The organism is Nigerium sp. (assembly GCF_039811905.1).
GTDB lineage: Bacteria > Actinomycetota > Actinomycetes > Propionibacteriales > Propionibacteriaceae > Propioniciclava.
In genome coordinates this window covers 1-56,932 of record NZ_JBDHZL010000004.1, presented here as the reverse complement: position 1 = coordinate 56,932, position 56,932 = coordinate 1, and the positions used below count along the sequence as shown (strand labels likewise).

The following is a 56,932-nucleotide window of genomic DNA, read 5'->3' as shown; positions in this document are numbered from 1 at the left end:
GACGCCTGCACCAGCATGCGCCCGAGCCGCGGGTCGACGGGCAGTTGAGCCAGCAGGCGTCCGGTGGGCGTCAGCCGGACGCCCGCGTCCCCGCGCTCGTGCGGCTCCAGCGCATTCAGCTCGGTGAGCAGCCGCAGCCCGTCGCGGACCTGCGCGGCGTCCGGCGCCTCGACGAACGGGAACCGCTCGATCGGGCCGAGCCGCGCCTCGGCCATCTGGAGGATGACGCTGGCGAGGTTCGTGCGGAGGATCTCGGGCTCGGTGAACTCGGGCCGGGCCTCGAAATCCTCCTGCGAGTACAGGCGGACGCAGATGCCCGGGCCGACGCGGCCACAGCGGCCCGCGCGCTGGTTGGCGGACGCCTGCGAGATCGGCTCGATGGGGAGGCGCTGCACCTTCGTCCGCGCCGAGTAGCGGGAGATGCGCGCGAAGCCCGGGTCGACGACCGACCGGATGCCCGGCACGGTCAGCGACGTCTCGGCCACGTTCGTCGCGAGCACCACCCGCGTGCCGGCGTGCGGGGCGAAGACGCGGTGCTGCTCGGCGGCCGAGAGCCGTGCGTACAGCGGCAGGATCCCGGTCGCGCGCAGGTCGAGGGCGGCGAGTGCGTCGGCAGTGTCCCGGATCTCGCGCTCGCCGGACAGGAAGACCAGGATGTCGCCCTCCCCCAGCGCATGCAGCTGCCGGACCGCCGCGCAGATGCCGTCGATCGGGTCGGCGTCCCCCTCGGGCGGCGGGTCGTACACGATCTCCACGGGGTACGTCCGGCCGGACACCTCGATGATCGGCGCGTCGTCGAAATGCTCGCTGAAACGCGCGGTGTCGATGGTCGCGGAGGTCACGATGACCTTCAGATCCGGACGCCGCGGCAGCAGCTGTTTCAGGTAGCCGAGCAGGAAGTCGATGTTGAGGCTGCGCTCGTGCGCCTCGTCGATGATGATCGTGTCGTAGCGGCGCAGGTCGCGGTCGTGGGCGATCTCGGCGAGCAGGATGCCGTCGGTCATCAGCTTCACCGCGGTCCGTCGGCCGGCGTGCCGCGTGAACCGCACCTGGTAGCCGACCGTGTCGCCCAGCGGAACCTCCATCTCCTGCGCGATGCGCTCGGCGACGGTCCGCGCGGCGATGCGCCGCGGCTGGGTGTGCCCGATGCGCCGGCGTCCGGCGAGCAGGCAGATCTTCGGCAACTGCGTCGTCTTGCCCGACCCGGTCTCGCCGGCGACGATGACGACCTGGTGGGCGTCCAGGGCCGCGCGGATCTCGTCGACCGCCGCGCTGATCGGCAGCGTGGGGTCGAAGGCGATGGTGGGCTCGGCGGCCACGGGCGACGTCTCGGCGGGCATAGCCGGTCCATGGTAGCCGGACGCCGCCGCGCAGCCGAGCGCGTCGGGGGCGTCGCCAACCGGAACGCGTCGGGCCGGGGCCGAGAACGGGCGTCCGACGCTTGTGAAAGCGAAAAACTAATCCGCAACCGCAGCGCGGTTTCGCGGTTCGGCTCGCCAGGTGTCTCTACGATGCCCGCAGCAGGCGGCACCGGCCGCCCGGAACCGGAGAACTGCGATGCGACGTCCCGCTCCCCTGATCCTGCGGATCGCCACCGCCGTGGCGCTGCTTGTCGGCAGCCTCGCCGGCGCGGTCGCCGCCGCGCCGCCCGCCCAGGCGGCCCTGCCAGGGCCCTACACGGCCCTGACGCCGGTCCGCCTCCTCGACACGCGCGCCGCCAACGGCATCGCCACCCGGACGCCCGTCCCCGCGAAGGGCACCGTCACCGTCCAGGTCGGCGGGCGCGGCGGCGTCCCGGCGACAGCCTCGGCCGTCGTCGTGAACCTCACCATCGTGGACGCCGCAGGCGCCGGGAACGCGGCCGTCTGGCCCGCCGGCACGGGGCTGCCGGGGGCGTCCAACGTGAACTACGTCGCCCGGCAGACCGTCGCCAACCAGGCGATCGTGAAGCTCGGCACCGGCGGACGCCTCAGCGTCTACACCTACGCCAGCGCCCACGTGCTCCTCGACGTCGCCGGGTACTACCCCGCCGGCAGCGGCAACTTCGTCGGGCTGACGCCCGCCCGGATCGTCGACACGCGGACGCGGCTCGGGGCGACGCGGCTGGCGTCCGGAGTGACGAAGACCGTCTCCGTGCTCGGGCGCGGAGGCGTCCCGACGACGGGCGTGAGCGGCGTCGCCGTCAACGTGACCGCGGTGAACCCCGACCGGGCCGGGAACCTGGCCGTCTTCCCGGCCGGCGCGGCCGTGCCGACGGCGTCCAACCTGAACTACACGGCGCGGCAGACCGTCCCGGCGCTGGCGGTCACGAAGGTCGGCACGAACGGCCAGATTGCGCTGCGCAGCTACGGCGCGACCGACGTGATCGTCGACGTCGCGGGCTACTTCAAGAACGGCAGCGACTACGTGGGCCTCGCGCCGTCCCGGCGGCTCGACACCCGGACGCCCGCCCGCCGGCTCCCCGCGCGCGGCACGGTCGACGTGAAGGTGACCGGCGCCGGAGGTGTCCCGGCGACGGGCGTGCAGGCGGTCATGGTGAACGTGACCGCGGTGAACCCCGCCGCCGCCGGCAACCTCGCGGTCTATCCGTCCGGGACGGGGCCCACGACGTCGACCCTCAACTACGCCGCCGGGCAGACCGTCGCGAACAGCGTCTTGGCGCGGGTGAACGCGGCGGGCGTCGTGACCGTCGCGAGCTACGCGGCCACCGACGTCATCGTGGACGTCCAGGGGTATGTGGTCGGTAACCCGGTGCCACCCCCGACGCCCGCACCGCCAAAGCTCTCCTGGAGCCCGGCGTCGGCCTCACTCGGACGCCCGCAGGGCTACATCACCGCCGTGAGCTGCGCGGGCAGCGCATTCTGCCTTGCCGGGGACCTGTACGGCAACGTGTCCTTCGACCGGGCTGGCTCCTGGACGCCGGCCCAGCTCGTCGACGACGCGGGCGTGACCGCGATCTCGTGCCCGACCGCCGACTTCTGCGCCGTGGGCACCTACTCCGGGGCCGTCTACACGTGGACGGGCGCCGGGTTCGTCCGGGCCGGCGTAAGCCCCGACTCGATCACGGGCCTCTCCTGCCCGGTGGCCGGCGCGTGTGTGGCCGTCGACGCGTCCGGCCGGGGAAGCCGCCTGGCCGCCGGGTCGTGGAGCGCGCCAACATCGCTGGGGGCGGACGTCGGGCAGCCGACCGCCCTCGCCTGCGCCACCGTCGACGCCTGCACGGCCGTCGACGACACCGGGCGCGCGTGGCGCCTCGCGGGTGGCTCCTGGACGCCGTCGACGGTGGCGGACGGGGCGCTGCTGACGTCCGTCGCCTGCCCGACGGCGGACGGGTGCGTCGCGGGCGACGCGACCGGACGCCTCTTCCGCGACGCCGGGTCGTGGCGCCTCGACGACTCCCTGCCCGCCCCGGTCACCACGGTGACGTGCGACTCCGCGACGCACTGCCTCGCCGCGACGTCGGGCGACCTGCGCGCGACCTTCGACGGGACGCGCTGGACGACGGCGTCCGAGGGCGCCGCGACGGCGGCGTCCTGCGGGACGGACACGTTCTGCATGCTCGGGGACGCCGCCGGGCTGCTCTGGCCGGCCGGCCGCACGGACGCCGCGTCGCGCGGCACGCTTCTGCTCGTCAACACCCTCGCCGCCGCAGACTGCACCGCCGACGGGACGTGCGCGGTGATCGCGCGCAACGGTGAGGTGGTCGTCCGGAGGAGCACCGGCCAGGTGGTCAAGACGAACCCGTTCGGCAACACGCTGGCCGGCGACGTCACGTGCGCGGACGCGACCCACTGCACCGCGCTGGCCTACGACGGGCGCATCGCCCGCCTCGCCGGCGATACCTGGACCCTCGACCCGGCCCCCCTGCCGCTCGCCGGCGACGCGGTCGCGTCGTCCCTGTCGTGCCCGACGGCCACGTTCTGCCTGGCCACGGCGACGGGCGGGCAGTCGTTCACGTTCGACGGAACCTCGTGGACGCCGCGCCCGATGCCGGCGCTCTCCGCGCCGCAGGTGTCGTGCCCGACGGCGTCCTTCTGCGCGGCGGTCGAAGCCGGGGCGCGGGTCACCACCTGGACCGGCTCGACCTGGAGCCCGCCGGCCACCGTGCCGGGCGCGTCGGCGTTCTCCGACGTGGACTGCGCCTCCGCGTCCGCCTGCGTCGCGGTCGACGACGCGGGGCACGCGAGCCGCTTCGACGGGCGGACGTTCGCGGCGGCAGCCACGATCGCCGCAGGCGTCCCGCTGACGGGCGTGTCGTGCCCGACGGCGACCAAATGCCTGGTCAGCGGCGCCGACGGGACGATCCGCCAGTGGAACGGCGCGTCCTGGGCCAACCTCGGCGCCGTGTCGGCGGGGGCCCTCTGGGGCGTCGCGTGCGGCTCGACGACCTTCTGCGCAGCGCTGACCGACGACCGGCAACTGCTGATCGGCACGGCGAGCGCGGCGGGAGCCTCGGCGCGCACCTCCGGGCAGGCCGCGAAGCCGCGCCACGAGCGGCGCCCGGTGCCCGCGGGCCTGCTGGAACGTCCGGTGCGCCGGCTCGGCTGAGACGCCGGCCGGCCGATCGCCCCTGCTCGCTGGGTGCCCGGGGCAGCCCGGACCCCGGCTGTGCCCATCAGCCCTCGGGCGGCACGATCAGGTGGGTGTGGTGGGCCGCGAAGGCGAGCAGGTCGGCCCACTCGGCGGCCACCATCGCGGTCGACTTCCCGGCGCCGTGCCCGGCCGAGGAGTCGACCCGCAGCAGCACCGGCGCCTCGGACGCCTGGCTGTGCTGCAACGCGGCCGCGAACTTGAAGCTGTGCAGCGGGACGACCCGGTCGTCGTGGTCGGCCGTCGACACCAGCGTGGCCGGGTACGCGATGCCCGGGTCGACGTTGTGCAGCGGGCTGTACGTATAGGCGGCCTCGAAGCCCTCCTTCGTGTCGGGATCGCCGTAGTCGGAGACCCATGCCGACCCGATCGTGAAGCGGTGGAACCGCAGCAGATCGAGGACGCCCACGCTCGGCAGCGCCGCGGCGAACAGGTCGGGGCGCTGCGTCAAGAGCGCCCCCGCGAGCAGCCCGCCGTTGCTGCGCCCGTGAACGGCGAGGTGCGCGGGCGAGCTGACGCCGGTCTCGACGAGGTGCTCGGCGACCGCGATCGCGTCGTCGAAGACCTTCTGCTTGTGGGCGAGCCGGCCGTCCTCGTACCACTGCGTGCCGAACTCGCCCCCGCCGCGCAGGTTCGCCAGCGCCAGGACGCCCCCGGCCGCCAGCCACGCCGACCAGCCCGGCCGATAGTCGGGCTGCAGCGGGATCTTGAACCCCCCGTAGCCGTACAGCAGGGTCGGCCGCGGCCCCGGGGACGCCTCGGGCGCCGGCTGGTCGGGCGCGTGCGGCTCGGGCTCGGCCGTCGCCGTCAGGACCGGCCCATCGTCGAGCGCCGGCTCGGCCACCTCGGGATCCGGCCCGGGCACGCTCGCCGCCCGGACGAGGAAGTACGGCACCGGCGTCCCGTCTTTGCTCTCCGCCACCCGCCGCTCCACGGTGTAGGGCGGCGCGATGCGCTCGACCGAACCGGCCAGCTCCAGCGGACGCACCCGCCCGGACGCCACCTCGAACGCCTGGAGCGGCGCGTCCAGCGTGCTCACGCCGACGTACGCCTCTGGACGCCTCGGCGACGCGTCCAGCGCGACGATCGCCCCGACCGGCAGCTCGACGTCGCCCAGCCCGATGCCCGACAGGGACGCCCGCCGCAGGCGACCCTGCGCGTCCGCCAGATCGACAAGCAGCAACTCGTCGCCCGACGCCGCCACCGACATCAGCGTGTCGGCAGACTCGGGCACCACCTCGCTGACGCCGGCCTCCGGCGCTTCGAGGTCGATCGCGACCACGCGGCCGCGCGGGGCGTCGAGGTCGGTGCGCAGCAGGGCGATCGACCCGACCGTGCGGATGAACTCGAACTCCGCCACCGCCTCATCGACCACCCGGACGCACTCGCCCAGCACCGACCGCCCCTGGGCGGTCGTCAGGGGGTACGCCCACACACGGTTGCGCCGCTCGGTGCCGCGGCCGACCATGACGATGACCCAGCGCCCGTCGGCCGACACCTCGGCCCAGGGCATCAGGCGTTCGTCGTCGTCGAACGCGACCACCAGTTCGTCGGACGCCTCCCCCACCCGGTGCAGCATCAGGCGCGCCGGACCCAGCTCGTCGGTGTCGGTGCCCCGCGCGTGCGTCGCCTGGTCGTAGGTGAGGTACAGGTAGGACGCCCCGTCGGGCAGCCACTCGGCGTCGCTGAACTTCGCGATCACGTCGGGCTCGGCGATCGGCTCGCCGCCCGACTCCAGATCCAGGACGCGGATCGCGCGCCAATCGGAGCCGCCGTGGCTGACCCCGTAGGCCAACCGGCGGCCGTCGTCGGAGAGGCTCGCGAACGCCAGCGAGTCGGTGCCGTCGGCCGACCAGCGATTCGGGTCGAGGATGACGCGCCCGCCCACCACCAGTTCGTCCAGCGAGTCGGCCACGTACCAGACGTCCTGCGCCTGCGAGCCGTCGTTGCGGGCGAGCAGGAACCTGCCGCCGCGCTCGTGCGGGAGGCCGGCCCGCGGACGCGCCATGACGCGCCCCATCACCTCGGAGAACCACCCGCGCTCGGGCAGCGCCGCCAGCGCGCTCTCGGTGAAGGCCTGCTGCCGGGCGACCCACTCGAGCGTCTCGGGCGCCTCCGCGTTCTCCAGCCAGCGGTACGGGTCGGCGACGGGGTGGCCGAAGTGGTCTTCGACCAGGTCGTCGCGTCGCGTCGTCGGGTACTCGCTCATGGGCCGAGTCTAGGGGCGGCGTCCGACAGTGTCCGTGGGCGGGTGCGGGGGCGTCCGGCCGTGCGAAAGACGGACGCCGGCGGCGTCCTTCAGTCCCCGGTGGACGCCGAGACCGAGCGGCCCGTGAGGGACGCGACGTCGAGCCGCACGAGGACGCCGCGCTCGCCCGGCGCCCACGACGGGTTCAGCGCCGGACGAGGACCCTCGTGGCGGGTGGTGCGGCCTCGGGCGAGCACGCTCCAGCCGGTCGCCGTCTCGGGGTCAAGGTCGTCGACCTGCACGACGGCGTCCACACCCTCGGCGAGCTCGGCGAGGATCGACTGCGGGTCGACGGCGAAGAAGACGGATTCGCCGACGCTGGTCAGGGTCACCGGCAACACCTGCACGCCGCGCGAGGACGCCCACGCGACGCGGCCGACCGCGGCGTCCGCCAGCAGGTGCCCGCACTCGTCCGGGCTGATCTCCCAGAAGTACCCCGTCACTGCTCCTCCGGCGGGTCGTCCTCGGTGAACGTCGTGCGGCCGTGCAGCTTCGCCGCGAGGTCGTCGTCGATGTTGTCGCTGATCACCGACACGATCCTGAGGGCCTGCCGGAGGTGCTCGGGCACGAAGGGCTGCGCGAGGATCGACATGGTCACGAAGACCCGGTCGCGGATCAGCATGAACCGGACGTACCGGGCATCTGTGTTCAGGTCGCTCAGCACCTCCATCGCGCGCGAGCGCCCCTCCACCTCGTGCACGAGCCCGGAGAACAGGAGGACCTCCTGGGCGTCGGACGTCGGCCGCACGAACAACATCGTCGAGCCGACCCGGAGCGCGAAGTCGCCGTCGGAATCGCGCAACGGCGGATGGCCGATGATCGCGGAGAGCTCGGCCTCGATCATGGCGTCCAGGTCGGCCCAGTCGCGCGGCAAGTGGACGACGGTGCCGGCCGTGCGGGCCACCGTCGGCACCTGCTCGACGGGCGCCGGGGTCAGGATCTCGGCGAGCTGATCGGGAGCGAGAAAGGCGGGGTGCGGGATGCCGTAGACGCTGCGCAATGCCGACACGGCGTCCTCGACGAGGGCCGTCGGATCCTCCTGGTCCCCCTGCTGCCAAAAGTCGCTGCCCGGACGCCCGCCCCGCTCGTCGGGCGCGTGCCACCCCAGCGATTGCATCAGGGCGATCTGCTCGTCGGTCAACCGGAAGCCGTCGGCCAGGTCGGCGTTACTGGACGCCTCGGCCAACAACCGGCCGTGGTCCAGGCACCGGAAACGGACGTACGGCCCGCCCGCCGCACCGGACATCATCTCCCCGATGTTCAGCGTGGCGCCGTCGTCCATCATCGAGACCACCTCGGCGAGTTTCTCCCCGAAACCCACCCAAGCCTCGTTGGTGCTCCGTTCCAGGTCGAAATCGGAGACGTTCGACGTGTGCCCGTCGTCGTTCATGGCGGCCAACCTACCCAACGGTCGTGGCGCGCATCACCCCAGCAACGCTGAAATCGCCACGATCGTGGGGACCGTGAGGATCGTGGACCAGAAGACGGCGTCCCGCGCGAGCATTTCGCGGACGCGGTAGCGCGCCGAGATGACGAACACATTCTGTGCGGTCGGCAGAGCCGCAATGACGGCGACGGCGAAAAGCTCGTGCCGAGCCAGGCCGAACAGCATCCCGATGCCGATCGCGGCGAGCGGCATGAGGAGCAGTTTGATCGCCATCGTGACCCACAACTCGAAAGAATGGGGCCCCTTGCCCGGAAGCGGGCTCAGCCGCAGCGAGACGCCGAACGCCATCAGCATCATCGGGATGGCCATCTGCCCGACCATGGACACCCCCGACGCGACCATCTCCGGCAGTTGCAGGTGCAGCAGGTTGACGGCCAGCCCCGCCAGAATGCCGGCGGTGATCGGGTTCCGGAACGGCATCGTGATGTAGCGAAGCGCCGACAGGCGTTCGCCGTTGCGGCGGGCCACGCTCAGGTCGAGCGCGGCGAGCGCGATCGGCTGCATGAAGCCGACCTGCATGAGCATGATCGGCGCCATCCAGGCGCCGTCGCCCAGCAGGCTGATCGCGATCGGCAGGCCGAGGTTGCCCGCGTTCGTGTAGCAGGAACACAGCGTGCCGATGACGTCGCCCTGCTTGTCCTGGTGCAGCGCGACGCGCTCGAACACGAGGTAGGACGTCGCGGCGACCACCACCGCGAGCGCCGAGACGATCAGCGTCTGGCTGAACGCGTGCTCCAGTGAACCCCTCCCCACGAGGTTGAACATGAGGGCCGGGGACGCGATCAGGAATGCGATGTTCGACATCAGCCGCATGCCGCCCATGTCGATGATCCGCAGGTGGGCGGCGACCCACCCCGCGGCGATCACCAACCAAATGGACGCGAACGCCCCCAGAGCCTGGACCACACGCCGAATGGTAAGCCCCGATGCCCTCCCCTGGCCTAGCATGTGCCTGCCATGGACACCGCCCGCGCCCCTCGTAATCACGTCATCGACCTCGCGCGGGCGTCCTCGATCGTCATGGTGGTCGTGTTCCACGGGCTGCTGTACAAGATCGGCTTCGAGGGCGGTCACCCGACGATGACGCCGTGGGCTCCCCCGCATTTCCCCTGGTGGCTGATCAGCTGGTTCCTGATGTGCATCCCGGTGTTCTTCGTGGCCGGCGGCTTCGCGCACGCCCTGATCGTCGACCGGACGCGGCGGCAGCACACCGGCTTCGGCCACTACCTCGCCAACCGGGGGCGTCGCCTCGTGGGCCCGCTGCTGTCGTTCGTGACGGTGTGGGCCGTCGTGGCGTCCATCGCAGCCTGGACCGGCTGGTTCGAGCCGGCCGTCACCCTGAGCCGGCAGTTCATGCAGTTGCTGTGGTTCCTCGCCGTGTATCTCGTCATCGTCGGGATCGCCCCGGCCATGGTGAGCGCGCACGACCGGTGGGGGTGGCGCGTGCCGGTCGTCCTCGCGGCGCTGGCCGCCCTGGTGGACGCGTGGTCGTTCTCGGTGGACGACTACGAGATCCGCAACCTGAACATGCTTCTCGTCTGGCCGTTGGTGCATCAGCTCGGCATCGCCTACGAGCGCGGCTGGTTCCGGCGCGGCCCGGGTTGGACGCCGTGGGCGGCTCTGGTGGCCGGGGTCGGCGGGGTCGCGACGTTGGTCTTCGCGTTCGGCTACCCGGGCTCGTCGATCGGGCTGGCCGACATCCCGATCGCGAACGTCCAGCCGCCCACGCTCGCCATGGCCTTCCTCGCGCTCGCCCAGTGCGGCGTCCTCGGGCTGGTCGAACGATCGGGGGTCCTCACCACGGTCAGTCCCCGCTTCGAGAAGGCGCTCGCGACCATCAACGCGCTGATGATGTCGGTGTACCTGTGGCACATCCCGTGCATCATCCTGGCGGCGGCCGTCGGGCTGATCGTGGGCATCCTCGTCCCGCCGCTCGCGCCGCTGCTGCTCAGCCAGCTGATGATCTCGGCGATGACGCTCGCGCTCTGCGCGCTCATCGTGCCGCTGATCGCCCAGGTGGATCTGCGGCTGATCCCGCCGCTCGGTGCGCACCAAAAGCTGGGAAGGGCTGTCGTCGCCTACCTGATCCTCACCAGCGGCACCACGCTGACCTGGCTCAACGGCACGGTGCTGCACCCCCGGTCGCCGTGGTCGACCGCGGGCGTCCTGCTGATCTGGCTGGGGTCGTGGCTCATGGCGAAGGCCGCCGACGGGCGCGCCGAGTCGGTGGTGTGAGGCTTCCGGCGACCGGGTGACAGGCGCCCCACGAACGATGAGCAGCCGTCCAGGCCGGCTCCCGCGAGGGGCGCGGGCCGCACCGAGGGCGTCCCTGGTCGGGGTTGCCCGGACAGCATTCGACCGGGGGCCGTGAGCCGGCCCCCGGTCGAGGGATGGGATCGGTAGACACCTCCACATGCTCCGAGTCCCGCGGCGGCGAACCGCCAGGAGGGATTGATGAGCGGGTCGCTAGGAACGGGCGCGCGAAGACGCGTCCGAACCGACGCCGCGATGACGTGCGGCCCGCTTCACGAGGTCACTGACCTCGGGATCCGTCAGGGAGTAGATCATCTCCCTGCCGCGTCGCTCACCGATGACGATTCCGCCGGAGCGCAGCACCCTGAGGTGCTGCGATACCAGCGGCTGCGACACCGCGAGAGCGTCGACCAACTCGTTGACACTGTGGTCGCGCTCGGTGAGCAACACAACGATTCCGACCCGAATAGGTGATCCCAGCGAACGGAAAAGTCCCCCGACTGTTTCCCATTCACCACTGGTCGGCATTTCTTCTTTTCTTGGGGCGTCAACTGGTCCCTGTACACCCATCATGAGAGCAAGCGTAATCGGAAACCTGAATATTAGAAAGTTCACGGCAACGCGCACGCGAACCACAGCGTTGTTTGCGACAGGGTGTCTTTAAAATGCCTAGTCACCACTGCCTTCTCCCATAAAGCCCGACCATCCGGAGATGCGTGACCAATAATGTCCCCCTAATGGTGGACAACCGCCACACCCCTGAGCGTTAAATGCCTACGCCGCTTGCCCGAATATAAGGTTCACCTACCAACTGCATCCGCCATCCACCCGGCTCTCGACGCGCGAATCATGCCCCCCGCGCGGGTGACAAAGCCGGTTAAGTGAACGTAAAAACTCATTCGAATGTTCGCCTCGAATACCACCCACGATCCGGACGCCGAGCGCCGATCCGCGGGCCTCCACGAGCACCGGACTCCCCCGAACGGCCACACGGGACCGCCCTGGGGGGCGAGGTCGACGCGCCCACCCCGGGCGCCGGGACGCTGGAAGCCGGACGGACGCGCGTCTCCCCCAAGCAGCGACATCTCCCCGCGTACCGGCGTGATTGACACCGCGCCTCGCGACTCGCTAGCGTTCGACCGCGCACTTTGCGCGCTGAGGCCGTCGAAGGAAAGGGGGCATCGATGATTCAGATGACGTTCACGCTCGTCGCGTCGGTCCTGACCGTTTCCGGCCCAGCCCGTCTGCGTTGATCGCCGGGCCCCCAACGGCCGGCTGAGCCGCCGCTTTGCGTCACCACACCCGGTAATGGCTGCGCCTTCGTGCGCCATCACCGCGCCCGTCCCGAATACCACGCGCTCATGAGCGCGCCGCCCATTCCGGACGCCTGCCCCGACTGATCTCGTTTCACAAGGACTTTGCATGCACCGCCACGCGGCGCTCGAACGCGCCCTTTTGCAGGACCACACCGCCGAACCGCCCTCACATTCGCGTGCGAGGACGCCGCCTCCATCACGCCTCGACGACGTCGACGACCCCGCGGAGGGGGTGATTCCATGCGGACCATCCTTCGTCGCCTCCACCGCCTGCTGCGGCGCTGCAGCGCGACACTCGAGCGCGCCCAGCACCAACGGGACGCCCACCGGGCGCGCTTGCGTCGGTCGTGGCCGCCCCTGCGGTGAATATGCCGGGCCGAGGCCGGACAGACACAGCACAGCGGCCCCGGCGAGGGGGAAGAACCCCCCGCCGGGGCCGCCGAGCGACTCCTGGGCTTCTCCCCAGGACGCCGCGCCTAGCTGCAGCCGGACGTCGACCCGCAGCCCTCGCACACGTAGCAGCTACCCGAAGGCCGCATCTTGGTGCCGCAGGTGAAGCACAGCGGGGCGTCGACCGAGAGACCCGTCACCTTCTCCATGAGCTCCGACGTGGTGTGCGGGCTGCTCGTCGACTCGCTGATCGGCCGCGCCTCCACCAGTGCCGGCTGATTCGGGCCCGACTCGTCGAACCGAAGGTTGTCGACGTCATCGTTCTTCAGCGACTCTGAATCGATCATCTCGGCCTCGTCCTCCTCCGAGATGTACGAGCCGGTCGCGACGTACCGGGCCCGCTCGGCGGCGGTGTAGATGCCCAGCTCGCCGCGCTCGTCGAAGCTCAGGTAGTCGAGCGCCAACCGCTTGAACACGTAGTCGATGATCGACTGAGCCATCCGCAGGTCCGGGTCGTCGGTCATGCCGGCCGGCTCGAACTTCAGGTTGGTGAACTTCTGCACGTACGTCTCCAGCGGCACGCCGTACTGCAGCGCGATGCTGATGGCGATCGAGAAGGCGTCCATCACGCCGGCCAGCGTCGAACCCTGCTTGCCGAGCTTCAGGAACAACTCACCGAGGCGTCCGTCCTCGTACTCGCTGGACGTCATGTACCCCTCGGCGCCGCCCACCGTGAACGACGTGGTGCGCGACAGCCGCTGCTTCGGCAGGCGCTGGCGCCGCGGCCGGTACTCGATGCGGACCTCGGGCTCGGCCGACGCCTTCGCCTCCTCGGCCTTCTTCTTGCCGTCGGACAACGGCTGACCCACCTTGCAGTTGTCGCGGTAGACCGCGAGCGCCTTCAGCCCGAGCTTCCAGCCCTGCATGTAGACGTCCGCGATCTCCTCGACGGTCGCCGACTCCGGCAGGTTCACCGTCTTGCTGATCGCGCCCGACAGGAACGGCTGCACCGCAGCCATCATGCGCACGTGACCCATCGGCTGGATGGCCCGCTGCCCCATCGCCGTGTCGAAGATCTCGTAGTGCTCCTTCGCCAGCCCGGGGGCGCCGACGACGTGCCCGTGCTCGGCGATGTACGCCACGATGCCATCGACCGCGTCCTGCGCGTAGCCCAGCCTGCGCAGCGCCCGCGGGATCGTCTGGTTCACGATCTGCATCGAGCCGCCGCCCACGAGCTTCTTGAACTTCACCAGCGAGAAGTCGGGCTCCACGCCGGTCGTGTCGCAGTCCATCATGAAGCCGATCGTGCCCGTCGGCGCCAGCACGGACGCCTGCGCGTTGCGGAACCCGTCCTTCGCGCCCACCTCGATGACCTTGGCCCACTGCTCGGTGGCCAACTCGTGGATGGGCTGGTCGGCACGCTCGACGATGCGCAGATCGTCATTGGCCGCCTGATGCTTCCGCATCACCTTCTGGTGGGCCGACGCGTTGCGCGCATACCCGTTGTACGGGCCGACGATGCCGGCGAGCTCCGCGGAACGACGGTACGACGTGCCGGTCATCAGCGACGTGATGGACGCCGCCAGCGACCGCCCGCCCTCGGAGTCGTAGCCGCGGCCCATCGCCATCAGCAGGGCACCGAGGTTGGCGTAGCCGATGCCGAGCTGCCGGAAGTTGCGGGTCGTCTCCCCGATCGCCTCGGTCGGGAAATCGGCGAAGCAGATCGAGATATCCATCGCCGTGATGATCAGCTCGACGGCCTTGACGAACGTCTGCGCGTCGAACGTGTCGTCATCGCGCAGGAACTTCAGCAGGTTCAGGCTGGCCAGGTTGCACGAGCTGTTGTCGAGGCTCATGTATTCCGAGCACGGGTTGGACGCCGTGATGCGCCCGGTCTCGGGGTTCGTATGCCAGGCGTTGATCGTGTCGTCGTACTGCACGCCCGGGTCGGCGCACTCCCACGCCGCCTTCGCGATCTTGCCGAACAACTCGCGCGCGTCGACCTCGTCGATCACCTCGCCGGTCATGCGCGCCCGCAGCCCGAAGCGGTCCCCGTTCTCCACCGCGGTCATGAACTCATCCGACACCCGCACCGAGTTGTTCGCGTTCTGGTACTGCACCGACACGATGTCGGCGCCGCCCAGATCCATGTCGAAGCCCGCGTCGCGCAGCGCGCGGATCTTGTCCTCCTCGCGGGCCTTCGTCTCGACGAACTCCTCGATGTCGGGGTGATCGACGTCGAGCACGACCATCTTGGCCGCCCGGCGCGTCGCGCCCCCCGACTTGATCGTGCCCGCGGATGCGTCGGCGCCGCGCATGAAGCTGACGGGGCCGGACGCCGTGCCACCGGAGCTCAGCAGCTCTTTGCTCGAGCGGATGCGGGAGAGGTTCAGGCCGGCGCCGGAGCCGCCCTTGAAGATGAAGCCCTCCTCCTTGTACCAGTTCAAGATGGAATCCATCGAGTCGTCGACGCTGAGGATGAAGCAGGCCGACACCTGCTGCGGGCTGAGCGTGCCGACGTTGAACCACACCGGGGAGTTGAAGCTGAAGTACTGGTGCAGCAGCATCCAGGTGAGCTCCTGCTCGAAGATCTCGGCGTCCGCCGGCGTGGCGAAGTAGCCGCACTCCTCGCCCGTCGCCCGGTACTTGGACACCACGCGGTCGATGATCGTCTTGAGCGACGCCTCCCGCTTCGGGGTGCCGACGGCGCCGCGGAAGTACTTGGTGGTGACGATGGTGGATGCGTTCAGACTCCAGAAGTCAGGGAACTCCACCCCGCGTTGCTCGAAGACGGTCTCTCCCGTCTTCCAGTTTGTCTGGACCACGTCGCGCTGCTCCCACGTGACCTCGTCGTAGGGATGCAACCCCTCCGTCGAGAACACGCGCTCGATCGTGAGCCCCTGGGGCTTGCTCGACGACCTGCGCGCCGACTGCTTGGTCTCGGTCATGGGGAACCCTTTCCGCTTCTTCCGTGGGGTTGACATCAAAACAGTTGGTCGGCGTCGGCCAACTCGGCCTCCGCCTTCTTCTCTTTGGCTTCTGCCTCGGCGACCATCTCGCGAAGGCGGCGGATCTCCGCCTCGAAGTCGTCGACGGACTCGTAGTGCTGGTACACCGATGCGAACCTGAGGTAGGCGACCGCGTCGAGCTCTTTGAGGGGGCCGAGGATCGCGACCCCCACCTCGTCGGTCGGCACCTCGGCCTGCCCGCTCGCCCGCAACGTTTCCTCCACCCGCTGCCCGAGCTTGGCCAACTCGGCCTCCGTCACCGGACGGCCCTTGCACGCCTTGCGCACGCCCCCGATGACCTTCTCGCGTGAGAACGGCTCGACAACACCGCTGCGCTTCACCACGACGAGCTGCATCTGCTCCAACGTCGTGAAACGGCGGGCGCACGAGCGGCACTCGCGCCGACGGCGGATGCTGCTGCCGTCTTCGGCGACCCGGGAATCGAGCACACGGGAGTCGTGGTGCCGACAGTACGGACAATGCATCGGCGGCCCTCCCTCCCTGACGTGCCGTCGCCCGGCGCCCTCGCTGTGGACGGCCCTGTGGACGACTTGTATATGAGGTGTGCATCTGCAACCACAACCTGTGGGCAAAGCACATCGGTGTAACTACTACATGTAGTAGGTTAGGCACGAGGGGAGGCCGACGCAACCCCACGATCAGGTGACACGCCGCGTCCAGCCTGGAAGTGAAATTTCACTTTCGCGACAGCCGTCGCCGGTCGGCGGACCGGCTGGCAGCCTACTCCTCACGGTGCCCCGCGCCGAGCGCCGACAGGCTCGCGAGCCACCCGTCAGGAACGCGCGTCGGGCAGCACCGGGCCCGCGGCCACCATCGGCTGCGCGGGGGCCGCTGTAGTGACAGGCGCGTTGCTGACCGAGAAGAAGGCGATCAGCACCGTGGTCGTGAGGATGCCCAGGACTGCGGCGACAGCCCCCACCAGCACGGCGAGGCCCCGCACAGTCCACTCATAACGATGACGCACCACAGCAGCCGGGCGCGCCGCACCGGTCATGGACGGCGCGACCCGACCACTCGGGGCCACGCACGAACGAACCGGACCCGGAACGTGGCACCACGCCTCCGACCCCGGCCGCCGCGCCGAGGGACCCTGCGCCACGGGGCCGACGTGCGTCGCGCGCTCGGCTCGCCGGCGAGGCTTCACGGGCGAAGCCGGCACCTGATCGATGAACGGAGCAGTCATGACAACCTCCAAGCGAGTCGAACGTCTGTTCGACAATATTATCGAACGATCGATCGGATGCAACACCCAATCGCTCGCGTGTTCGAGGGATCTCGACCACGACCGACACTTCACCACGCGGGTCTGACACTTTTTTCGCAGCGGTCGGCAGCCGACGGCGCGACACGTCGAACAGATGTTTGAAATCGGCGTGTTCGATTCCCTACGCTGGGGCCATGGGCACCGACAACACCCCTAAGAAGCAGCGCGGCCGTCCGCGCAAGGTCATCCCGCCGCAGGAGCGGCGGGGGCGTCCGCGTGACGCCGATCTTGAGGAGCTCGGCAAGGTCGTGAAGAAGCTCGGGCGCGTCAGCGCGTTTCCCGACGGTCCCGCCGATGCCTACGGGCTGACGCTGCGGCAACGCATGATCCTGTCCATGATCAAAGAGTCGATCGACAGGCGGGGCTACCCGCCCACGATCCGTGAGATGGGGGAAGCCGTGGGGTTGGCGTCCCCCAGCAGCGTCAGCCACCAGCTGCGCGCCCTGGAGGCGAAGGGCTTCCTGCACCGCGACCCGAAGCGCCCGCGGGCGCTGATGGTGAGCATGCCTGGCGAGGCGTCCCCCGATGCGCAGGCGAACGAACCCGTCGTCGACGAGACCGAGACCTTCACCGCCACCGGGAACGCGGTGGCCGTCCCGGTTGTCGGCCGCATCGCGGCCGGCGTCCCGATCCTGGCCGAACAGCGCATCGAAGACGTGTTCCCCCTTCCCCGCGAGATCGTCGGGGAGGGCACCTTGTTCCTGCTCGAGGTCAAAGGCGATTCGATGATCGAGGCGGCCATCTGCGACGGCGACTACGTGGTCGTCCGGCAGCAGCCCACCGCGATCAATGGCGATGTCGTCGCGGCGCTCATCGACGACGAGGCGACCGTGAAGACGTTCAAGAAGACCGGCGACGGCGTGTGGCTCCTGCCGCACAACCCCGCCTACGAACCCATCGACGGCAGTGATGCCGCCATCCTCGGCAAGGTGACGGCGGTTCTCCGCCGGCTCTGACCGCTAGCCGGTTTGGGCGGACGCCGCCTGTGCCAGCCGGCGCAGCGCGGCGACCGCCACCTCCCGATCGGTCGTCGACCAGAAGGGAGGCATGGAGGATCGCAGGTATCCGCCGTAGCGGGCCGTCCGCAGCCGCGGGTCGAGCACCGCGACCACGCCGCGGTCCGTCGTTCTGCGGATCAGGCGTCCGGAGCCCTGCGCTAGCAGCAGCGCTGCGTGCGCCGCGGCCACGGCCATGAAGCCGTTCCCGCCCGCCTCCGCCACCGCACGCTGGCGTGCCTGCAGCAGCGGTTCGTCGGGGCGCGGGAACGGGATCTTGTCGATGATGACGAGCTGACACGTGTCGCCAGGGACGTCCACCCCCTGCCACAGCGAGAGGGTGCCGAAGAGGCTGGCCTGCGGGTCGGCGATGAAGCGCCGCGTCAACTCCGACAACTGCGCATCCCCCTGGCAGAGGATCGTCTTGTCGGGCAGTTCCTCCCGACAGTGGCGGGCCGCCGCCTCCGCGTTGCGCTGGGAGGCGAACAGGCCGAGAGTGCGCCCGTCGGCCGCCCACAACAGCTCGGCCACCTCCGCCAGCGCCTCGGCGCCGATGCCGTCCCGACCGGGCGGCGGCAGGTGCCGGGCGACGTAGAGGATGCCCTGGCTGGAGTAGTCGAAAGGCGACCCGACGTCGAGAGCGCGCCAGCCCACGGCGTCCTCGTCCGGTTCGTCATCGCGTCCGTCCAGACGTTCGTCGCGCCACAGGCCCACCGACCTGGCCACGGTCTCGAACTCACCGCCCAGCTTCAGCGTCGCCGACGTCAGCACCGCGGGGGTCTCGGCGAAGATCTTGTCCCGCATCAGCAACGCCACATCGAGCGGAGCGACCACGAGCCATCGACCGAACCGCTCCCGCTCGCTCACCCAGACGACATCCGTCGGCTTCATGGACGCCATCTGGTCGGCGACGTCGAGAACCTCCTTCGCCGCCGCGGACGCCTGCTTCTTGTCGGAGTCGTCGTCGCCCCCGCCCAGCGCCGACACGGCCCGCCGGCTGACTTCGCGAATCAGCTGCAACGTCAGCGCCAGCTCACCGTCGGGGTCGGTGACGCGCTCGACGGGCGCGGCGTCCAACGCGCTCCGCAGTGTGTCGGCCGTCTCCAGGAACTCCAGCCCCAGATCGTCGTCGAGCCACGGCAGGCAACGCTTCGCGACCCGCTCCACCTGCTGCGGGCTCAACTCGTGCGAGGCCGCGCCTGTCACACGGGACACCAGTTCGTGGGCCTCGTCGATCACCAGCAGATCGTGCTCGGGCAACGCCGTCCCGCCGTGCATCGCGTCGATGGCGAGCAGCGCATGGTTGGTGACGACCAGCTGGGAGACGCGGGCGATATCGCGTGAGCGCTCGACGAAACACTCCGCGCCGAAGGGGCACTGGGCGGCGCCCAGGCACTCGCGCACCGGCACGGAGACCTGGGCCCATGCGGCCGGCGTGTGGGTGGGCGCGTCGTCGCGGTCGGCAAGACCGCCGTCGGACGCCTCCTCCTCGGCCCACTCGCGCAACGCAACGACCTCGGCGCCCAACACGGACGTCGCGTCGGCCGCACTCTCCCGCAGCCGTTCCGCGAGTTCGCCCCCGCCGAGAAGGGTCGACTGGCCGCCGTCCTGACCCTCGCGGGCCCGAAGCAGGCACACGTAGTTGGACCGCCCTTTGAGCACCGCGCTCGTGATCGTGCGCCCGGTCACCGTCGACGCGGCCTTCACCGCGGCCGGAATGTCGCTGTTCGCCAACTGCGCCTGGAGCGCCAGCGTCGCGGTCGCGACGACGACCCGGCTCTGGGGGTTCTCGGCCAGGTGGGCGAGGGCGGGCGCGAGATAGCCGAGGGACTTGCCCGTGCCTGTGCCCGCCTGGACGAGCAGATGGTCGCCTCGCTCAAAGGCCGTCGAAATGGCCTCCGCCATCGCTCGCTGACCGTCGCGTGGTGCGCCCCCGATGGCCTCGACGGCGGCGCCCAGGATCGCTTCGGTCTTCGTCACCGGGACACGGTACTTCACCCGCACCAGCGCTCGGCCGCGTCCTGGGTCGAGGGGACTGGAAAGCGCTCCGGTCGCCAACATCCGGACAACACTCGCACTGCGCCGATCGGCGGGCAGCGGCCCATCGTGGGAGAGGAAAGGAGAAACCGATGACCACCGCGCTGCGCCGACCTCGTCCTACCCGGACTTCCACGATGGGGCCTTCCTCAGGGCGGCCCGACGACGAAGTCAGTCCTGGCCGTCCGGGTCCGGGTCGGAGGCCAGCTCGGCGAGCACCTCGTGCAGTTCCTCCGCGAGCGGGGGCCTGGCGGGTTCGGCGTCCCCCAGCACGAGGCGTCCGTCCACCATCGTGGCAGCCCGCACCTCTCGGACCGCGTCCACCGGGATCGGCCCGAACAGATGAGGGAAGCGCTGGCCGCCCTCGACGGCCTCGACGCGTACGCGCGTGCCGTGAGCCGCCAGGACGTCCCGATCCAACTCGAGCACCACGAGCGGCTCGGGGTCGTCGCCATAGAACGCGGTGGCCACGCCGCCCACCTGGTGGGGGTAGCTGCAGTGGATGAAGCCCTCCTCCTCCAGCGTCCGGCCGCGCGTGCTCGTGCGGTATTCGCCGGAGGCTTTGGCGGCGTCCCACTCGGCCGCGTGCGCGAGGTGCCACAGCGGCAGCAACGCCGCGGGGTCGGTCATTCGGCGTACTCCTCAAGCTCGCCCGCGAGATCGGGGTGCACGCGGACGACGACGCGGGTGCCCTCGGCGGTGTGTTCGGTGGTGAGAAACTCCCCGGCCCGGTGGATCTTGTCGATCAGGTCATGGCGGGCGTACGGCACGAGCGCGCGCACCTCGACCTCGGGGCGCGGCAGCCGCTCCTCGACGCGTGCGCGCAGGTCCTCCACCCCGGCACCGGTGCGTGCCGATGTGAAGACGGCACGCGGGTCCAAGGTGCGCAGCGTGGTCAACGTTTCCGGCGTCGCGAGGTCGATCTTGTTGAAGACGAGTTGCTCGCTGATGCTTCCCGCCCCGATCTCGGCCAGCACGTCGCGCACCGCACGGATCTGGCCGGCCGGGTCGGGGTCGGAGGCGTCCACCACGTGCACGAGCAGATCGGCCTCGGTGGACTCCTCCAGCGTGGAGCGGAACGCCTCGACGAGGTCGTGGGGCAGGTGCCGCACGAACCCGACGGTGTCGGTGAGGGTGAAGACGCGCCCGTCGGCGGTCTGCGTGCGTCGCGTCGTCGGGTCGAGCGTCGCGAAGAGGGCGTCCTCCACCAGCACGCCGGCCCCGGTGAGCCGATTGAGCAACGACGACTTCCCGGCGTTGGTGTACCCGACGATGGCGACGGAGGGCACCTGATGGCGGCGCCGTTCCTGACGCTTGGTGTCGCGCACCCCGTCCAGCTCGCGCAGCTTCTTGCGCAAGATCGAAATGCGCGTCTTGATCCGGCGGCGATCCGTCTCGATCTTCGTCTCACCGGGCCCACGACCGCCGATCCCAGCGCCTCCGGCCGCCCGGCCGCCGGCCTGCCGGGACAGGTTGCCACCCCAACCGCGCAGGCGCTGCCGCAGGTACTGCAACTGCGCGAGCTCGACCTGGGCCTTGCCCTCCACGCTCCGGGCGTGCTGAGCGAAGATGTCCAAGATGAGGGCGGTGCGGTCGATCACCTTGACCTGCAGCCGATCCTCCAGGTTGCGCAACTGGGCCGGGTCCAACTCGCCGTCGGCGATGACGGTGTCCGCGCCCGTCGCGACGACCACCTCATGCAGCTCATCCACCTTGCCGCGGCCGATGAAGGTCGCCGGGTCTGGGTGGGTGCGCCGCTGCACGAGCGCCTCGAGCACCTCAGAGCCCGCGGTTTCGGCCAACAGCTTCAGTTCGGCCATCGAGTTGTCGGCGTCCTCCTGGGAGCCGGCGGTCCAGACACCGACGAGCACCACCCGCTCCAGTTGCAGCTCGCGGTACTCGACCTCGCTGACATCGGCCAACTGCGTCGACATGCCGGCGACGCGCCGCAGCGAGAGACGTTCCTCCAGCTCAAGCTGGTCGCCGTCGTAGTCGGTCGTGTCGGGGTCGTGATCCCGTTCGGGCACGGCAGTCATTCAGGCCTCATCCTTCCGCCTCGTCGTGGGCAGGGAGACCTCGCCGTGGGCCACGATCACCGCCGGGCCGGTCAGCCACGCCTCACCGTGTGCCAGGTCGACGCGCACCACGCCTCCCCTGACGCGCACCTCGTAGGACGCCTCCGTCGCCCCCGATGCGCGGGCCGCCGCAGCCGCGACCGCGACCGTGCCGGTGCCGCACGAGAGGGTCTCGCCCACGCCACGCTCGAAAACGCGCATCCGCAGCACGTCGGAGGCGACGTGTTCGACGAACTCTCGATTGACCCCGCGCGGAAACACGTCGTGGGGGAAGCTCGGCTCGTGCTCCAGATCGAGGTCGTCGAGGACGCCGGCCTCCACCAGGGCGACGGCGTGCGGGTTGCCCACGTCCACCGGGCGGGCGGCGTATTCGCGCGCACCGACGCCGACGGGAACGTCGGCGTCCGCGACCGAGGGGCGGCCCATCCACACGCGAATCTGCCCGTCGGGCAGGTACTCTCCCCGGCGCAGGCCAGCGCGGGTGGCGACGTCGACGGACGTCGCGGAGGCCCGCACGAGCCCTTGCTGCTTGAGATAGGTGCAGAACACCCGGACGCCGTTGCCGCACATCTCGGCGATCGAGCCGTCGGCGTTGCGGTAGTCCATGAACCAGAGGTCGGGGTCGCCCCTCCACTCGGGCACGTGGTGCGCCCGCACGACGCGCAGCAGCCCATCGCCACCGATGCCGGCGCGCCGATCGCACAGGAACCGCACCTCGTCGTCGGTGAGCCCCCGCTCGTTGTCGCGGTCGACCAGCAGCACGAAGTCGTTCAGCGTGCCGTGACCCTTCGCGAAAGAAAGCATGACGGTCATTCTCCCACAGCCCTCCAAGGGAGCGGGGCCCGCACCCGTCGCGCCTCGGCGGGCGAGGCCCCGTCAGCCGCCCCCGCGGGTCAGGCTGTCCACGATCTCTTCGGCGACCCCCGACGCCCCGCTCGGGCGCCACCGGATCCGCGCGTCCCGCCGGAACCACCCGAGTTGCTTGCGGGCGAAGCGACGGGTGCCGCGCTTGGTGGCCTCGCGGGCCTCCTCCTCGGTCAGGTGTCCGTCCAGGTACTGCAAGATCTGGCGGTAGCCCAGGGCCCGGGACGCCGTACGCCCCTCCCGCAGACCTCGGTCGGCGAGCCCGCGCACCTCGTCGACGAAGCCCGCCGCCCACATCGCGTCGACTCGGGCGTCGATGCGGGCGTCGAGCTCGTCTCGGGGAAGGTCGAGGCCCCATTGGGTCACGCCGTCGAGCGCGTAGGTCCAGGCGGGCAGCTGGGGCGCGAAGCTACCGGTGAGCTCGATCACCTCGAGCGCCCGGACGATCCTGCGGCCGTTGCCCGGCTGGATCTGGTCGGCAGCCTCGGGTGACCGCGACCGCAGCTCGGCGTGGAGCCCCACGGACCCGAGGCGCTCGAGCTCGGCTTCCCACCGCGCGCGGACCGCGGGATCGGTGCCCGGGAACTCGAAGCGGTCGAGCACGGCGCGCATGTAGAGGGCGGACCCGCCGACGACGATCGGCAGGACTCCGCGGCCCCGACAGTCCGCGATGGCGTCGCGCGCGAGCGTTTGTAGCTCGGCGACAGACGCCTTCTGCCGGACGTCGAGGATGTCGATGAGGTGGTGCGGGACGCCCGCGCGCTCAGTCGACGTCGGCTTGGCCGTCCCGATATCCATGCCCCGGTAGACGAGCATCGAGTCGACGTTCACGACCTCCGCGGCCGCTCCCCGGTGGCGCAACAACAGGGCGACGCGGACGGCCAGCGAACTCTTCCCGCTAGCCGTCGGCCCGTTGAGTGCCAGTATCGGTTCGGTCACAAGCGCCATTGTGCCGCAGCCCACCCTTTCGATCGTCGCGCGGGCTTGGGTATACAGGGGCGTGGCCGGAACTCCCGGTAACCGATGGAGAAAGGAACCAGCAATGGGGATCTTCGATCAGGCCAAGGATCTTTCGCGGGGCCACGAAGCCGAGACCGATCAGGGCATCGAGAAGGTCGGCGACGCCGTCGACCAGCGCACCGGCGGCAAGTTCGCCGACCAGGTCGACCAGGCTCAGCAGGCGGCCGACGCCCAGCTGGGCGACGAGGCGGGCGGCGCCCCCGCCGAGCCGCCGCAGCAGTAAGGCCGCTCCCGCGGACGAGGGCCGCCCCCACCCGGGGGCGGCCCTCGCTGCTTGCGGTCGCGGCTAGGCCCGCCGGACGGGGAGCCCCAACGCGACGCCCCGCGGCGGGGTCGAGGACGCCTGCCGCGCCGCCCAGGCATCGCCGCCGCGGGTACGTCGCAGCCCGGTCCAGCCGTCGTCGGCGTTCAGGTGATGCGGGGCGGCGTAGGTGATGCGGACGTCCGCGATATCTCCCGGACGCGGCGCCTCGACGCCCTCGGGGACGCCCACGTGCACGAGCCGGTTGTCACGCGCCCGGCCGGACACACGATGGGTTGCGGAATCTTTGCGGCCCTCGCCGTCGGCGAACAGCACCTCGACGGTCTCGCCGACGAGCCGCTGGTTCTCCTGCCACGCGACCTCGCCCACGAGGTCGACCAGCCGCTCGTAGCGTTGCTGCACGACCTGCTTCGGCACCTGGCCCGCCATGGTGGCCGCCGGGGTCCCGGGACGGATCGAGTACTGGAAGGTGAACGCGGCCGAGAAACGCGCCTGGCGCACCACCTCCATCGTCTCTTCGAAGTCGTCATCGGTCTCCCCGGGGAAGCCGACGATGATGTCGGTGGTGATCGCCGCGTCGGGCATCGCCTCACGCACCCGCTCGAGGATGCCCAGGAACTTGCGGCTGCGATAGGAGCGCCGCATCTCCCGCAGCACGCGGTCGGACCCCGACTGCAACGGCATATGCAGGCTGGGCATCACATTCGGGGTCTCGGCCATCGCCGCGATCACGTCGTCGGTGAAGGCCGCGGGGTGGGGTGACGTGAACCGCACTCGCTCCAGGCCCTCGATGTCGCCGCACGCGCGCAGCAGCTTGCCGAACGCCAACCGGTCGCCGAACTCCACCCCGTAGCTGTTCACGTTCTGGCCCAGCAGCGTGACCTCCTGCACCCCCTGCGCGACCAGCGCCTCGATCTCGGCGAGCACGTCGCCCGGACGCCGATCCTGTTCTTTACCGCGCAGCGACGGCACGATGCAGAACGTGCAGGTGTTGTTGCACCCCACGCTGATGGAGACCCACGCCGAATACGCCGAGTCGCGCCGGGTCGGCAGTGTGGACGGGAACCGGGTCAGCGCCTCTTCGATCTCGATCTGCGACTCTTGCTCGACGCGTGCCCTCTCCAGCAGCACCGGCAGGGATCCGATGTTGTGGGTGCCGAACACCACGTCGACCCACGGCGCGCGAGACAAGATCACATCCTGATCCTTCTGCGCCATGCAGCCGCCGACCGCGATCTGCATGCCCGGACGACCGAGCTTCACCGGACGCAGGTGCCCCAGGTTGCCGTACAGCCGGTTGTCGGCGTTCTCCCGGACCGCGCACGTGTTGAACACGACCACGTCGGCCTCGGCGCCCTCGGCGACCCGCGCGTACCCGGCGTCTTCAAGAAGCCCGGAGATGCGCTCGGAGTCGTGGACGTTCATCTGGCAGCCGTACGTGATGACCTCGTACGTGCGCTGGTCTGTCGTGGTCGCAATCATAACGGCCCACATGCTACCCGGACGCCGACCTCACGCCTCCCCCGCCTCGGGCAGCTCGCCGAGCACCTCGCGGTACACCCGATGGGCCACTGACGAGGAGAAACCCCGCCGGGCGAGGGCCCCGACCAGCCGCCGGTACCGGACCGGGCCCTCCAGCTTCGTCAGGGACGCCGCCTTCTTGCGCCCGAAGGCCAAAGCCGCCTCGTAATCCTCCTCTTCGCCCACCTGCTGGAGCGCCTCGTCGACCACCTCCGCCTCGACGCCCTTGCGTCGCAGCTCTTGCCGCAGCACGCGCCGCGACCGCATCCGCCGCTGCTGACCCTCGACCCACAGCTCGGCGTACGCACCGTCGTCGATCAGCCCGAGTTCGGTGAACCGGTCGAGCACCTCGGCGGCAGCCTCGTCGGGCACCCCGCGCTTGGCGAGGGCCTCGACGAGCTCGGCACGCGTGCGTGCCTTGGCGTCGAGCTGCCTCAGGACGATCTCGCGCGCGAACGCGACGGGGTCGGCGGCCGGCTGATCGCCGACCCCGCCCGGCTCTTCTCGACCGTATCGACGGCGGCCCGCCACGGGTTAGAACACCACCTCGCCAGTTTCGGGATCGACTCCGTCAGGCACCCCGCCGGCGGCCCCCTTCGCGGAGCCCTCGTCGGCCTTGGGGCCGAGCCCCATCGCGACCTTGATGCGCTGCTCGATCTCGCGCGCCACCTCGGGGTTCTTCTTGAGGTAGTTACGCGCGTTCTCTTTACCTTGGCCGAGTTGATCGGAGTCGTAGGTGAACCATGCGCCCGCCTTGCGGATCACGCCCGCGTCGACCCCCAGGTCGATCAAGCTGCCCTCGCGGCTGATGCCCTGCCCGTACAGGATGTCGAACTCGGCCTGCTTGAACGGCGGGGCCACCTTGTTCTTCACGACCTTCACGCGCGTGCGGTTGCCCACCATCTCGCTGCCATCCTTCAGCGTCTCGATGCGGCGCACATCGAGGCGCACCGACGAGTAGAACTTCAACGCGCGGCCGCCCGTCGTGGTCTCGGGTGAGCCGAACATCACGCCGATCTTCTCGCGCAACTGGTTGATGAAGATCGCCGTCGTACCGGCACCGGAGAGCGCGCCGGTCATCTTGCGCAGCGCCTGGCTCATGAGGCGGGCCTGCAGGCCGACGTGCGAGTCGCCCATCTCGCCCTCGATCTCGGCCCGCGGCGTCAGCGCGGCCACCGAGTCGATCACGATGAGCGCCAACGCCCCCGAACGCACCAGCATGTCGGCGATCTCGAGCGCCTGCTCGCCGTTGTCGGGCTGGCTGACCAGCAGGGCGTCGGTGTCGACCCCCAGCTTGCCCGCGTACTCGGGATCGAGCGCGTGCTCGGCATCGATGAACGCGCAGATGCCGCCCTCGGCCTGAGCGTTCGCGATCGCGTGCAGGGCCACCGTGGTCTTACCGCTCGACTCGGGGCCGTAGATCTCGACCACCCGGCCCCGCGGCAGGCCGCCGATGCCGAGCGCGATGTCGAGCGCGATGGACCCCGTCGGGATGACCTCGATCGGCTGCGCCGTGCGGTCACCCAGCCGCATGACGGACCCCTTGCCGTGCGACTTCTCGATCTGCGCGAGCGCTGCTTCCAGCGCCTTCTCGCGGTCGGCTACCGCCATGTCTTCGTCCCCTTCACTCACAGTGCGTCGTGGAGCGGTGATTCCCGCCTCGCTTTCCACAGTAGGGACGCCCACCGACAAATTTTCAGCGGCTTCGCACCTGTGGATTCCGACGCTCGGTCAATCCCGCGGCACCGAGGCTACCGAACACCTGTTCGAACACCAACCGACACGCCGCGCGCCCCGCCCAGGTTCCCCCGGACGCCCGCGGCGTCCTCAGCGCTCGCGCGCGGGCAGCTCCAACGCCTCCCACACCGCGCGCCACACGTCTTTCGCCGGGACGCCGACCTCGAGCGCCGCCGCGACGGTCTGACCCTCCAGGGCCTCCAGGTGGGTCTGCTCCGCCCAGGAGCGCGCGTAGGCGTCCCCCAGCGCATGGTTCATGCGACGCCAGAACTCGACCTCGCGCATCGCTCAGGCGGCGGTGGCGCGGGCGTTCGCGACCGGCAGCGGCGTGACCTTCTCCAGCGCGTCGACCTTGTCGCTGACGCGGCGAAGCACGTCGGCGAGCGACACGTCGAGCGCACCACAGATCGCGTTCAGCAGCTCGCTGGACGCCTCCTTCTGCCCGCGCTCGACCTCGGAGAGATACCCCAGGCTGACCCGGGCGACCGAACTGACCTCGCGCAGCGTCATCGCCGCGGCCATGCGGAACTCACGCAGCGTGGTGCCCAGCAGCTCGCGCATCAGGACTGGCTTCACGTGAACCTCCGCTTTCATGCCTCGACTCTAGCGACCCTCAGGTCAGCTTCGCACTGAGGATCAACGCCGGACGGGGGGCCTCTCATTCCCTCCCGGGCCGGCCTTCTCCACGGACGCGGGGGGTCGTTCTTCTCGGGACGGGGTACCGGAGCCCGGCCTCCGCCTCAGGCGTCCCCCGGCGAGATGCCCTGCATCAGGAGCTCGAGCGCGGCCTGGACCGTCGCCTCCCGGATCGCCGAGCGATCGCCCTCGAACTGGTAGCGATGAGTGACGTTGAACCGCGGCAGCGACGCGATCTGGGGCCCGAGCACGCACACCCAGACCTCGCCGGGGTCGTGCCCCTCCTGGGGGTCGGGCCCGGCGACGCCCGTGACGCCGATCGCCCAGTCGGACCCCGTGCGCCCCTGCACGCCGCTCGCCATGTCGGTCGCGATCTCGGGGCTGACCACCGAGTGCGCGGCGATGTCGTCGGGGTCGACCTCCAGCAGCCGCGGCTTCATGCGCGTGTCGTAGGCGACGATGCCGCCCAGGTACACCTTGGACGCCCCCGGCACCTCGGTGACCGCCGCGCCCAGCAAACCGCCGGTCAGCGACTCGGCCGTGCTTAGCGACAGGTCGCGGCTCGTGAGGGTCTTGACGACTTTGGTGGCGACGTCGAGCGCGCTCACAAATCCTCCTCAGGGTGTGCGGCCAGGTAGTTCCGGCGGAGGTTCTGCGCCTCCCTCAGGTAGTCGAGGCCCGTCAGCACCGTCAGAACGAAGGCCGCGATCATCACGATCCAGGCGATCACGGCCCACCAGCCAGGCATGAACTGCAGGCCCGGCAGGAACATCGCGAGCGCGACCGACTGCGTCACGGTCTTGAGCTTGCCGCCCCGGTTCGCCGCCATCACGCCGTACTTGATGATCGCCCAGCGCAGCGCGGTGATCCCCAACTCGCGCACCAGGATCACGATCGTGATCCACCACGGCAGCTCGGCGAGGATGCTCAGGCCGATGAACGCCATGCCGGTGAGGGCCTTGTCGGCGATCGGATCCCACAGCTTGCCGAAGTTCGTCACCAGGTTGTACTTGCGCGCGATGCGCCCGTCGACCGCGTCGGTGGCGATGGCGAGGAGGAAGACGACGGTCGCCCACCACCGCATCGCGGGGTCGGCCGGGAACGCCAGCAGCAGCCACGCGAACACCGGCACGAGCACGAGCCGCAGCGCGGTCAGCGCGTTCGGAACGTTCAGGTTGCTCGGCCCGTTCGCGTTGCCCGCCCAGTTCTTGCTGCTCGCCCACTTCTTCACGGAATCGGCGGAGAACCGCCTCTTCTTGGGCGCGTTGGACGCGCTCTGCCCGGACGTGGCGGAAGACGACATCAGGCCTCCTTGACAGCGACGAGGTCGACACCCTGTGTGGAGATGACCCTACCCCAGACGAGCTGGCCCGCGACCAGATCGTCCCCCGAATCCTGCAGCGAGGTGGCCCCGTCCACCTCGGGGCCCTGATGCTCGGCCCGGCCGACCGCGTCGTCGCCGTCGCGCCCCTCGATCAGCACCCGGACGCGCTCCCCGACCCGGTCCTCCGCGCGCTGGTCGGTGAGCTCGGCGGCGAGATCGCTGAGGCGCTCGTACCGCTCCTCGATCACCTCGGGCGGCACGTGGTCGCCCAGGCCGACGGCCTCGGTGCCCTCCTCGTCGGAATAGGCGAAGACGCCGAGGGCGTCCAGTCGGGCGGCCGAGACGAACTCGGCGAGGATGTCGACGTCGGCATCTGTCTCGCCCGGGAAGCCGACGATCACGTTGCTGCGGACGCCCGCCCGCGGCGCACGCGCGCGGATGGACTCCAGGAGGGTGAGGAACTGCTCGGCGTCCCCGTAGCGGCGCATGCGCCGCAGGACCGGCCCGGACGCGTGCTGGAACGACAGGTCGAAGTAGGGCACGACGCTCTCCAGGGACGTCATGGCGTCGATCACGGACGGCCGCAGCTCGGCCGGCTGCAGGTAGGAGACCCGCACCCACTCGAGGCCGGGGACGGCGTCCAGGCGCTCGAGCAGCCGCTCGAGCGCAGTCGGATCCCCGAGATCCTTGCCGTAGGAGGACGAGTTCTCCGAGACCAGGAACGCCTCCCGGACGCCCTGGTCGACGAGCCAGCGCGCCTCCTCGACGATCTCGTCGACGGGCCGGGACACGAACGACCCGCGGAACGACGGGATCGCGCAGAACGCGCAGCGGCGATCGCAGCCGGCGGCGATCTTCAGGGGCGCGGACGGCCCCCCGCCCAGGCGCCTGCGCACGGGTCGCGGACCGGACGCCGGGGCCAGCCCGGACGGCAGGTCCGGGCCAGCCGGCGCACCCGACCCCGCGCTGAGCCCGGGGATGGCGACGCGAGCCGCGGCGTCCTGCCGGGACGCGGGCGCGAGTGGGAGCAGTCTGCGCCGGTCGTGCGGTGTGTGGGCCGGCAGGTGCTCCCCCGCCATGATGGCGCGAAGCCGGTCGTCGATGCCGGCGTAGTCGTCGAAGCCGAGGACGGCGTCCGCCTCCGGCAGCGAGTCGGCGAGCTCACGCCCGTAGCGCTCGGCCAGGCAACCGACGGCGACGACCCGCCGCGTCCGCCCCGACTCCTTGAGGTCGGAGGCCGCGAGGATGGTGTCGATCGAGTCCTTCTTCGCGCTCTCGATGAAGCCGCACGTGTTGACCACGATCGCCTCGGCGTCGGCGGGCTCGTCGACCAGCCGGAACCCGCCGGCCTCGAGCCGGCCCGCGAGCTCGGAGGAATCCACCTCGTTGCGCGCGCACCCCAGGGAGACCACGTGGACGCTCGTCGGTTCTGTCACGACGCCACGCTACCGGAGCGCGGCCCTCGGCCATCGTTGTGGAAGAATCGCCGGGTGCGTCCGATCATGCAGAGCGAAAAACTCCGCGACGTCCGCTACGACGTCCGCGGGCCCATCCTCGTCGAGGCCCAGCGCCTCGAGGCCGAGGGGCACAAAATCCTCAAGCTGAACATCGGCAACCCCGCCCCCTTCGGCTTCGAGGCCCCCGAGGCCATCGTCGCCAGCATGATCCACCACCTGCCGGACGCCGAGGGCTACTCCGACAGCCGCGGCATCTATTCGGCCCGGACGGCGGTCTCGCAGTACTACCAGAGCCACGGCCTGAAGAACATCGACGTCGAGGACATCTTCATCGGCAACGGCGTCAGCGAGCTCATCACCCTGGTGCTGCAGGCCCTCATCAACAACGGCGACGAGGTGCTCGTGCCCGCGCCCGACTACCCGTTGTGGACCGGCGCGGTGTCCCTGTCCGGCGGCCATCCCGTGCACTACGTGTGCGACGAGGAGAACGCCTGGAACCCCGATCTCGCCGACATCGAGGCCAAGATCACCGACCGGACGCGGGCCCTGGTCATCATCAACCCGAACAACCCGACCGGCGCGGTCTATGACGAGCCGACCGTGCGGGGCCTGGTGGACATCGCCCGCCGCCACGACCTGATCCTGATGTCGGACGAGATCTACGAAAAGATCATCTTCGACGGCTACCAGCACCTCCACACCGCGGCCTTCACCGGCGACGACGTGATGTGCCTCACCTTCAGCGGCCTGTCGAAGGCGTACCGCATCTGCGGCTACCGGGCCGGCTGGGTCGCGATCAGCGGGCCGAAGCACGTGGCGTCCGACTTTCTGGAGGGTCTCACGCTGCTCGCGAACATGCGCATGTGCGCGAACGTTCCGGCGCAGCACACCATCCAGACCGCGCTCGGCGGCTACCAGAGCATCAACGAGTACGTGGTGCCCGGCGGCCGGTTCTACGACCAGAGCAAGCTGGCGTGGCGGCTGCTGAACGAGATCCCCGGGGTGTCGTGCGTGGAGCCGCACGGGGCGCTGTACGTGTTCCCAAGGCTCGACCCCGAGGTGTACCCGATCCAGGACGACCAGGCGTTCGTCATCGAGATGCTGCGCGCCAAGAAGATCCTCGTGACGCACGGCACCGGTTTCAACTGGTTCGCGCCCGATCACTTCCGGCTCGTCACGCTGCCGAACACCGAGATGCTGACCGAGGCGATCGGGCGCATCTCGTCGTTCCTGGCCACGAAGCGGTAAGTGTCCGGGCGGCGTTCGCTGCTGGCGGTCGGGGTGGCCCTGTGCCTCCTGGCCGCCGGATGCACACCGTCGTCGGAGGCGCCCCCGCGTCCTCAGCTTCTCGACATCGCCTACGCGAGCGACACCAACCCGGCTCATCGGCTCGACCTGTACCTCCCGGCGGGACGGGGGCCGTATCCCCTGGTCGTGTTCATCCACGGCGGGGCGTGGGCCTTCGGCGACAAGGCGATGCGGCTCGGCTCGCGCGGCGGTTACGGCGACCTGCGGCGCACGCTGTACGCGCAGGGCTACGCGGTGGCCAGCGTCCGGTACCGCTTCGTCAAGGAGGCCCGGTTCCCCGCTCAGCTCTACGATGTGAAGGCCGCGGTGCGATACCTGCGCGCCAACGCGCGGCGCCTGAATCTGGACGCCCGCCGCTTCGTCGCCATGGGTGACTCCGCCGGCGGGCAGCTCGCCGAGATGGTCGGGATGACGTCGAACCGCCCGGAGCTCGAAGGCGACGTGGGCGTCACGGGGGTGCCGAGCGACGTCCGGGCGGTCGTCAGCTACTTCGGGGTGTCCGACCTGGTGCGCATCTTCGACGACCGTGTCAAGGAGGGCTGCGGGCCGCGCCCGCGGCGTCCTGAACGAACCAGGGAGGGCCAACTCGTCGGCGGCGACCCCGAGGGGGACGCCAAACCGCTCGCGACCCTCGGCAGCCCGATCACGTATGTCGATTCGGCGCCGGACGTGCCGATCCTACTGTTTCACGGCACGCGGGACTGCGTCGTGCCGGACACCCAGTCGCTGCGCCTCTACGACGCGCTGCGGGCGGTGGAGAAGCCGGTCGAAATCCAGTTGGTCACGGCCGGCCACGCCGACCGGCTGTTCTACACGGACAGGACCTTGCGGGCCCGCCTCGTCGACTTCCTCTCCTGCCAGGACGCCATCAGCTGAGGCACGAAACGCGGCTTGGGCAACTCGAACAGCCAGGTGAAGCGCAGGGCGCGGGCGAGACCCTCGACCAGCAGGCTCGCGGCGACGATGAGCGCGGTGAAGATGAGCGGGTAGAGCCACAGGCCGGCGCGGGTCTCCAGCAGCACGCGCGGCCATTCGTACAGCGGCCCCTCCGGGATCACGGTGAGCGCCATCAGCGCCGGGTAGTGCAGCACGTAGATCGACACGGTGTGCCGGCCGACCCAGACGAGCGGCCGCGTCCACAGGGCGCCGGACGCCGCGAGCAGCGCGGCGAGCGAGAAGACCGTCACGACGCCCCCGATCGACGCCATGACCGAGAACGGGTAGCCCCAGGCGGCCTCCCCGGACAGGTCGTGGACGGCCACGCCGACGCCGGTCACCGCTCCCCCGATGAGCAGCGAGCGCCAGGGCGTGGAGGCCACGGACTTCCACAGCGAGCGTCCGTACAGGCCGAGCCCGAAGAAGAACAGCAGCTGCGGGATCTTGACCCACAGGCCGAGCGACGTGGACAGCGTCAGGCTGGCCGTCGCGCTGATCGCGAACGAGACCGCGAGGACGATGCGCCAGTCCAGCTTGCGCGTCGCGGCGAAGAAGGCGGTGTACCAGACCAGCCCGGCGAGGAACCACAACGTGCTGTACGGCACGAGCAGTTGCCCCAGGAACTGCTCGGGCGCGACGGCCTGGGCGACGTCGCGGGCGTCCAGCAGGACGGTGATGGCCGCGTAGATCGCCAGCCAGACGACGTACAGGTAGCTGTTCGCCAGGAGGCGGTGGCGGACCTTGTGCGAGAAGAGGCCCTTCGAAATCGCCGAGGACGCCAGCCAGCCCGAGATCACGAGCAGCGCCGGCATGCGGACGGCCTCGAGGACCAGGCTCACGTTCGTCCAGAAGAGCGGTGCGCGGCTCTCGAGACCTTCGGTGAGGGGCAGGTACTGGTAGATGCCCACGTGCATGAGCACCACGGCCAGCACGACGAGCCCGCGCGCGAGGTCGAGCCAGGCGAGGCGCCCCTTCGAGGTGGGGCTCGGAACGGACACGGCTGCCGCATCGACGGCGGGCGCGGTCTCCCTGACGGATGCCGGTGAGAGCGTCGCGGGCCCAGTGCCGGCCGGAGCCGCTGCCCCCGAGGGCGCGGAACTGACCGGAGCGGATGGTCGGTCGAGGATTGCAGTCACAACAAGAGCTTTCGATCGGGGGTCGTCTTCTCTGTTCTCTGGATGTGTCTATTCTAGAAGATTCGCTTTTCAACCGCCTGTGCTCGGGCTGTGGTTGCCGAAGACCAGGGTCCGGCTAGGGGTAATCCCGGGCAACTCGCCGGGCATGTGCCTCCGGCTAGCCACGACATCGCGGGACAGGCGTCCCGGGACGGGCGTCGCGCGCCTCACTCCCCGCGGCGACGGGCCAGCAGGATCACGGCCCCGGCCGCGGCCGCGAGGAGGCCGATGAGGCCGGGCAGCATGCTCCCCGCGCCCGCGTGCCGCACGGGGCCCACGAGCGCCCCGAGGGCCCTCAGCCCTCCCGCAGGTTGCCCAGCACCTCGTCGAGATCGTCGGGCTTCACCAGCACCTCGCGGGGCTTCGACCCCTCCGAGGGCCCGACCACGCCGCGGGTCTCCAGGATGTCCATGAGGCGTCCGGCCTTCGCGAAGCCAACCCTCAACTTCCGCTGGAGCATCGACGTCGAGCCGAGCTGCAGGTTCACGACGAGTTGCGCGGCCTCCAGGACGAGGTCGAGGTCGTCCCCGATGTCCTCGGCCACCTTCGTCGACTCCTGCGGGGCCGCCACGTCCTCGCGGAATTGCGGGGCCATCTGGGCGCTGACGTGCTTCACGACCTGCCGGATCTCGTTCTCCGTGACCCAGGCCCCCTGCACGCGCATGGGCTTGGACGCCCCCATCGGCAGGAACAGCCCGTCGCCCTGGCCGACGAGCTTCTCGGCGCCCGGCTGGTCGAGGATGACGCGGCTGTCGGTCATGGACGACGTCGCGAACGCCAGCCGGCTCGGCACGTTGGCCTTGATGAGGCCCGTCACCACGTCGGTCGACGGACGCTGCGTCGCGAGCACCAGGTGGATGCCGGCGGCGCGGGCGAGCTGCGTGATGCGGACGATCGAGTCCTCCACGTCGCGCGGGGCCACCATCATGAGATCGGCGAGCTCGTCGACGATCACCATGAGGTACGGGTAGGGCGCGAGCACGCGCTCCGACCCCGGGGGAAGCTGCACCTGCCCGGCGCCGACCGCCTTGTTGAAGTCGTCGATGTGCCGGAACCCGAAGGCGGCCAAGTCGTCGTACCGGGCGTCCATCTCGCGGCAGACCCACTGCAGCGCCTCGGCCGCCTTCTTCGGGCTCGTGATGATGGGCGTCACCAGGTGCGGGATGCCCTCGTAGTGCGTCAGCTCGACCCGCTTCGGGTCCACGAGCATGAGGCGCACCTCGTCGGGCGTCGCCCGCATCATCACCGACGTGATGAGGGAGTTCACGAAGCTCGACTTGCCCGACCCCGTGGCGCCGGCGACCAGCAGGTGCGGCATCTTCGCCATGTTCGCGATGACGTAGCCGCCCTCCACATCCTTGCCCAGGCCGACCGTCAGCGGGTGGTGGTCGTTGCGGGCGCGGTTGCTGCGCAGCACGTCGCCGAGGCTGACGATCTCCTTGTCGCTGTTCGGGATCTCGATGCCGATCGCCGACTTGCCGGGGATCGGGCTGAGAATCCGGACGTCCGCCGACGCCACCGCGTAGGCGATGTTCTTGCCGAGCGCGGTCACCTTCTCGACCTTCACGGCCGTGCCGAGCTCGACCTCGTAGCGCGTGACCGTCGGGCCGCGCGTGTAGCCGGTCACGGTCGCGTCGATGTCGAACTGGCGGAACACCTCGTCCAGCCGGCCCACGACCGCATCGGACGCCTCCGACCGCGCCTTGGGCGCGGTGCCCGGCTTCAGGGTGGACGCCTCCGGCAGCACGTAGGCGACGTCGCCCGAGAGCGTGAGCTGCTCGGCGCGCAGGGGCGCCTGGCTGTGCTCGGGCGGCTGGACGTCCTTCGGCGCCGCGACCTCCACCTCGGACGCCTTCGCCGGCGGTTTGCCGGCGGTCACGGTCTTCGCGGACTCCACGGCGTCGTGGTCGTACACGTCGACGGTCGGCTCGTCGTCGGCGACGTGCGACTCGACGGCCAGGGGGCTGTCGTAGGCCTGGTCGACGCCGTACTCCAACTCCGGATGCTTCGCCGGGGCCACCGACGCCATCGCCGCGCGCACCCGCCCGGCCATGATGGGCAGCTGGTGCAGCGGGATGCCCAGGATTACCAGCACCCCGAACAGCATCAGCAGCGCCAGCAGCGGGGCCGCGACCCACACGGTGAGCAGGTCGACGAGGAAGCTCGACGAGATGAACCCCAGGACGCCGCCCGCGTCGCGCATCAGCTCGGGCGTGTGCGGCGACGGCATGCCGCGGGAGATGTTCACCAGGCCCAACAGCCCGAGCAGGAAACCGGTCCACCCCACGACCTGACGCCCCGCCGGGCCGTTCGCCTCGGGGTCGCGCAGCGTGCGCCAGGCCATGCCGAGCGCGGCGAGCGGCAGCGCGTAGCTGAACGCGCCGAAGACCGTGGCCACGAGGGTGCGCAGCCAGACTCCGGCCGGGCCGGGAAGCTGGAACCAGAAGGCCGCCATCACGACGATCGCCGTCGCGATCAGGGCGAGGCCCGCGCCGTCGCGGCGCAGCGCCGGGTCGAGGTCGCGGGCGGTGCGACCCAGCCCGCGCACCGCACGGCCCACCACGAACGCGAGCGCTCGCCACAGGGCCGCGCACGCGCGGCCGAGGCCGCCGAACAGCGCGCCCAGACCGCTCGAGGACGAGCGGGAGCGCGACGTGGACTTCTTCTTGCTTCCGGCTGCACGCGAGGACGAGGCCCTGCCCGAACCGCTGCTGCGGCTCGAGGTGCCTCGGCTCCGCGTGGGGGAAGACGCGCGGGTCGCCATGGCCCCAGACTAACTCACGCCCCAGCCGGGGCCCGAATGCCCCACGCCGGGGGCGTCCGCGGAAGTGCAGCGACCCACCCGGCGCGAGGACGGTCTAAAAATGCGTCCAGCCGCCGTCGGCCGCCCAGGGCTCGCCGTCGACCAGGACGGCCGGCTCCCCGGCGGCGACGCGCCCGATGACGGTCCAGCCGGCGGGCACGTCGGCGGGCGCGAACGTGGCGAGGAGCGCGTGATCGTCGCCGCCGCCCAGCAGGTAGGTGAGCGGGTCGCCCCCGCCGATCGCGGCGGCGACCGTGCGCTGCGGCTCGGACACCTCCAACGCGGCGGTGTCGATCTCGATCGTCACCCCGGACGCCTCCGCCACGTGCCCGAGGTCGGCCACGAGCCCGTCGGAGCAGTCGATCATCGCGGACGCCCCGGCGACGGCCGCCGTCGCCCCCTGCCCGTACGGGGGCTCGGGGACGCGGTGCGCCTTCACGACCGCCCCCGGCGACCGGAACCCGCGGCTCAGCACGGCGAGCCCGGCGGCGGCCATGCCGAGGCGTCCGATGTAGGCGACGACGTCGCCCGCGCGCGCGCCGGAGCGCAGCACCGGCGGGCGTCCGGCCAGATCGCCGAACACGGTCGCGACCAGGGCGATCCTCTCCCCGCGCGTCACGTCCCCGCCCAGCAGGGACGCCCCGCACGCCGCGCATTCCTCCTTGACGCCGCTCGCGCACTCGGCGACCCAGGCCGCCTCCAGCGCCGGCGGCACGGTGAGGCTCAGCACGACGCCGACGGGTGTCGCGCCCATCGCCTCGACGTCGGCCATCGCCGACGCGACCGCCTTGCGCCCCACGTCGTGGGGGCCCGACCACACGCGGCGAAAGTGCACGTCTTCGACCATCGCGTCGGTCGAGACGGCCACGTCGCCCCGCGGCGAGAACACCGCGCAGTCGTCCCCCGGCCCCACCGGCACGCTGAGCGGCAGGTCGAGGCCGTGGACGATCTCGCCGATCAGGCCGAACTCACCGGCGTCCGCGACCGTGGGCCCCGCCATCAGCGCAGCCCGAGCGGACGATCCAGCGCGAGCTGGATCAGTTCGGCGATGAGGTCGGCATACCCGATGCCGGAGGCCGCCCACAGGCTCGGATACATCGACGTCCGCGTGAAGCCCGGCATCGTGTTCAGCTCGTTCACCCACACCTGCCCGTCGGCCGTCACGAACGTGTCGACCCGCGCGAGCCCCTCGCACTCCATCGCCTCGAACGTCGCCGCCGCGACCTCCTGCAGCCGGGCGAGCGTGGCCGGGTCCACGTCGGCCGGGATCGCCAGCGTCACCGTCGCGTCGTCGGGGGTGTACTTCGCCTCGTAGTCGTAGAACGCGTCGTCGGTGTGCATGACGATCTCGCCCGCGATCGACACCCGCGGACGCCCGCCGTTGGTGCCCAGCACCGCCAGCTCCACCTCGCGGGCCCCGAGCACACCGTTCTCGACGATGACCTTCGGATCCCACCGGTGCGCCTCTTCGATCGCCGCCGCGAGGCCCGACGGGTCGTCGACCCGGCTGATGCCCACGCTGGAGCCGCCGCGGGCGGGCTTCACGTAGACCGGGAACGTCAGCTCGCCGGCCCGGCGCTCGCAGTCCTCGCGATTCTGCGCCCACTGGAGCGACGTGATCGTCACCCAGTCGGCGATCGGCAGGGATGCCCCGGCCAGCTGCCGCTTCATCATGTCCTTGTCCATGCTGTTCGCCGACGCCGGGACGCCCGAGCCCACGTACCGCACGCCGAGCATCTCGAACAGGCCCTGCACCGTGCCGTCCTCGCCGAACGGGCCGTGCAGCAGGGTGAACGCCACGTCGAACGCCCGCTCGTTCACGAGCCGGTCGCCCTCCCGGGTCGCGATCGTGCCGCCGCCCTCGCCGCCGGCTCGCAGGACGAACGCCTCCGGACGATCCTCCCCCAGCCGCGGCAGCCGGCCGTCGACGATGTCGAGCGCCTTCATCTCGTCGGTCGTCACCTGCACCCAGCGGCCCGACGGGGTGATGCCGACGCCCACGACCTCGAACCGATCCTCGTCGATCGCGCGGGTCACCCCGCCCGCGGTCAGGCAGGACACGTCGTGCTCCGAGCTGACGCCGCCGAAGATGACGGCGACGCGGGTGCGTGGGGCTTCAGACATGGATGCTCCGTCTCTGTCACGCGCCCGCCCGGCACGGACGCCCGGGGACCAATCTAGTGCCCGGACGCCCCCGCCGCGGCAGCCAACGCCGCCCCCGCTACGATCGCGCCATGACCCCTCGGACGCCCGCCCGCGAGTTCCCCGCGACCGCCCAAGGGCCCTGCCCCGACGGCTGGGCCGCGGTCGACGACGCCGGCCGGCCGCTCACGCTGCCGACGGACGCCCTGGTCGGCCTGCGCACCCTGCGCCCGGGCCAGCGCATCGTGATCGTCACCGACGACGACGGACGCCTCCGCGCCCGCCTGCCCTGAGGGCGGGAGCGCTCACCGCCCCCACGCCCGAACGAACCCTCTCAGCGCCGGACGCCCTCACGCCCGCTCGCCGACACCCATCCCTTGCTGCGAGGAGTTCGACTCCGCGGCGCCCTCGACGGCCCGCTTGAACAGCAGCCCGGCTCGAAACCGGGGGACGAACATCGCGTCCTTCGGTGTGCGGCTCCCCGTCGCGGGGTTGCGCACCATGCGCGCCGAGCGGTGCACCCGCTCGAACACCCCGAAGCCGGTCAGCGACACCTTCTCGCCGGCCGCCGTCTGCTGCACGATCGTCTCCAAGACAGCATCGAGAGCCCGACCAGCCTCCGCAACGTTGCCGTCGAACCTGCTCGCCAACGCCTTGGTGAACGCCGTCTTGTTCATGGCGCTCCCCCTTCCCGGCGCACCGTCGCGCCCGGGTCGTACCAACCTATCCCGCGGCGGAGAGACCGCGAAATCAATCCTGACGTTCCAGACTACCCCCCGGCGGGCGGGTGCTGATAGGGCCCTCACCCAGGCAGGTGAGGGCCCTCACCCAGGCGGCGACTGCCGCTTCACTGGGCGTGATACCGGAATGTCCGGGGGAGTCAGTCGGCGACCAACACCGGCAGCGTGGTCGGCTTGAACGACGGCCGGGACGCCTCGAACGCGGCGATGTCGTCCTCGTGCTGGAGGGTCATGCCGATGTCGTCCAGGCCGTTCAGCAGCCGGTGCGCCGTGTAGTCGTCGATGGCGAAGGTGAACGTCTGGTCACCCGCGACAATCGTGCGCGCGGGCAGGTCGACGGTGAACTCGATGCCCGGCGTCGCCTCGGCGATCGCCCAGAGCTGCTCGACGACGTCCTGACCGACGGTCGCGATGAGCAGGCCGGCCTTGCCCGAGTTGCCCCGGAAGATGTCGCCGAACCGGCTGCCGATCACGACCTTGAAGCCGTAGTTCTGCAGCGCCCAGACGGCGTGCTCGCGCGAGCTACCGGTGCCGAAGTCGGGCCCCGCGACCAGGATCGAACCGGACGCGTAGGCGTCCTGGTTCAGCACGAAGGCGGGATCGCCGCGCCAGGCGGCGAAGAGGCCGTCCTCGAAGCCGGTCCGCGTGACGCGCTTGAGGTAGACCGCCGGGATGATCTGGTCGGTGTCGACGTTGCTGCGCTTCAGCGGCACCGCGACGCCGGTATGGGAGGTGAACTTGTCCATGGCAGGGCTCCTTACAGGTCCGCGGGCGAGCTGAGGGTGCCGCGGATCGCCGTCGCGGCGGCGACGGCCGGCGACACCAAATGGGTGCGGCCGCCCTTGCCCTGGCGGCCTTCGAAGTTGCGGTTCGACGTGGACGCCGACCGCTCCCCCGGCTTCAACTGGTCGGGGTTCATGCCGAGACACATCGAGCAGCCCGCCTCGCGCCACTCGGCGCCGGCGTCCGTGAAGACCTTGTCGAGGCCCTCGTCCATGGCCTGGGCTCGCACGCGCGCCGACCCCGGCACGACGAGCATCCGGACGTCGCCGGCCACGCGGCGACCCTTGATGACGGACGCCGCCAGCCGTAGGTCCTCGATCCGGCCGTTGGTGCACGAGCCGAGGAACACGGTGTCGACGTGGATGTCGCGCAGCTTCGTGCCGGCGGCCAAGTCCATGTAGGTGAGGGCGCGCTCGGCGGCCGAGCGGGCGTCCGGGTCGTCGAAGCTCGTCGGGTCGGGGACCGTCTCCCCCAGCCCGGCGCCCTGGCCGGGGTTGGTGCCCCAGGTGACGAAGGGGGTGAGCTGGTCGGCGTCCAGATCGACCTCGGCGTCGAAGACGGCGTCGGGGTCGGTGTAGAGCGTCTTCCAGTAGGCGAGGGCGGCGTCCCACTCCGCGCCCTGGGGCGCGTTCGGACGCCCCTGCACGTACGCGAACGTCGTCTCGTCGGGGGCGATCATGCCGGCCTTGGCGCCCCACTCGATCGACATGTTGCAGATCGTCATGCGCCCTTCCATCGACATGTTCTCGATGGCGGTGCCGCGGTACTCCACCACGTAGCCCTGGCCGCCGCCCGTGCCGACCTTGGCGATGAGGGCGAGCACGACGTCCTTCGGCGTGACGTCGGCGGGCAGCGTGCCGTTCACGTTGACGGCCATGCGCTTGGCCGGGGTCTGCGGCAGGGTCTGCGTCGCGAGGACGTGCTCCACCTCCGAGGTGCCGATGCCGAACGCCAGCGCCCCGAAGGCGCCGTGGGTCGAGGTGTGGCTGTCGCCGCAGACGATCGTCATGCCCGGCTGGGTCAGCCCGAGCTGCGGGCCGACGACGTGCACGATGCCCTGGTCCTTGTCGCCGAGCGAGTGGATCGGGACGCCGAACTCCGCCGCGTTCTTGCGCAGCGTGTCGACCTGGAGCCGGCTCACGGGGTCGGCGATCGGCAGGCCGATGTTCTCGGTGGGCGTGTTGTGATCCTCCGTCGCGAGCGTCAGGTCGGGGCGGCGCACGGGGCGCCCCGCGAGTCGGAGCCCGTCGAAAGCCTGCGGGCTGGTGACCTCGTGCACGAGGTGGAGGTCGATGTAGAGCAGGTCGGGCTCGCCGCTGGCGCTCCGGACGACGTGGCTCTCCCACACCTTGTCACTGAGGGTCTTCCCCATCGTGTCTCCTTCGATTACGGTCGTCGAACAGGCGCATCCCAAGCGGCGCGCCGCGTTCCACCGTCCATTATGGATTTGCATGTCATGATTCGAGACGGCAATATCATCCTATGGACAGTTCAAGCGGAGTCGGCGTCCTCGATAAGGCCGCACTGGTACTGACGGCCCTCGAACAGGGACCGACCACGCTGGCCGGCCTCGTGAGCGCGACAGGGCTCGCCCGGCCCACCGCGCACCGTCTCGCCGTCGCGCTGGAGCATCACCGCCTCGTGAGCCGCGATCTCCAGGGGCGCTTCGTTCTCGGGCCGCGGCTGACCGAGCTTGCCGCCGCGGCGGGCGAGGATCGCCTGTTGGCGACGGCCGGGCCCGTGCTTAACCGACTGCGCGACATCACCGGCGAGTCGGCCCAGCTGTTCCGGCGGCAGGGCGATCTGCGCGTGTGCGCGGCCGCGGCCGAGCGTCCGTCCGGGCTGCGGGACACGATCCCGGTGGGGACGCAGTTGACGATGAGCGCCGGCTCGGCGGCCCAGGTCCTGCTGGCCTGGGAGGATCCGGAGCGCATTCAGCGCGGGCTGTCGGCGGCCTCGTTCTCGGCGGTCGCCCTGGCGACCGTTCGGCGGCGCGGCTGGTCGCAGTCCGTGGCCGAGCGCGAGCCGGGCGTGGCGTCCGTGTCTGCGCCGGTGCGCTCGCCGTCCGGCAAGGTCATCGCGGCGGTGTCCGTGTCGGGCCCGATCGAGCGGCTGTCGCGCCAGCCCGGACGCCTCCACGCCCCGGCCGTCATGGCCGCGGCCGACCGCCTCTCCGAGGTGCTGCGCCGCAGCGGCGGCGAAGGCTGAACCCATCGTGCCCCCTGACGCCGCCGCGAGGGCGGGTCTGGGGGCACGTGCATGATGTCGACGAGTTGAAGCCTCGCACACCGTCGTGCGGAACCGGCCTCCTCGCGAGGGCCGGCTCGGGCTGGCGTCAGGGACGACCGATCAGAACGACACCGACCGGAACGACACCGAGTCGGACGACTGCCCGAACGAGACGGAGCGGAACGACACCGAGTCGGGCGATTGCCCGAACGAGACGGAGCGGAACGACACCGAGTCGGGCGATTGCCCGAACGAGACCGAGCCCGTCGAGGCGCCGAACGACACGGACCGGAAGGACACCGAGTTGAACGACGTCGAATGGAACGAGGTCGAGTTGAAGGACGTCGAGTTGAACGACGTCGAATGGAGGGAGGTCGAGCTCGTCACGGCCGGGGCCGCGTCGGCAGGAGCAGCGCACAACAGCGCACCGCCCATCGTCAGCAGAGGGATAGCGACACCAGTAGCCCAATTTTTGAGGTGCATGAGGCTAATGTAACGAACAGATGGCGCAACACCGCGTCACACGCCGGGAGATTGCCCAAACATCGCGACATCCTGTCCCTGAGACCGCTCACTGTAGCCGACGGCAGACCGGACCACGGGCCGCGTCCGCGTGGATTCCCCTAGTCCTTCACAGTTCGGCCGATAAGTGACGGGCGAATCAATAATGTTCTATGCATGAATGTGAAGGAATCGCCCCTGCGGCGAGGTTCTCGTAGACGCCTCGAACACGTCGTCGCGGCCATCCCGCGGGCGACCCTGACAGGCCGGTTCCCGGGAGACGCCCCCGAGCGGACACCCGCTCGCGCGTCCCGATCGAGAACGAGCCAGTCAGGGTGGGCGGACGGCGTCCCGTCTGCGGCGCTCCCACCGGGCCCCGGCCGCCCTGCCCGCTCCCGGACGCCGCACCGCAGGATGACGCATCCCCAGACACGACGAACGGCCTAGCCGACTTTCGTCTGACTAGGCCGTTCACCTCGTAGCCCCGACGGGATTCGAACCCGCGCTACCGCCTTGAGAGGGCGGCGTGCTAGGCCGCTACACAACGGGGCCCTAGCGGCGCCTTGGCGCCCGAGAAGATTAGCAAACACCTGCGGTGCCCGGCCAATCGTCCCTGGCAGGGGTACTAGGACTCGAACCTAGACTGACGGAACCAGAATCCGGCGGGCTGCCAATTACCCCATACCCCTTTGGCATCTGCGTGCGCGGGAAGCCCCGTCACACAGAATCGCTGACCTCCCGGCCAGCGAGCGACCACTCTACTGCACCCGCGGCGTCCCACTCAAACCGAGCGGTTCCGCGAACGCCCCGCCGGACGCCGGCCGGCGTCCGTGTGCGTCCGGACGCCGATCCGCCGCGCCACCAGCCAGGCGGCCAGCGCGTACACGCCGAACATCGCGATGTCGCCCACGGCCTGGGCCCACCCGATCTGCTGCAGCGCCTTGAGCTCGGCGATGCCGGTCGAGAGCCCGGCGTACAGGAACGCGCACACGTTGTTCACGATGTGCGCGCCGATGCCGGCCTCCAGTCCGCCGGTCTTCACGACGAGCCAGCCGGCGAGGACGCCGAAGGCGAAGCGGTCCGCGAACAGCCACGGATTCTGGACGCCGTGGAAGAACGCGAAGATCGCCGCCGACGTCACGATGCCGAACCAGTGGTTGGGCACGAGCGCTCCCAGCGCCTGCATGAGGTAGCCGCGGAAGAACAGCTCCTCCGCCGCCGCCTGGATCGGCGACGTCAGCAGGCACGCGATCATGAACCACAGCAGGTCGCGCTGCGGCGTCACGGTGAGCCCTCCGCCGCTGGCGAGGTGCTGCACGAGCAGGACGCCGTTCAGCGTCACCGCCGCGACCCCCACCATGATGCCCAGCAAGCCCCACCGCATCCCCGGACGCACCGACAGCAGGTACGCCGGACGGACGCGGTGCACGAACAGCACGAGCGCCAGCGAGATCGGGATGAGCGTCGAGATGCCGAGTTGCACCGCGCTCATCCCGAAGGGCACCTCGTAGCCGACGAGGCGCCGGTACGTGTCCGCGAACGCGCCCGGCGCCCCGGACGCCTGCCAGTACCCCAGCGCGAGCAGTTGCGTGACGATCGGGGCGAACGTCAGGTAGGTGACGATGCCCAGGCCGACCCCCAGCAGCGACTGCAGCGGCGTCGCGTTCCGCGTCGCCAGGACGCGGGCGTAGTCGACATCGGCCGGGACGTCCTCGGTCGCCCAGGCCTGCTCGAGGCGTCCCACCGGTCAGGCGTCCTGGGCGACGACGGGGTTCGACAGGCGTCCGATCTGCTCGATGTCGACGTGGACGACGTCGCCGGGCTCGATCCGGCCGACGCCCGCCGGCGTCCCGGTGAGGATCACGTCGCCGGGCAGCAGCGTCGTGAACGCCGACACGAACGAGACCATCTCGGCGATCGAGCGCACCATGAGCGCCGTGGACGCCCGCTGCCGCTCCAGCACCTCGCCGCCCCGCTCGATCGTGACCGCGACCTCGAGGTCGCCGGCCTCCTCGAGGCTGAGGTGCGTGGCGATCCAGGGGCCGAGCGGGCAGAACGTGTCGAAGCCCTTCGCGCGGCCCCACTGGCCGTCGGACTTCTGCAGGTCGCGCGCGCTCACGTCGTTCGCGCAGGTGTAGCCGAAGATCACCTCGTGGGCCCGCTCGACCGGCACCTCCTTGCAGATGCGCCCGATCACGACGGCGAGTTCGCCCTCGTGGTCGACGGCCGAGCTGAGCCGCGGGTACACGATCGGCTCGCCGGGGCCGACGACCGACGTGTTCGGCTTGAGGAACACCATCGGCACGTCGGGGACGTCGTTGCCCAGCTCATCGGCGTGGGCGACGTAGTTGCGCGCCACCGCGACGATCTTGCTGCGCGGAATGACCGGCGCGACCAGCCGGACGTCGTCGAGGGCCAACCGCTCCCCCGTGAAGTTCACCGCCCCGGCCAGCGGGTCGCCGTTCAGGACGCTGATCGTCTCGGGGTGATCCCCGTTGTCCTGAGCCAATTCGACGACGCCATAGGCCGGGTTGTCACCGGACACGAACCGAGCAATACGCATGGGCCCACCCTAGCGGCGGCTTCGTTGAGCGGGGAGCCACGTAGGGTTGACGCGACACCGCCCGTCCGCGGCCGGACCGGCCCGCCTCCGGGCCCGGCGGGGCCGCCGCCACCGAAGGAGCCTCCGTGCCCGACGTGCTCGCCTACGCGACCGACAACAAGCGCTGCAAGTTCCACCCCACGACCATCACCCGCCGCGAGCCCGGCCCGACCGAGGTCTACTTCGACATCAAGTACGCGGGCATCTGCCACTCCGACATCCACACCGCGCGCGAGGAGTGGGGGCCGACCCGGTTCCCGCTCGTGCCGGGCCACGAGATCGCCGGCATCGTCACCAAGGTGGGGTCGGAGGTCACGAAGTTCGCGGTCGGCGATAAGGTGGGCGTCGGCTGCTTCGTCGATTCCTGCGGCGCCTGCGAGCAGTGCCGCGCCGGGCAGGAGCAGTTCTGCACAAGCACGACCGAGCCGCCCGTCTTCACGTACGCGTCCATCGGCCGCGACGGCAAGCCGACCGAGGGCGGCTACTCCCAGGGCATCACCGTCGAGCAGGACTACGTGCTCCGCATCCCCGACTCCATCCCCTTCGAGAAGGCGGCGCCGCTGCTGTGCGCCGGCATCACGACGTACGCGCCGCTGAAGCGCTGGGGCGCGGGCCCCGGCACGAAGGTCGCCATCATCGGGATGGGCGGGCTCGGGCACATGGGCGTCCAGATCGCCGCGGCGATGGGCGCCGAGGTGACCGTCCTCTCGCAGACGATGAGCAAGGAAGCCGACGGGCGTACGTTCGGAGCGTCCCACTACTACGCGATGAGCAACAAGCGCACCGCGATGGTGCTCCGCGGCGAGTTCGACCTCATGCTGTGCACGATCGCGGCCGATTCCGACCTGGGGGCGTTCATCGGCATGCTGAAGCCCGGCGGCGTCCTGGCCGACGTCGGCCTGCCCGACAAGCCCAGCAAGCTGCACCTGGGGGCGCTCGCCGACGGCAACAAGGTGCTGGCCGGGTCGATGATCGGCGGCATCGCCGAGACGCAGGAGATGCTCGACTTCTGCGCCGAGCACGGCCTCGCGCCGCAGGTGGAGATCATCGCCGGCAGCGACATCACGAAGGCGTACGACAAGGTGGTGAAGAGCCAGGTCCGGTACCGGTTCGTCATCGACACCTCGACGTTCTGACCCCGGTGAAGGCAACCGGACTCCGCGGGCGTCCGGTTTGCCATACTGCCGCCATGGCTTCGTACGATGTGGTCGACCTGATCCGCAGCAAGCGCGACGGCGGCGTCCTCGCCGACGAGGAGATCCGCTGGCTGATCGACGCCTACACGCGCGGCGATGTCGGCGACGAGCAGATGTCGGCGCTCGCGATGGCGATCTTCTTCCGGGGGCTGGACGCCCGCGAGCTGCCCACCTGGACGCGGGCGATGATCGACACCGGGGAGCGCCTCGACTTCTCCGGGCTGTCGCGGCCGACGGCCGACAAGCACTCCACGGGAGGGGTCGGCGACAAGATCACGCTGCCGCTGGCTCCCCTCGTCGCGGCGTGCGGGGTGGCGGTGCCGCAGCTGTCCGGACGCGGGCTCGGCCACACGGGCGGCACGCTCGACAAGCTGGAGGCGATCCCGGGGTGGCGGGCGATGCTGTCGAACGAGGAGATGCTCGCCCAGCTCGAGGACGTCGGGGCGGTGATCTGCGGCGCCGGGTCAGGGCTGGCTCCCGCCGACAAGAAGCTGTACGCCCTGCGGGACGTCACGGGCACGGTCGAGGCGATCCCGCTGATCGCGTCGTCCATCATGAGCAAGAAGATCGCCGAGGGCACGGGCGCGCTCGTGCTCGACGTCAAGACGGGCGCGGGCGCGTTCATGAAGACCCTGGACGCCTCCCGCGAGCTCGCCCGGACGATGGTCGGCCTCGGGGCGGCGGCGGGCGTCACGACCGTCGCGCTCGTGACCGACATGAGCGCCCCGCTCGGCCGGTCGGCCGGCAACGCGGTGGAGGTCGCCGAGTCGGTGGAGGTGCTCGCCGGCGGCGGGCCCGCGGACGTCGTGGAGCTCACGCTCGCGCTGGCGTCCGAGATGCTGGCGGCCGCCGCAGTGGACGCCGACCCGGCCGCGGCGCTGGCGTCCGGGCGGGCGATGGACGTCTGGCGGCGCATGATCGCCGCCCAGGGCGGCGACCCGGACGCCCCGCTGCCCGGCGCGCGGCACACGGAGACCGTCCGGGCGGAGGCGGACGGCTGGATCGCGAGCATGGACGCCATGGCCGTCGGCCTGGCCGCGTGGCGGCTGGGCGCGGGCCGGGCCCGTAAGGAGGACCCCGTGCAGGCGGCCGCCGGGGTGACGTGGGCGGCGTCCGTGGGCGAGCGGGTGCGCGCCGGCGACGTGCTGTTCACGCTCCACACCGACACACCCGAGCGCATCGAGCGCGCGCGGGCAGCGCTGGAGGGAGCGGTGACGATCTCGCCGGAGCCTGCGTCCCGGGGGCCGGTGGTGCTGGAGCGGATCGACTGAGGGCAGCCCGCTCGCGCTTCGCACATCCTCGGTCCTGCGTCGGTGCGGGGGGGCGTACGCCCCCGGGCGTGTGACGTTCTCCACACCAGGGGGTGCGGAACGTCAGGTAGAAACGCCCTCAGGGCTTCGGCGGGCGGGACTTCGTCCGATGGCGCTCGAGTTGCCAGGTGTCGAAGCCGGTCGGGTAGCGGACCTTGATCGTGCCGAGCGACCCGCGTCCGCGGATGACGAGTTGCGGGTACCCCTGCGCGGCCTTGGCCTCCACCTGGTTCTTGACGCCGCCCATGCCCTTCTCGAGGCGGGACGTATCCGCTCCCCAGCCGGACGGGAGGATCAGCACCGTGTCCCCCGCTCCCCCGACGATCACGACGTCGATGAGGAGCGACAGCGGGCGGGCGTCCGTGAAGTTGAGCTTCACGTCGGCCGCGACCGCGTTCAGCTCGAGGAACGGCGGCACCTCCCAGGCGCCGAGCCGGCGCTCGTTGTCCCACTTCGCGGTGATGACGAGCGGATCCTCCCACGAGTGGCCCGGGCCGGCCTGGGCGCGGGCGAGCCGCGCCCGCTCCTGGCGGCCGGTCAGCAACTCGTCGATGTCGTCGGCGCCCAGCAGATCGGCCAGGAGGCTCCGCAGCTCGCCGCGCGTCCGCGAGCCGAGGGCCTGGCCGAGCCGGGCGTCCAGCTCATCGAGGGTGAGGCGTCCCTCGGCCGCCGCGTCCTGAAGGACCGACGCCGCGCGCTCGCGCTCGGCGTCCCCCACGCGGATGTCGGGGCTGTCGGGGGTGCTCATGGCGGTGCTCCTGGGCGTCGCGAAAGGGCGGTGAGGTGCCGCTCAGGCTACCCCACCGCCCGGATCGTCCGGACGCCCGGGCGGGCCGTCTGCCGGAGCCGTCAGCGCTCGATCAGACCCCAGCGGTAGGCGTCCATCAGCGCCTCCCAGGACGCCTCGATGACGTTCGTGCCGACGCCGACGGTCGTCCAGGTGCGGGCGCCGTCCGTCATGTCGAGCAGCGCCCGGACGATCGCGTCGGTGCCGTGGCCCTGATCGAGGATGCGGACGCGGTAGTCCACGAGCTCGAACGATTCCACCGGCGGGTACGGCACGGTCAGCGCCGAGCGCAGCGCCTGGTCGAGCGCGTTGAGCGGCCCCTGGCCCTCGCCCGCGAGCGCCTGCGTGCGGCCCTTCGCGGAGACCTTGACGATCGCCTCGGAGTCCTCGCCGGCCTCGTTCACCTCGTCGCCGGTCCACACGCGCCAGCGCTGCACCTCGAACGGGTCCTCCATCAGGCCGAGCTGCTCGCGCAGGAGCAGCTCGAACGAGGCGTCCGCGGACTCGTAGCTGTAGCCCTCCATCTCGCGCTGCTTCACCGTGTCGGTCACGCGCGCGGCCAGCTCGCGGTCGGCGATGTCGTAGCCGAGCTCGCTGCCCTTCAGCTGGATGTTGGCCCGGCCGGCCATGTCGGAGACGAGCATGCGCATGTCGTTGCCGACGAGCCGGGGGTCGGTGTGCTGGTAGAGGTTCGCGTCCACCTTGATCGCGGACGCGTGCAGCCCGGCCTTGTGCGCGAACGCCGACTGGCCGACGTACGGCTGCCGGCTGTTCACCTGGACGTGCGTGATGCCCGCCACCGCGTGCGAGACGGTCGTCGCCTTCTCCAGGCCGCCGGTCGGCAGGAGGCTCCAGCCGTACTTGAGCTGCAGGTTCGCCACCGTCGTGATGAGGTCGGCGTTGCCGGTGCGCTCGCCGTGGCCGTTGATCGTGCCCTGCACGTGCATGACGCCCGCGTCGACGGCGGCGAGGGTGTTCGCGACCGCGCAGCCGGTGTCGTTGTGACAGTGGATGCCCAGGTCGACGCCGACCTGCCCGGCCGCGCTGACGACCTCGGTCATCCAGCTCGGCAGCATCCCGCCGTTCGTGTCGCACAGGATGACGACCTCGGCGCCGGCGTCGGCGGCCGTCCGGACGACCTCCAGCGCGTAGTCGGAGTTCGCCCGGAACCCGTCGAAGAAGTGCTCGCAGTCGACGAAGACGCGGCGCCCCTCGCTCGTGAGGAACTTCACCGTGTCGCTCACCATCGCGAGATTCTCCTCCAGCGTGGTGTTCAGCGCGCGGAAGACGTGCTCGTCGTGGCTCTTCGCGACCAGCGTGATGACGGGGGTCTGGGCGTCCAGTAGGGCTCGCGTCAGCGGGTCGGAGGACGCCTTCCCGCCGGCCTTACGCGTCGCGCCGAACGCGACGAGGGTCGAGTTCTTCAGCTCCAGCTCGCCGGCGGCGGCCTTCGCGAAGAACGCGGTGTCGTTGGGGTTGGCCCCCGGCCAGCCACCCTCGATGAAGGTGACGCCGAAGTCGTCCAGGGCGCGGGCGATGCGCAGCTTGTCCTGAACCGTGAGGCGAAGACCCTCCTGCTGCGCGCCGTCGCGCAGGGTGGTGTCGTAGACGTGGAAGACGTCGGGCGGGGCGGTCAGGGTGCGCAGGGGCGCGGCGGCGGTCAGGGTGTTCATTCGGCTCACCTTCGGGTCGAAGTATGGGTCAGCATCCGGAGGGGGTTCCGGCACGCGATGGGAGGGCGCGGCTAAGCCGCTCCGGGCCGCTGGGCAGCATAGTCGCGATTAACCGGAGCGGCCGGGGTCTCACCGGGCCGGATCCGGGTCGGTGCGTGGTGGCGCGCCGTCAGTTCCGGTGGGTCGGCCGCGTGCCGGCGCGCCGTCGGTTCCGGTGGACCCGCAGAGGTGCGGCCCTCCATCCACCCTGCAACCCGGCGACATCCTCCCCTATTTAGCGACTAGCGTCCCCATCATGTGGACGCCTCACGCCTCGACCCCCGCGCGGGTCGTCACGTCGGCCGCGGCCCTCGCCACCGCCCTCCTGGCCGGCCCGTTCGCCACGATCGCGCTCGCCGCGCCCTCGGCGGCATCCGTGCCCGCTCCCCGCGCGGCGGCGTCCGCGCCCTCCGCCGTCCGGGCCGCCGCGGCGACCCCGCCGAAGGACACCCGCACCGGACGCCGCCTGGACCAGCCCTACACCGTCGGCGGGATCATCGTCGTGAGCAAGGCCCACCGGGTCTCGAGCCGGTACCGCCCGGCGTGGGCGCGGCGTCCCTACGGCCTGCGTCCGGACGTCTACGCCGCCGCGACCCGCCTCCTGCGCGCGGCACGCCAGAAGAAGCTCACCCTGACCATCCGCTCGGGGTACCGCAGCTATGCCACGCAGGCGGCGTCCTATCGGCGAGCCGTCGCCCGCTACCCCCCCCCGCGCGCCTACGCGGACACCTACTACGCGCCCGCCGGAGCCAGCGAGCACCAGACCGGCCTGGCCTTCGACGTCTGGGACGGCCGGCACCGCGGGGACGCCTTCGCGCGGCTGCCGCAGTCGGCGTGGATCGCCCGCAACGCCCACACGTTCGGCTTCATCGTCCGGTACCCGAAGGGGACGCAGAAGATCACCGGCATCGGCTGGGAACCCTGGCACCTGCGTTACGTCGGCACCGCCGTCGCGGCGCGATTCGGCCCGAACTCGAAGATGACGCTCGAGCAGTACCTGGGCCTCGCCTGACCGCGAGGCGATACGGGCCAGGGCATCCGTCGACGGCCTTGGTCTTCCGTGCTAGAAACCAGGTATGGCTGAAACTCTCTTCAAAGGCACCCAGGTGCACACCGTCGGCGACCTGCCGTCCGTCGGTGCCGCGGCCCCCGACTTCACCCTCACCGGCGCCGATCTCTCCGACGTCTCCCTCGGCGACTACGCCGGACGCCGCGTCGTGCTGAACATCTTCCCCAGCGTCGACACGGGCGTGTGCGCGATGAGCGTGCGGCGCTTCAACGAGCTCGCCGCGGGGCTCGACAACACGACCGTCGTCTGCGCGTCGGCCGACCTCCCGTTCGCGCTCGCCCGCTTCTGCGGCGCCGAGGGCATCGAGAACGTCGTCACGGCGTCCACGTTCCGGTCGTCCTTCGCCGACGACTACGGCACCCGCCTCCTCGACGGCCCGCTGGCCGGCCTGAACGCCCGCTCGGTGGTCGTCATCGACCCCGAGGGCAAGGTCGTCTACACCGAGCTCGTCCCCGAGACCACGCAGGAGCCCGACTACGACGCCGCGGTCGCGGCGCTCAACTGAGCCGCGCCGAACCGACGCGACCGGAGGCGTCCTGAGCGGGCGTCCACAGAAACCGGCGGGGCCTCGCCCCGCCGGTTTCGCATGCTGGGAAAGCGGCCCAATATCGGCGGCAAACGGGCAAAACGCGCGGGGCGCGCCAGCGGCGTCCCACCGGGGGCGAGTAGCGTTTGGGCAGGATGGTCGTGTAGTAGCACGCGAGCGACGAGGAGGGCCCATGCCGGATGATCTGGCGGACCGGATCAGTGACGGCGTGGTCGCCGTCCTGGAGTTGGTGCCAGGCGAGAAGCGGTTCGTGGACCTCTCCCGGCACGTGCTCAAGGGTGGGGCCGAGCGGTTCCGCCCGGTCGTGCTGACGGACGAGCCGGTGCGCTACCTCGTGCCGGTGGGCGTCCCGGGCAAGAAGCTCGACTTCGGCACGCTGCTGGTCCAGCGCAGCCGCGTGGCGCTCGTGTGGCGCAGCGACCCCGACCGTCCGTATCACGCGGTCGTGTGCGATCTGAACCGGCGCACGACGGTGTCGCAGACCGCCGTCGTCGTGCGCGGCGAGACGTGGGGGCGGTTCGACATGCGCGACGAGTCGGCGTCCATGACGTTCTTGGTGCCGCCGGTCGCGACGCCCGGGCTCCCGCGCGCGTTGCACGAGGCCCTGATCGAGGAGCCGGACGCCCGCGTGGCCCGCTTCGCCACCGCGCCGCTGGCCGCGGCGATCACCGACGAGGAGCCCCCCGCGGACGCCTCCCCCGAGACCCCGCTCATCCCGGCCGAGCAGAAGCGGGCCGAGGACGCCGCCCCCGCGCCCGACGCGCCGACGCAGGTGATCGCGTCGTCCGATGTGCGCGAGCAGGGGCGCGCGCAGGAGCAGAGGGACGCCGACGAGGAGTGGGCCCAGGGTGCCCCGGCGCCCCAGGGCGAGACGCGTCCCGACGCGCCCACGCAGGTGTTCGCCGGCGCGACAGGCGCAGAGCCCGAGTCGTCCGCCGAGCGCACCAGCGTCCTCGAGCCGCAGGACGCGGGCGAGACGCGCGTGGCGCCCGCTGCCGAGCGTCCGGGCGCCGGCGAGCGGCCCCCCGCGCCCCCGAGCGCGCGCGTGAGCACGGCCGAGGCGGCGCCGGCGTACCGCGAGGTCGAGCAGCGTCAGCGTCCGGCGAGGCCGTCGGTGTTCGGCCCGAACGCGGTCCGCGGGTTCTTCATCGGTCTGCTGGCCACGCTCGCCGTCGGCGCGATTTTCCTGATCCTGAGGCTGCTGGGCGGCTGAGGGGCGTTTCTACCTGACGTTCTCCACACTCTAGTGTGGAGAACGTGACACGCCTTTCGGGGCCGTGACCGGTTTCGGCGCGGCGTCCCTGCTTCTCTGGGCCGTGTCGAACCGCGGCCGGGCACGAGGCCCCAGACGACCAACGAACCGACGACCGGACGTGTGCGGCCGACGCCGGCGGCGTCCCTCGGGGTGAGCGATCCCGGGAGGACGAGGAGGGTGAGCCGGCGAGCCCGACTCTTACGCACGACCAGAACGAGGGTGACACAGCATCTGGACGCCGATCCTCCGGAACTCCCCGGCGGACCGGCCGAACCCGGACGCCCGCCGCCGACGCCCCGGACGCCCGCCATCGGCTGGCGTGTAACCCGCGCGCTGCTCCACCCGGAACCCCCCACCGAAACTCCTTCGAGAAGTCGAATCCGTGTGACGTTCTCCACACCAGAGTGTGGAGAACGTACGGTAGAAGCGCACACGGGGCGCGACTAGCCCCCCACCGTCCGCGGGAAGCAGCTGTCCCCGTTGGGGAGCCCGAGCCCGGCGCAGGCCTGCTTGACCTCCGCGTAGTTCTTCAGATTCGGGACGCCGATCGCGTAGAACCCCTTCTTCAGGCCGGGGATCTGGTCGGCGTCGATCGCCACCGGGGTGTACCCGCCCTTCGCGCGCTCGGCGGCGTACGCCACCGCCTGCTCGCCGGTGTAGCTCTGCTTGTACAGCGACTTGATCACCGCGATGTACGAGCCGGACGGCAGCGACGTCACGACGCCCGCCACCGGACCCGTCGGGGACGCGCTCGGGCTGGCGCTCGCACTGTCCGTCGGCGACGGGGACGCCGTGTCGCTCGGCGTCTCGGTGGGCGTCGGCGTCGGCGTCTCGGAGGGCGTGGACGTCTCCGTCATCGACGGCGCGGGCGAACTCGTCGTCGGTGCCGGCTCCGTCACGCTCGGGGACGGCGAGGGCGTCGCCAGCGTGCCTCGCGGCACGATCGTCAAGAACCCGACGACGACCACCAGGACGCCGACCAGGACTCCCGCGATCACACCCACCCAGGTGTTGCCGCCTTGTTGGTTGTTCGTCGCGTTCGCCATGCTGCCCCTCGTGTCGTGCTGTGCGGTCAGGCGACGCGGTGCATCCAGCCGAAGGTGTCCTCCGCGCGGCCGTACTGAATATCAAGAATGGCATTACGAATGGACAGCGTCGTGTCGTGCGCGCCGTCGGGGAGCCGAAACTCTCCGGAACGGGACTTGAATCCGCTGATCGGGCTGATCACCGCAGCCGTGCCGCAGCAGAACGCCTCGACGAACTCGCCCGACTCGATACCGTCGCGCAGCTCCTGCGGGCCAAGACGGCCCGCCTCGGGCTGCAGCCCGAGCTTCTCCCCCATCGCGAGGATCGAGTCGCGCGTGACCCCCTCCAGGATCGTGCCGGTCAGCGCCGGGGTGCGCAGCCCTCCGTCCTTCGTGATGACGAAGACGTTCATGCCGCCCAGTTCCTCGACCCGGTCGTTCCCCTGGTCGATGAACAGCACCTGCGGACACCCGTGCTCGTACCCCTCGCGCTGCGCGATGAGGCTGGACGCGTAGTTGCCGCCGCACTTGGCCGCACCCGTGCCGCCCACGCCGGCGCGCGAGTATTCATCGGTGACCCAGATATCGATCGGCTTCACCCCGCCCGCGAAGTACGGGCCCACCGGGGACGCGATCACCGCGTACTGCACGCGGTGCGCCGCCCGGACGCCGAGGAAGCTCTCCGCCGCGAACATGAACGGCCGCAGGTAGAGGCTCTCCTCCTTCTCGCCCGACGGCACCCACCGGACGTCCGCCTTCACCAGCTCGCGCACCGACGTCAGGAAGTCCTCCTCGGGCAGCACCGGCAGGCACAGCCGCTCGGCCGACTGGGCGAAGCGGCGCGCGTTGCGCTCGGGGCGGAACAGCCACACCGAACCGTCCGCATGCCGGTAGGCCTTCAACCCCTCGAAGATCTCCTGCGCGTAGTGCAGCACCGCGTCGCCGGGCTCGATCTGGAACGGCCCGTACGGGCCGACCTCGTCCTCGCCCCAGCCCGCTTCCTGCGTCCACACGGCCAGCGCCATGTGGTCGGTGAAGAACCGCCCGAACCCGGGGTCGGCCATGATCTCGGCGATCTCGGCGTCGCTGTGCGGGTGCTCGGTGGGATGAAGTGGGAACGACAGGGCCATGAACGCCACGATACTCAGCGGCGCTGCGCCGCGTCCTGGGTCTCGGGTCGCGGCGGACGCCCCGCGCGCCGCTGCGGCGTCCCACGGACGCCCGGACCGCAGGACAAGACGAGCCGTCTCGATAGGGTGGACGCCGTGGCCAACGAGAATGCGCAGAAGAAGCAGACCATCGCCGTGATCGGGGGCGACGGCATCGGTCCCGAGGTCGTCGCCGAGGGGCTCAAGGTGCTGGACGCCGCCGTCGGCGCGGACACGTTCGAGTACGTCCGCTACGACCTGGGCGCCGAGCGCTGGCAGCGGACCGGCGAGGTCCTGCCCGACTCCGTGCTCGGTGAGCTGGACGCCGCCGACGCGATCGTCCTGGGGGCGGTCGGCGCGGCGCCGGGGTCGAAGGCGATCCCGAGCGGCCTGCTGGAGCGCGGACTGCTCCTGAAGCTGCGGTTCGCGTTCGATCACTACGTCAACCTGCGGCCGTCCAAGCTGTACCCGGGCGTGGCGACGCCCCTGTCGGACGCCGTCACCGGTCGCGGGCCGATCGACTTCGTCGTCGTCCGCGAGGGCACGGAGGGCCTCTACTGCGGCAACGGCGGCTCCGTGCGCACCGGGACGCCCCACGAGATCGCGAACGAGGTCTCGGTGAACACCGCGTTCGGGGTGGAGCGGGTCGTCCGGGACGCCTTCGAGCGGGCCACCCGCCGCCGGAACAAGCTGACGCTCGTCCACAAGCACAACGTGCTCGTCAACGCGGGCGGGCTCTGGAACCGCATCGTGACCGAGGTCGGCCGCGAGTACCCGGGCGTGGAGACCGACTACCTCCACATCGACGCCGCGACGATCGCGATGGTCGCCGACCCGCAGCGCTTCGACGTCCTCGTCACCGACAACCTCTTCGGCGACATCATCACCGACCTCGCCGGCGCGATCACCGGCGGGATCGGGCTGTCGGCGTCCGCGAACCTGAACCCGAGCGGCACCCACCCGTCGATGTTCGAGCCCGTGCACGGCTCGGCGCCCGACATCGCCGGGCAGGGCATTGCCGACCCGACCGCCACGATCTCCTCGATGGCGCTGCTGCTCGACCACCTCGGACGCCCCGAGGACGCCGCCCGCATCGACGCGGCCGTCGACGCGGACATCGCCTCCCGGACGTCCCGCCGCTCGACCAGCGAGGTCGGCGACGCGATCGCGGCGTCCCTCGCCTGATCCGCCGAGGGATC

The 56,932-nt window shown here is 70.8% G+C and carries 51 protein-coding genes and 2 tRNA genes (1 of these 53 cut by a window edge); 14 read left to right on the top strand and 39 right to left on the bottom strand.

From position 1 onward, the window contains the following. Positions 1-1,340 carry the beginning of an ATP-dependent RNA helicase HrpA gene (hrpA, locus tag WMJ97_RS02085; protein WP_347347300.1) on the bottom strand. It extends 2,590 nt beyond the left edge of the window, so the window shows 1,340 of its 3,930 coding nt (coding positions 1-1,340); its start codon is at positions 1,338-1,340; its stop codon lies off the left edge, out of view. Positions 1,341-1,557: 217 nt separating this feature from the next. On the opposite strand from hrpA, the gene WMJ97_RS02080 reads away from it, so the two are divergent. Then, the gene (locus WMJ97_RS02080) at positions 1,558-4,548 is read left to right on the top strand and encodes a hypothetical protein (protein WP_347347299.1); all 2,991 of its coding nucleotides are present in this window, start codon (positions 1,558-1,560) and stop codon (positions 4,546-4,548) included. 67 nt (positions 4,549-4,615) lie between these two features. On the opposite strand, the gene WMJ97_RS02075 is transcribed toward WMJ97_RS02080, so the two are convergent. The 4 genes from WMJ97_RS02075 to WMJ97_RS02060 form a co-directional block, all read right to left on the bottom strand. Beyond that, positions 4,616-6,799 carry a prolyl oligopeptidase family serine peptidase gene (locus WMJ97_RS02075; RefSeq protein WP_347347298.1) on the bottom strand — a complete coding sequence of 728 codons (2,184 nt, stop codon included), beginning with the start codon at positions 6,797-6,799 and terminating at the stop codon, positions 4,616-4,618. 89 nt (positions 6,800-6,888) lie between these two features. Next, on the bottom strand, positions 6,889-7,281 hold the full coding sequence (locus WMJ97_RS02070) for a pyridoxamine 5'-phosphate oxidase family protein (protein ID WP_347347297.1): 393 nt from the start codon (positions 7,279-7,281) through the stop codon (positions 6,889-6,891). Further along, complete coding sequence (locus WMJ97_RS02065; protein ID WP_347347296.1) at positions 7,278-8,228, bottom strand: YbjN domain-containing protein; 951 nt, start codon at positions 8,226-8,228, stop codon at positions 7,278-7,280. Before WMJ97_RS02065 ends, WMJ97_RS02070 begins: the two co-directional genes overlap by 4 nt. A gap of 33 nt (positions 8,229-8,261) precedes the next feature. Beyond that, a complete protein-coding gene (locus tag WMJ97_RS02060) occupies positions 8,262-9,191 on the bottom strand; it encodes an AEC family transporter (protein WP_347347295.1) in 930 nt (309 codons plus the stop codon). A gap of 51 nt (positions 9,192-9,242) precedes the next feature. Between WMJ97_RS02060 and WMJ97_RS02055 the strand changes: the two genes are divergently transcribed. Beyond that, positions 9,243-10,520: an acyltransferase gene (locus WMJ97_RS02055; RefSeq protein WP_347347294.1), complete on the top strand. Its 1,278-nt coding sequence runs from the start codon at positions 9,243-9,245 to the stop codon at positions 10,518-10,520. 231 nt (positions 10,521-10,751) lie between these two features. Here the strand turns inward: WMJ97_RS02055 and WMJ97_RS02050 are convergent, their stop codons facing one another. The 4 genes from WMJ97_RS02050 to WMJ97_RS02035 form a co-directional block, all read right to left on the bottom strand. Beyond that, entirely contained in the window at positions 10,752-11,111 is a 360-nt protein-coding gene (locus tag WMJ97_RS02050) for a metalloregulator ArsR/SmtB family transcription factor (protein ID WP_347347293.1), read from the bottom strand. Positions 11,112-12,330: 1,219 nt separating this feature from the next. After that, positions 12,331-15,192, bottom strand: coding sequence for a vitamin B12-dependent ribonucleotide reductase (locus WMJ97_RS02045; RefSeq protein WP_347347292.1), 2,862 nt, complete (start codon positions 15,190-15,192; stop codon positions 12,331-12,333). 35 nt (positions 15,193-15,227) lie between these two features. Then, a complete protein-coding gene (gene nrdR, locus WMJ97_RS02040; RefSeq protein WP_347347291.1) occupies positions 15,228-15,737 on the bottom strand; it encodes a transcriptional regulator NrdR in 510 nt (169 codons plus the stop codon). 308 nt (positions 15,738-16,045) lie between these two features. After that, positions 16,046-16,237, bottom strand: a complete 192-nt coding sequence (locus WMJ97_RS02035) for a hypothetical protein (RefSeq protein WP_347347290.1) — start codon at positions 16,235-16,237, stop codon at positions 16,046-16,048. 434 nt (positions 16,238-16,671) lie between these two features. Between WMJ97_RS02035 and lexA the strand changes: the two genes are divergently transcribed. After that, complete coding sequence (lexA, locus tag WMJ97_RS02030) at positions 16,672-17,493, top strand: transcriptional repressor LexA (protein WP_347347289.1); 822 nt, start codon at positions 16,672-16,674, stop codon at positions 17,491-17,493. Between the two features lie 3 nt (positions 17,494-17,496). Here the strand turns inward: lexA and WMJ97_RS02025 are convergent, their stop codons facing one another. From WMJ97_RS02025 to miaA, 5 genes are all read right to left on the bottom strand, one after another. Next, the gene (locus WMJ97_RS02025; protein ID WP_347347344.1) at positions 17,497-19,437 is read right to left on the bottom strand and encodes an ATP-dependent DNA helicase; all 1,941 of its coding nucleotides are present in this window, start codon (positions 19,435-19,437) and stop codon (positions 17,497-17,499) included. 303 nt (positions 19,438-19,740) lie between these two features. Next, on the bottom strand, positions 19,741-20,199 hold the full coding sequence (locus tag WMJ97_RS02020) for a DUF952 domain-containing protein (RefSeq protein WP_347347288.1): 459 nt from the start codon (positions 20,197-20,199) through the stop codon (positions 19,741-19,743). After that, the gene (hflX, locus tag WMJ97_RS02015) at positions 20,196-21,605 is read right to left on the bottom strand and encodes a GTPase HflX (RefSeq protein ID WP_347347287.1); all 1,410 of its coding nucleotides are present in this window, start codon (positions 21,603-21,605) and stop codon (positions 20,196-20,198) included. Before hflX ends, WMJ97_RS02020 begins: the two co-directional genes overlap by 4 nt. Beyond that, positions 21,606-22,448, bottom strand: coding sequence for a diaminopimelate epimerase (gene dapF / locus WMJ97_RS02010; RefSeq protein ID WP_347347286.1), 843 nt, complete (start codon positions 22,446-22,448; stop codon positions 21,606-21,608). 72 nt (positions 22,449-22,520) lie between these two features. Continuing rightward, entirely contained in the window at positions 22,521-23,456 is a 936-nt protein-coding gene (miaA, locus tag WMJ97_RS02005) for a tRNA (adenosine(37)-N6)-dimethylallyltransferase MiaA (protein WP_347347285.1), read from the bottom strand. Between the two features lie 94 nt (positions 23,457-23,550). Between miaA and WMJ97_RS02000 the strand changes: the two genes are divergently transcribed. Continuing rightward, positions 23,551-23,751, top strand: coding sequence for an antitoxin (locus WMJ97_RS02000; RefSeq protein ID WP_347347284.1), 201 nt, complete (start codon positions 23,551-23,553; stop codon positions 23,749-23,751). Between the two features lie 63 nt (positions 23,752-23,814). Here the strand turns inward: WMJ97_RS02000 and miaB are convergent, their stop codons facing one another. From miaB to rimO, 8 genes are all read right to left on the bottom strand, one after another. Next, entirely contained in the window at positions 23,815-25,272 is a 1,458-nt protein-coding gene (gene miaB / locus WMJ97_RS01995; RefSeq protein ID WP_347347283.1) for a tRNA (N6-isopentenyl adenosine(37)-C2)-methylthiotransferase MiaB, read from the bottom strand. Positions 25,273-25,302: 30 nt separating this feature from the next. Next, on the bottom strand, positions 25,303-25,842 hold the full coding sequence (locus tag WMJ97_RS01990; RefSeq protein ID WP_347347282.1) for a regulatory protein RecX: 540 nt from the start codon (positions 25,840-25,842) through the stop codon (positions 25,303-25,305). Between the two features lie 3 nt (positions 25,843-25,845). After that, positions 25,846-26,922 (bottom strand): recombinase RecA, encoded by a 1,077-nt coding sequence (gene recA, locus WMJ97_RS01985; RefSeq protein ID WP_347347281.1) that lies wholly within the window; start codon positions 26,920-26,922, stop codon positions 25,846-25,848. 216 nt (positions 26,923-27,138) lie between these two features. After that, a complete protein-coding gene (locus tag WMJ97_RS01980; protein ID WP_347347280.1) occupies positions 27,139-27,333 on the bottom strand; it encodes a DUF3046 domain-containing protein in 195 nt (64 codons plus the stop codon). Positions 27,334-27,336: 3 nt separating this feature from the next. Continuing rightward, positions 27,337-27,624: a helix-turn-helix transcriptional regulator gene (locus WMJ97_RS01975; RefSeq protein ID WP_347347343.1), complete on the bottom strand. Its 288-nt coding sequence runs from the start codon at positions 27,622-27,624 to the stop codon at positions 27,337-27,339. Between the two features lie 164 nt (positions 27,625-27,788). After that, positions 27,789-28,292: a CinA family protein gene (locus WMJ97_RS01970; RefSeq protein ID WP_347347279.1), complete on the bottom strand. Its 504-nt coding sequence runs from the start codon at positions 28,290-28,292 to the stop codon at positions 27,789-27,791. Further along, positions 28,289-28,987: a CDP-diacylglycerol--glycerol-3-phosphate 3-phosphatidyltransferase gene (gene pgsA, locus WMJ97_RS01965; protein WP_347347278.1), complete on the bottom strand. Its 699-nt coding sequence runs from the start codon at positions 28,985-28,987 to the stop codon at positions 28,289-28,291. The genes WMJ97_RS01970 and pgsA overlap by 4 nt, the downstream gene beginning before the upstream one ends. Then, a complete protein-coding gene (gene rimO / locus WMJ97_RS01960) occupies positions 28,987-30,444 on the bottom strand; it encodes a 30S ribosomal protein S12 methylthiotransferase RimO (RefSeq protein WP_347347277.1) in 1,458 nt (485 codons plus the stop codon). The genes pgsA and rimO overlap by 1 nt, the downstream gene beginning before the upstream one ends. 54 nt (positions 30,445-30,498) lie before the next feature. Between rimO and WMJ97_RS01955 the strand changes: the two genes are divergently transcribed. After that, a complete protein-coding gene (locus WMJ97_RS01955; protein ID WP_347347276.1) occupies positions 30,499-31,713 on the top strand; it encodes a pyridoxal phosphate-dependent aminotransferase in 1,215 nt (404 codons plus the stop codon). Further along, a complete protein-coding gene (locus WMJ97_RS01950) occupies positions 31,714-32,649 on the top strand; it encodes an alpha/beta hydrolase (protein ID WP_347347275.1) in 936 nt (311 codons plus the stop codon). It abuts the gene before it with no gap. On the opposite strand, the gene WMJ97_RS01945 is transcribed toward WMJ97_RS01950, so the two are convergent. The 5 genes from WMJ97_RS01945 to WMJ97_RS01925 all read right to left on the bottom strand — a co-directional run bounded on the left by WMJ97_RS01945 (position 32,583) and on the right by WMJ97_RS01925 (position 38,811). Continuing rightward, positions 32,583-33,707 (bottom strand): acyltransferase, encoded by a 1,125-nt coding sequence (locus WMJ97_RS01945; RefSeq protein WP_347347274.1) that lies wholly within the window; start codon positions 33,705-33,707, stop codon positions 32,583-32,585. The genes WMJ97_RS01950 and WMJ97_RS01945 overlap by 67 nt on opposite strands. Positions 33,708-34,051: 344 nt before the next feature. Further along, positions 34,052-34,162 carry an LPXTG cell wall anchor domain-containing protein gene (locus tag WMJ97_RS01940; RefSeq protein WP_347347273.1) on the bottom strand — a complete coding sequence of 37 codons (111 nt, stop codon included), beginning with the start codon at positions 34,160-34,162 and terminating at the stop codon, positions 34,052-34,054. 17 nt (positions 34,163-34,179) lie between these two features. Continuing rightward, positions 34,180-36,648 (bottom strand): DNA translocase FtsK 4TM domain-containing protein, encoded by a 2,469-nt coding sequence (locus tag WMJ97_RS01935; protein ID WP_347347272.1) that lies wholly within the window; start codon positions 36,646-36,648, stop codon positions 34,180-34,182. A gap of 94 nt (positions 36,649-36,742) precedes the next feature. After that, positions 36,743-37,687 carry a thiamine-phosphate kinase gene (locus tag WMJ97_RS01930; RefSeq protein WP_347347271.1) on the bottom strand — a complete coding sequence of 315 codons (945 nt, stop codon included), beginning with the start codon at positions 37,685-37,687 and terminating at the stop codon, positions 36,743-36,745. Next, entirely contained in the window at positions 37,687-38,811 is a 1,125-nt protein-coding gene (locus tag WMJ97_RS01925) for a D-alanine--D-alanine ligase family protein (protein ID WP_347347270.1), read from the bottom strand. Before WMJ97_RS01925 ends, WMJ97_RS01930 begins: the two co-directional genes overlap by 1 nt. 110 nt (positions 38,812-38,921) lie before the next feature. On the opposite strand from WMJ97_RS01925, the gene WMJ97_RS01920 reads away from it, so the two are divergent. Beyond that, on the top strand, positions 38,922-39,122 hold the full coding sequence (locus WMJ97_RS01920) for a hypothetical protein (protein ID WP_347347269.1): 201 nt from the start codon (positions 38,922-38,924) through the stop codon (positions 39,120-39,122). Between the two features lie 57 nt (positions 39,123-39,179). Here the strand turns inward: WMJ97_RS01920 and WMJ97_RS01915 are convergent, their stop codons facing one another. The 3 genes from WMJ97_RS01915 to leuC all read right to left on the bottom strand — a co-directional run bounded on the left by WMJ97_RS01915 (position 39,180) and on the right by leuC (position 41,724). Further along, complete coding sequence (locus WMJ97_RS01915; RefSeq protein ID WP_347347268.1) at positions 39,180-39,506, bottom strand: HU family DNA-binding protein; 327 nt, start codon at positions 39,504-39,506, stop codon at positions 39,180-39,182. A gap of 203 nt (positions 39,507-39,709) precedes the next feature. Continuing rightward, the gene (gene leuD / locus WMJ97_RS01910; RefSeq protein WP_347347267.1) at positions 39,710-40,315 is read right to left on the bottom strand and encodes a 3-isopropylmalate dehydratase small subunit; all 606 of its coding nucleotides are present in this window, start codon (positions 40,313-40,315) and stop codon (positions 39,710-39,712) included. 11 nt (positions 40,316-40,326) lie between these two features. Next, positions 40,327-41,724 carry a 3-isopropylmalate dehydratase large subunit gene (gene leuC / locus WMJ97_RS01905; protein ID WP_347347266.1) on the bottom strand — a complete coding sequence of 466 codons (1,398 nt, stop codon included), beginning with the start codon at positions 41,722-41,724 and terminating at the stop codon, positions 40,327-40,329. Between the two features lie 110 nt (positions 41,725-41,834). Here leuC and WMJ97_RS01900 point away from each other — a divergent pair, with 110 nt between their 5' ends. Next, complete coding sequence (locus tag WMJ97_RS01900) at positions 41,835-42,560, top strand: IclR family transcriptional regulator (protein WP_347347265.1); 726 nt, start codon at positions 41,835-41,837, stop codon at positions 42,558-42,560. A gap of 141 nt (positions 42,561-42,701) precedes the next feature. On the opposite strand, the gene WMJ97_RS01895 is transcribed toward WMJ97_RS01900, so the two are convergent. From WMJ97_RS01895 to WMJ97_RS01875, 5 genes are all read right to left on the bottom strand, one after another. After that, the gene (locus tag WMJ97_RS01895) at positions 42,702-43,064 is read right to left on the bottom strand and encodes a hypothetical protein (RefSeq protein ID WP_347347264.1); all 363 of its coding nucleotides are present in this window, start codon (positions 43,062-43,064) and stop codon (positions 42,702-42,704) included. A gap of 497 nt (positions 43,065-43,561) precedes the next feature. Beyond that, positions 43,562-43,634 (bottom strand) — tRNA-Glu (locus tag WMJ97_RS01890). Positions 43,635-43,696: 62 nt separating this feature from the next. Beyond that, positions 43,697-43,771 (bottom strand) — tRNA-Gln (locus WMJ97_RS01885). Between the two features lie 92 nt (positions 43,772-43,863). Then, the gene (locus WMJ97_RS01880; RefSeq protein ID WP_347347263.1) at positions 43,864-44,826 is read right to left on the bottom strand and encodes a CPBP family intramembrane glutamic endopeptidase; all 963 of its coding nucleotides are present in this window, start codon (positions 44,824-44,826) and stop codon (positions 43,864-43,866) included. Positions 44,827-44,829: 3 nt separating this feature from the next. After that, positions 44,830-45,645, bottom strand: coding sequence for a fumarylacetoacetate hydrolase family protein (locus WMJ97_RS01875; RefSeq protein ID WP_347347262.1), 816 nt, complete (start codon positions 45,643-45,645; stop codon positions 44,830-44,832). Positions 45,646-45,770: 125 nt separating this feature from the next. Here WMJ97_RS01875 and WMJ97_RS01870 point away from each other — a divergent pair, with 125 nt between their 5' ends. Together WMJ97_RS01870 and WMJ97_RS01865 are read left to right on the top strand one after the other, a co-directional pair. Next, on the top strand, positions 45,771-46,820 hold the full coding sequence (locus WMJ97_RS01870; RefSeq protein ID WP_347347261.1) for an NAD(P)-dependent alcohol dehydrogenase: 1,050 nt from the start codon (positions 45,771-45,773) through the stop codon (positions 46,818-46,820). 53 nt (positions 46,821-46,873) lie between these two features. Beyond that, positions 46,874-48,151, top strand: a complete 1,278-nt coding sequence (locus tag WMJ97_RS01865; protein WP_347347260.1) for a thymidine phosphorylase — start codon at positions 46,874-46,876, stop codon at positions 48,149-48,151. A gap of 118 nt (positions 48,152-48,269) precedes the next feature. Here the strand turns inward: WMJ97_RS01865 and WMJ97_RS01860 are convergent, their stop codons facing one another. Beyond that, positions 48,270-48,938, bottom strand: a complete 669-nt coding sequence (locus WMJ97_RS01860; protein WP_347347259.1) for a DUF1707 domain-containing protein — start codon at positions 48,936-48,938, stop codon at positions 48,270-48,272. Between the two features lie 101 nt (positions 48,939-49,039). After that, the gene (gene cimA, locus WMJ97_RS01855) at positions 49,040-50,650 is read right to left on the bottom strand and encodes a citramalate synthase (RefSeq protein ID WP_347347258.1); all 1,611 of its coding nucleotides are present in this window, start codon (positions 50,648-50,650) and stop codon (positions 49,040-49,042) included. A 295-nt stretch (positions 50,651-50,945) separates the two neighbouring features. Here cimA and WMJ97_RS01850 point away from each other — a divergent pair, with 295 nt between their 5' ends. The 3 genes from WMJ97_RS01850 to WMJ97_RS01840 all read left to right on the top strand — a co-directional run bounded on the left by WMJ97_RS01850 (position 50,946) and on the right by WMJ97_RS01840 (position 53,518). Continuing rightward, on the top strand, positions 50,946-51,701 hold the full coding sequence (locus tag WMJ97_RS01850) for a M15 family metallopeptidase (protein WP_347347257.1): 756 nt from the start codon (positions 50,946-50,948) through the stop codon (positions 51,699-51,701). Between the two features lie 64 nt (positions 51,702-51,765). Then, on the top strand, positions 51,766-52,263 hold the full coding sequence (tpx, locus tag WMJ97_RS01845) for a thiol peroxidase (RefSeq protein WP_347347256.1): 498 nt from the start codon (positions 51,766-51,768) through the stop codon (positions 52,261-52,263). Between the two features lie 214 nt (positions 52,264-52,477). Then, on the top strand, positions 52,478-53,518 hold the full coding sequence (locus tag WMJ97_RS01840; protein ID WP_347347255.1) for a hypothetical protein: 1,041 nt from the start codon (positions 52,478-52,480) through the stop codon (positions 53,516-53,518). Positions 53,519-54,003: 485 nt separating this feature from the next. On the opposite strand, the gene WMJ97_RS01835 is transcribed toward WMJ97_RS01840, so the two are convergent. Continuing rightward, a complete protein-coding gene (locus WMJ97_RS01835; RefSeq protein ID WP_347347254.1) occupies positions 54,004-54,606 on the bottom strand; it encodes a hypothetical protein in 603 nt (200 codons plus the stop codon). A gap of 26 nt (positions 54,607-54,632) precedes the next feature. Continuing rightward, positions 54,633-55,715, bottom strand: coding sequence for a branched-chain amino acid aminotransferase (locus WMJ97_RS01830; RefSeq protein WP_347347253.1), 1,083 nt, complete (start codon positions 55,713-55,715; stop codon positions 54,633-54,635). Positions 55,716-55,850: 135 nt separating this feature from the next. Here WMJ97_RS01830 and WMJ97_RS01825 point away from each other — a divergent pair, with 135 nt between their 5' ends. Continuing rightward, positions 55,851-56,918, top strand: a complete 1,068-nt coding sequence (locus tag WMJ97_RS01825; RefSeq protein WP_347347252.1) for a 3-isopropylmalate dehydrogenase — start codon at positions 55,851-55,853, stop codon at positions 56,916-56,918. Positions 56,919-56,932 lie beyond the last annotated feature (14 nt).

What these genes read in the sequence shown, in the direction of transcription:
- WMJ97_RS02080 (WP_347347299.1), top strand. Translation starts at nt 1,558, where the DNA reads ATGCGACGTCCCGCTCCCCTGATCCTGCGGATCGCCACCGCCGTGGCG.
- WMJ97_RS02075 (WP_347347298.1), bottom strand. Translation starts at nt 6,799, where the DNA reads ATGAGCGAGTACCCGACGACGCGACGCGACGACCTGGTCGAAGACCAC.
- WMJ97_RS02065 (WP_347347296.1), bottom strand. Translation starts at nt 8,228, where the DNA reads ATGAACGACGACGGGCACACGTCGAACGTCTCCGATTTCGACCTGGAA.
- WMJ97_RS02055 (WP_347347294.1), top strand. Translation starts at nt 9,243, where the DNA reads ATGGACACCGCCCGCGCCCCTCGTAATCACGTCATCGACCTCGCGCGG.
- WMJ97_RS02050 (WP_347347293.1), bottom strand. Translation starts at nt 11,111, where the DNA reads ATGATGGGTGTACAGGGACCAGTTGACGCCCCAAGAAAAGAAGAAATG.
- WMJ97_RS02045 (WP_347347292.1), bottom strand. Translation starts at nt 15,192, where the DNA reads ATGACCGAGACCAAGCAGTCGGCGCGCAGGTCGTCGAGCAAGCCCCAG.
- nrdR (WP_347347291.1), bottom strand. Translation starts at nt 15,737, where the DNA reads ATGCATTGTCCGTACTGTCGGCACCACGACTCCCGTGTGCTCGATTCC.
- lexA (WP_347347289.1), top strand. Translation starts at nt 16,672, where the DNA reads ATGGGCACCGACAACACCCCTAAGAAGCAGCGCGGCCGTCCGCGCAAG.
- WMJ97_RS02025 (WP_347347344.1), bottom strand. Translation starts at nt 19,437, where the DNA reads ATGGCGGAGGCCATTTCGACGGCCTTTGAGCGAGGCGACCATCTGCTC.
- WMJ97_RS02020 (WP_347347288.1), bottom strand. Translation starts at nt 20,199, where the DNA reads ATGACCGACCCCGCGGCGTTGCTGCCGCTGTGGCACCTCGCGCACGCG.
- hflX (WP_347347287.1), bottom strand. Translation starts at nt 21,605, where the DNA reads ATGACTGCCGTGCCCGAACGGGATCACGACCCCGACACGACCGACTAC.
- dapF (WP_347347286.1), bottom strand. Translation starts at nt 22,448, where the DNA reads ATGCTTTCTTTCGCGAAGGGTCACGGCACGCTGAACGACTTCGTGCTG.
- miaA (WP_347347285.1), bottom strand. Translation starts at nt 23,456, where the DNA reads ATGGCGCTTGTGACCGAACCGATACTGGCACTCAACGGGCCGACGGCT.
- WMJ97_RS02000 (WP_347347284.1), top strand. Translation starts at nt 23,551, where the DNA reads ATGGGGATCTTCGATCAGGCCAAGGATCTTTCGCGGGGCCACGAAGCC.
- miaB (WP_347347283.1), bottom strand. Translation starts at nt 25,272, where the DNA reads ATGATTGCGACCACGACAGACCAGCGCACGTACGAGGTCATCACGTAC.
- recA (WP_347347281.1), bottom strand. Translation starts at nt 26,922, where the DNA reads ATGGCGGTAGCCGACCGCGAGAAGGCGCTGGAAGCAGCGCTCGCGCAG.
- WMJ97_RS01980 (WP_347347280.1), bottom strand. Translation starts at nt 27,333, where the DNA reads ATGCGCGAGGTCGAGTTCTGGCGTCGCATGAACCATGCGCTGGGGGAC.
- pgsA (WP_347347278.1), bottom strand. Translation starts at nt 28,987, where the DNA reads ATGTCGTCTTCCGCCACGTCCGGGCAGAGCGCGTCCAACGCGCCCAAG.
- WMJ97_RS01935 (WP_347347272.1), bottom strand. Translation starts at nt 36,648, where the DNA reads ATGGCGACCCGCGCGTCTTCCCCCACGCGGAGCCGAGGCACCTCGAGC.
- WMJ97_RS01930 (WP_347347271.1), bottom strand. Translation starts at nt 37,687, where the DNA reads ATGGCGGGGCCCACGGTCGCGGACGCCGGTGAGTTCGGCCTGATCGGC.
- WMJ97_RS01925 (WP_347347270.1), bottom strand. Translation starts at nt 38,811, where the DNA reads ATGTCTGAAGCCCCACGCACCCGCGTCGCCGTCATCTTCGGCGGCGTC.
- WMJ97_RS01920 (WP_347347269.1), top strand. Translation starts at nt 38,922, where the DNA reads ATGACCCCTCGGACGCCCGCCCGCGAGTTCCCCGCGACCGCCCAAGGG.
- WMJ97_RS01915 (WP_347347268.1), bottom strand. Translation starts at nt 39,506, where the DNA reads ATGAACAAGACGGCGTTCACCAAGGCGTTGGCGAGCAGGTTCGACGGC.
- leuD (WP_347347267.1), bottom strand. Translation starts at nt 40,315, where the DNA reads ATGGACAAGTTCACCTCCCATACCGGCGTCGCGGTGCCGCTGAAGCGC.
- leuC (WP_347347266.1), bottom strand. Translation starts at nt 41,724, where the DNA reads ATGGGGAAGACCCTCAGTGACAAGGTGTGGGAGAGCCACGTCGTCCGG.
- WMJ97_RS01900 (WP_347347265.1), top strand. Translation starts at nt 41,835, where the DNA reads ATGGACAGTTCAAGCGGAGTCGGCGTCCTCGATAAGGCCGCACTGGTA.
- WMJ97_RS01895 (WP_347347264.1), bottom strand. Translation starts at nt 43,064, where the DNA reads ATGCACCTCAAAAATTGGGCTACTGGTGTCGCTATCCCTCTGCTGACG.
- WMJ97_RS01875 (WP_347347262.1), bottom strand. Translation starts at nt 45,645, where the DNA reads ATGCGTATTGCTCGGTTCGTGTCCGGTGACAACCCGGCCTATGGCGTC.
- WMJ97_RS01865 (WP_347347260.1), top strand. Translation starts at nt 46,874, where the DNA reads ATGGCTTCGTACGATGTGGTCGACCTGATCCGCAGCAAGCGCGACGGC.
- WMJ97_RS01860 (WP_347347259.1), bottom strand. Translation starts at nt 48,938, where the DNA reads ATGAGCACCCCCGACAGCCCCGACATCCGCGTGGGGGACGCCGAGCGC.
- cimA (WP_347347258.1), bottom strand. Translation starts at nt 50,650, where the DNA reads ATGAACACCCTGACCGCCGCCGCGCCCCTGCGCACCCTGACCGCCCCG.
- WMJ97_RS01850 (WP_347347257.1), top strand. Translation starts at nt 50,946, where the DNA reads ATGTGGACGCCTCACGCCTCGACCCCCGCGCGGGTCGTCACGTCGGCC.
- tpx (WP_347347256.1), top strand. Translation starts at nt 51,766, where the DNA reads ATGGCTGAAACTCTCTTCAAAGGCACCCAGGTGCACACCGTCGGCGAC.
- WMJ97_RS01840 (WP_347347255.1), top strand. Translation starts at nt 52,478, where the DNA reads ATGCCGGATGATCTGGCGGACCGGATCAGTGACGGCGTGGTCGCCGTC.
- WMJ97_RS01835 (WP_347347254.1), bottom strand. Translation starts at nt 54,606, where the DNA reads ATGGCGAACGCGACGAACAACCAACAAGGCGGCAACACCTGGGTGGGT.
- WMJ97_RS01830 (WP_347347253.1), bottom strand. Translation starts at nt 55,715, where the DNA reads ATGGCCCTGTCGTTCCCACTTCATCCCACCGAGCACCCGCACAGCGAC.